Origin of the sequence: Gemmatimonas sp. (assembly GCF_044344655.1) — a bacterium.
Taxonomy (GTDB): Bacteria; Gemmatimonadota; Gemmatimonadetes; order Gemmatimonadales; family Gemmatimonadaceae; genus Gemmatimonas.
On the sequence record NZ_JBIJCN010000025.1, the window covers coordinates 1 to 46,182 of the forward strand.

34 protein-coding genes are annotated in these 46,182 nt (G+C 66.5%); 12 read left to right on the top strand and 22 right to left on the bottom strand.

Annotated elements, in window-relative coordinates; translation table 11 throughout:
* Positions 1–19 precede the first annotated feature (19 nt).
* The 4 genes from ACIQ51_RS08265 to ACIQ51_RS08280 all read left to right on the top strand — a co-directional run bounded on the left by ACIQ51_RS08265 (position 20) and on the right by ACIQ51_RS08280 (position 3,867).
* Positions 20–1,027 carry a sugar ABC transporter substrate-binding protein gene (locus ACIQ51_RS08265; protein ID WP_396204562.1) on the top strand — a complete coding sequence of 336 codons (1,008 nt, stop codon included), beginning with the start codon at positions 20–22 and terminating at the stop codon, positions 1,025–1,027.
* On the top strand, positions 1,024–1,977 hold the full coding sequence (locus ACIQ51_RS08270; protein WP_396204563.1) for an ABC transporter permease: 954 nt from the start codon (positions 1,024–1,026) through the stop codon (positions 1,975–1,977). The genes ACIQ51_RS08265 and ACIQ51_RS08270 overlap by 4 nt, the downstream gene beginning before the upstream one ends.
* Positions 1,974–2,738, top strand: a complete 765-nt coding sequence (locus tag ACIQ51_RS08275; protein ID WP_396204564.1) for an ATP-binding cassette domain-containing protein — start codon at positions 1,974–1,976, stop codon at positions 2,736–2,738. Before ACIQ51_RS08270 ends, ACIQ51_RS08275 begins: the two co-directional genes overlap by 4 nt.
* A gap of 85 nt (positions 2,739–2,823) precedes the next feature.
* A complete protein-coding gene (locus ACIQ51_RS08280) occupies positions 2,824–3,867 on the top strand; it encodes a peptidyl-alpha-hydroxyglycine alpha-amidating lyase family protein (protein WP_396204565.1) in 1,044 nt (347 codons plus the stop codon).
* A 136-nt stretch (positions 3,868–4,003) separates the two neighbouring features.
* Here the strand turns inward: ACIQ51_RS08280 and ACIQ51_RS08285 are convergent, their stop codons facing one another.
* Both ACIQ51_RS08285 and ACIQ51_RS08290 read right to left on the bottom strand, forming a co-directional pair.
* Positions 4,004–6,202 carry a PQQ-binding-like beta-propeller repeat protein gene (locus ACIQ51_RS08285; protein ID WP_396204566.1) on the bottom strand — a complete coding sequence of 733 codons (2,199 nt, stop codon included), beginning with the start codon at positions 6,200–6,202 and terminating at the stop codon, positions 4,004–4,006.
* A complete protein-coding gene (locus tag ACIQ51_RS08290) occupies positions 6,199–8,025 on the bottom strand; it encodes a HupE/UreJ family protein (RefSeq protein WP_396204567.1) in 1,827 nt (608 codons plus the stop codon). The genes ACIQ51_RS08285 and ACIQ51_RS08290 overlap by 4 nt, the downstream gene beginning before the upstream one ends.
* A gap of 182 nt (positions 8,026–8,207) precedes the next feature.
* Between ACIQ51_RS08290 and ACIQ51_RS08295 the strand changes: the two genes are divergently transcribed.
* A complete protein-coding gene (locus tag ACIQ51_RS08295) occupies positions 8,208–9,389 on the top strand; it encodes a hypothetical protein (RefSeq protein ID WP_396204568.1) in 1,182 nt (393 codons plus the stop codon).
* 86 nt (positions 9,390–9,475) lie between these two features.
* On the opposite strand, the gene ACIQ51_RS08300 is transcribed toward ACIQ51_RS08295, so the two are convergent.
* Positions 9,476–9,931 (bottom strand): RidA family protein, encoded by a 456-nt coding sequence (locus ACIQ51_RS08300; RefSeq protein WP_396204569.1) that lies wholly within the window; start codon positions 9,929–9,931, stop codon positions 9,476–9,478.
* 97 nt (positions 9,932–10,028) lie between these two features.
* Between ACIQ51_RS08300 and ACIQ51_RS08305 the strand changes: the two genes are divergently transcribed.
* A complete protein-coding gene (locus ACIQ51_RS08305; RefSeq protein ID WP_396204570.1) occupies positions 10,029–10,274 on the top strand; it encodes a zinc ribbon domain-containing protein in 246 nt (81 codons plus the stop codon).
* A gap of 102 nt (positions 10,275–10,376) precedes the next feature.
* Here ACIQ51_RS08305 and ACIQ51_RS08310 read toward each other — a convergent pair whose 3' ends face one another.
* The 3 genes from ACIQ51_RS08310 to ACIQ51_RS08320 are packed head-to-tail and all read right to left on the bottom strand — an operon-like array spanning position 10,377 to position 16,346.
* Positions 10,377–12,368 carry an ankyrin repeat domain-containing protein gene (locus tag ACIQ51_RS08310; RefSeq protein WP_396204571.1) on the bottom strand — a complete coding sequence of 664 codons (1,992 nt, stop codon included), beginning with the start codon at positions 12,366–12,368 and terminating at the stop codon, positions 10,377–10,379.
* The gene (locus ACIQ51_RS08315) at positions 12,361–13,749 is read right to left on the bottom strand and encodes a DUF1552 domain-containing protein (protein WP_396204572.1); all 1,389 of its coding nucleotides are present in this window, start codon (positions 13,747–13,749) and stop codon (positions 12,361–12,363) included. The genes ACIQ51_RS08310 and ACIQ51_RS08315 overlap by 8 nt, the downstream gene beginning before the upstream one ends.
* 32 nt (positions 13,750–13,781) lie before the next feature.
* Positions 13,782–16,346, bottom strand: a complete 2,565-nt coding sequence (locus ACIQ51_RS08320) for a DUF1592 domain-containing protein (RefSeq protein ID WP_396204573.1) — start codon at positions 16,344–16,346, stop codon at positions 13,782–13,784.
* 218 nt (positions 16,347–16,564) lie between these two features.
* Here ACIQ51_RS08320 and ACIQ51_RS08325 point away from each other — a divergent pair, with 218 nt between their 5' ends.
* Positions 16,565–17,548: an aldolase/citrate lyase family protein gene (locus tag ACIQ51_RS08325; RefSeq protein ID WP_396204574.1), complete on the top strand. Its 984-nt coding sequence runs from the start codon at positions 16,565–16,567 to the stop codon at positions 17,546–17,548.
* Positions 17,549–17,630: 82 nt separating this feature from the next.
* On the opposite strand, the gene ACIQ51_RS08330 is transcribed toward ACIQ51_RS08325, so the two are convergent.
* The 3 genes from ACIQ51_RS08330 to ACIQ51_RS08340 form a co-directional block, all read right to left on the bottom strand.
* Complete coding sequence (locus tag ACIQ51_RS08330) at positions 17,631–18,971, bottom strand: hypothetical protein (RefSeq protein ID WP_396204575.1); 1,341 nt, start codon at positions 18,969–18,971, stop codon at positions 17,631–17,633.
* Between the two features lie 29 nt (positions 18,972–19,000).
* Positions 19,001–22,210 (bottom strand): SusC/RagA family TonB-linked outer membrane protein, encoded by a 3,210-nt coding sequence (locus tag ACIQ51_RS08335; protein ID WP_396204576.1) that lies wholly within the window; start codon positions 22,208–22,210, stop codon positions 19,001–19,003.
* A gap of 334 nt (positions 22,211–22,544) precedes the next feature.
* Positions 22,545–22,997, bottom strand: a complete 453-nt coding sequence (locus ACIQ51_RS08340; protein ID WP_396204577.1) for a c-type cytochrome — start codon at positions 22,995–22,997, stop codon at positions 22,545–22,547.
* Positions 22,998–23,123: 126 nt separating this feature from the next.
* Here ACIQ51_RS08340 and ACIQ51_RS08345 point away from each other — a divergent pair, with 126 nt between their 5' ends.
* Together ACIQ51_RS08345 and ACIQ51_RS08350 are read left to right on the top strand one after the other, a co-directional pair.
* A complete protein-coding gene (locus ACIQ51_RS08345; protein WP_396204578.1) occupies positions 23,124–24,593 on the top strand; it encodes an NAD(P)/FAD-dependent oxidoreductase in 1,470 nt (489 codons plus the stop codon).
* Positions 24,593–24,901 carry a DUF2834 domain-containing protein gene (locus ACIQ51_RS08350; protein ID WP_396204579.1) on the top strand — a complete coding sequence of 103 codons (309 nt, stop codon included), beginning with the start codon at positions 24,593–24,595 and terminating at the stop codon, positions 24,899–24,901. The genes ACIQ51_RS08345 and ACIQ51_RS08350 overlap by 1 nt, the downstream gene beginning before the upstream one ends.
* On the opposite strand, the gene ACIQ51_RS08355 is transcribed toward ACIQ51_RS08350, so the two are convergent.
* From ACIQ51_RS08355 to ACIQ51_RS08365, 3 genes are read right to left on the bottom strand one after another with little or no spacing between them, the layout of a single operon-like run.
* Positions 24,801–25,862 carry an MBL fold metallo-hydrolase gene (locus tag ACIQ51_RS08355; RefSeq protein ID WP_396204580.1) on the bottom strand — a complete coding sequence of 354 codons (1,062 nt, stop codon included), beginning with the start codon at positions 25,860–25,862 and terminating at the stop codon, positions 24,801–24,803. The two genes, ACIQ51_RS08350 and ACIQ51_RS08355, sit on opposite strands and share 101 nt — an antisense overlap.
* Positions 25,859–26,380 (bottom strand): PepSY domain-containing protein, encoded by a 522-nt coding sequence (locus ACIQ51_RS08360; protein WP_396204581.1) that lies wholly within the window; start codon positions 26,378–26,380, stop codon positions 25,859–25,861. Before ACIQ51_RS08360 ends, ACIQ51_RS08355 begins: the two co-directional genes overlap by 4 nt.
* Complete coding sequence (locus tag ACIQ51_RS08365; RefSeq protein ID WP_396204582.1) at positions 26,380–29,754, bottom strand: PDZ domain-containing protein; 3,375 nt, start codon at positions 29,752–29,754, stop codon at positions 26,380–26,382. Before ACIQ51_RS08365 ends, ACIQ51_RS08360 begins: the two co-directional genes overlap by 1 nt.
* 317 nt (positions 29,755–30,071) lie before the next feature.
* Here ACIQ51_RS08365 and ACIQ51_RS08370 point away from each other — a divergent pair, with 317 nt between their 5' ends.
* Both ACIQ51_RS08370 and ACIQ51_RS08375 read left to right on the top strand, forming a co-directional pair.
* Positions 30,072–31,190 (top strand): carboxypeptidase regulatory-like domain-containing protein, encoded by a 1,119-nt coding sequence (locus ACIQ51_RS08370; protein ID WP_396204583.1) that lies wholly within the window; start codon positions 30,072–30,074, stop codon positions 31,188–31,190.
* 11 nt (positions 31,191–31,201) lie between these two features.
* Positions 31,202–31,633 (top strand): surface-adhesin E family protein, encoded by a 432-nt coding sequence (locus tag ACIQ51_RS08375; protein WP_396204584.1) that lies wholly within the window; start codon positions 31,202–31,204, stop codon positions 31,631–31,633.
* A 19-nt stretch (positions 31,634–31,652) separates the two neighbouring features.
* On the opposite strand, the gene ACIQ51_RS08380 is transcribed toward ACIQ51_RS08375, so the two are convergent.
* The 7 genes from ACIQ51_RS08380 to rpsP form a co-directional block, all read right to left on the bottom strand.
* The gene (locus ACIQ51_RS08380) at positions 31,653–32,507 is read right to left on the bottom strand and encodes a DMT family transporter (RefSeq protein WP_396204585.1); all 855 of its coding nucleotides are present in this window, start codon (positions 32,505–32,507) and stop codon (positions 31,653–31,655) included.
* Between the two features lie 70 nt (positions 32,508–32,577).
* A complete protein-coding gene (locus ACIQ51_RS08385) occupies positions 32,578–35,817 on the bottom strand; it encodes a sialidase (RefSeq protein ID WP_396204586.1) in 3,240 nt (1,079 codons plus the stop codon).
* Between the two features lie 131 nt (positions 35,818–35,948).
* A complete protein-coding gene (locus tag ACIQ51_RS08390) occupies positions 35,949–37,166 on the bottom strand; it encodes an NADP-dependent isocitrate dehydrogenase (protein WP_396204587.1) in 1,218 nt (405 codons plus the stop codon).
* A 153-nt stretch (positions 37,167–37,319) separates the two neighbouring features.
* Complete coding sequence (locus ACIQ51_RS08395) at positions 37,320–37,811, bottom strand: asparaginase domain-containing protein (RefSeq protein WP_396204588.1); 492 nt, start codon at positions 37,809–37,811, stop codon at positions 37,320–37,322.
* Positions 37,808–38,650, bottom strand: coding sequence for a tRNA (guanosine(37)-N1)-methyltransferase TrmD (gene trmD / locus ACIQ51_RS08400; RefSeq protein ID WP_396204589.1), 843 nt, complete (start codon positions 38,648–38,650; stop codon positions 37,808–37,810). Before trmD ends, ACIQ51_RS08395 begins: the two co-directional genes overlap by 4 nt.
* A 34-nt stretch (positions 38,651–38,684) precedes the next feature.
* Positions 38,685–39,305 carry a ribosome maturation factor RimM gene (gene rimM, locus ACIQ51_RS08405; protein ID WP_396204590.1) on the bottom strand — a complete coding sequence of 207 codons (621 nt, stop codon included), beginning with the start codon at positions 39,303–39,305 and terminating at the stop codon, positions 38,685–38,687.
* The gene (gene rpsP, locus ACIQ51_RS08410) at positions 39,217–39,531 is read right to left on the bottom strand and encodes a 30S ribosomal protein S16 (RefSeq protein WP_396204591.1); all 315 of its coding nucleotides are present in this window, start codon (positions 39,529–39,531) and stop codon (positions 39,217–39,219) included. Before rpsP ends, rimM begins: the two co-directional genes overlap by 89 nt.
* A 275-nt stretch (positions 39,532–39,806) precedes the next feature.
* On the opposite strand from rpsP, the gene ggt reads away from it, so the two are divergent.
* Positions 39,807–41,564, top strand: a complete 1,758-nt coding sequence (gene ggt / locus ACIQ51_RS08415) for a gamma-glutamyltransferase (RefSeq protein ID WP_396204592.1) — start codon at positions 39,807–39,809, stop codon at positions 41,562–41,564.
* A gap of 109 nt (positions 41,565–41,673) precedes the next feature.
* Here ggt and ACIQ51_RS08420 read toward each other — a convergent pair whose 3' ends face one another.
* The 3 genes from ACIQ51_RS08420 to ACIQ51_RS08430 all read right to left on the bottom strand — a co-directional run.
* Complete coding sequence (locus ACIQ51_RS08420) at positions 41,674–42,255, bottom strand: DUF2911 domain-containing protein (RefSeq protein ID WP_396204593.1); 582 nt, start codon at positions 42,253–42,255, stop codon at positions 41,674–41,676.
* Between the two features lie 110 nt (positions 42,256–42,365).
* Complete coding sequence (locus tag ACIQ51_RS08425; RefSeq protein WP_396204594.1) at positions 42,366–45,449, bottom strand: hypothetical protein; 3,084 nt, start codon at positions 45,447–45,449, stop codon at positions 42,366–42,368.
* A gap of 118 nt (positions 45,450–45,567) precedes the next feature.
* A partial coding sequence (locus ACIQ51_RS08430) for an amidohydrolase family protein (protein ID WP_396204595.1) occupies positions 45,568–46,182 on the bottom strand: 615 nt, incomplete at its 5' end.

A 46,182-nucleotide genomic window follows, 5' to 3' on the forward strand; every position in this document is an offset into this window, starting at 1 on the left:
CGCGGCGTAACTTTCACCCATGCGCCTACGTTCATTCTTTCCTGCAGCCACGCTCGCCGCCCTCCCCCTGCTGGGGTGCCAGACCGAGTCCGCCGAGCAGCCCATCATCGGTCTTATCACCAAGACCGAGACCAACCCGTTTTTCGTGAAGATGAAGGAAGGTGCCGAGCAGGCGGCTACCGCCAGCGGGGCCACCCTGCTCGCCGGCGCCGGCCGCAGCGACGGCGACAACGCCGGCCAGGTGGCGGCCATCGAGAACCAGCTCGCGACAGGGGCCAAGGTCATCCTGCTCACCGCCAGCGATGCGAAGGCGATCGTTCCCACGGTGAAGAGAGCACGGGAGAACGGCGCCCTCGTGATCGCGCTCGATAGCCCCACCGACCCGGTCGATGCCACCGACGGCTTCTTCGGCACCGACAATTACAAGGCGGGTCAGCTGATCGGGGCATACGCCAAGGCGCGGCTTGCGGGCGCGGCGGCGCGCATCGTGACGATCGATCTCATTCCCGGCCATCCCACCGGCGCGCAGCGCCACAATGGCTTTCTGCAGGGCATGGGGCTCGCGTCCAACGACCGCACCAGCAACGAGCTCGCGCTGCCCGCCGACGTGGTATGCCATGGCGACAGCGTGGGCGATCAGGCCAAGGCGCAGACGGTGATGGAAAACTGCCTGCAGAGCGCGCCGAACGTGAACGTGGTGTACGCCATCAACGAGCCCAGCGCGGCCGGTGCGTACAATGCGCTCCAGAAGGCCGGTCGTGAGCAGGATGTGTTCATCGTCACCGTCGACGGCGGATGCCGCGGTGTGGCCGATGTGGCCGCCGGTAAGTTCGCCGCGACGGCCCAGCAGTATCCGCTCCGCATGGCGGAACTCGGGGTGCAGGCCGCCCTCGAGTTCATCCGCAGCGGCAAGAAGCCGAGCGGCTTCACTGACACGGGGGTGGCGCTGGTGTCCGGGCAGCCGGTCGCGGGCGTACAGAGCCTCTCCGTCGACGAAGGCACCGCCCGCTGCTGGGGCACCAAGTGACCGTACAGCAGCAGGCGCGTCGGCTCGCGACCTTCGGGCCCTTCATCGCCCTGCTGCTGGCCTGTCTCTTCTTTGCGGCACAGTCCCCGCGCTTCCTCACCCCCGAGAACTTCTCCCTCATCACACAGCAGGTGATGGTGGTGGGCGTCTTGGCCATCGGGCAGACGCTCGTGATTCTCACTGCCGGTATCGACCTGTCGTGCGGCATGGTCATGGCACTCGGCAGCATGGCGATGACGCTGCTTGCCTCGCGCGCAGGATTCGCTCCCGCCATGGCAGTGGCCACCGGACTTGGGGTGACCACACTGGCCGGCGTGGTGAACGGCCTACTGGTCACGCGCATCAGACTGCCACCGTTCATCGTGACGCTGGGCACGATGAACATCGCCTTCGCGCTCACGCAGATCATCTCGAAAGCGCAGAGCGTCACCGACCTGCCGCCGCTGCTCACTGCACTCGGTAACACGCTTCGCGTAGGCGTTACGCCCGTGGCCTACGGGGCACTGCTCATGGTGGTGCTGTACACACTCGCGTGGTGGCTGCTGCGTGAAACGGCCGGCGGCCGGCACGTGTACGCTGTGGGCAACAACCGCGAAGCGGCGCGACTCTCGGGGATTAATACGGAACGGGTACTGCTCGCCGTGTACGCGCTGGCGGGGCTCTGCTACGGGGTGGCCGCGCTGCTCTCGGTCGCGCGTACCGGCGTGGGAGATCCGCAGGCCGGGCAGACGGAGAACCTCGACACGGTCACCGCCGTGGTACTGGGTGGCACGAGTCTCTTTGGTGGGCGCGGGGTGATCACCGGCTCGCTGATCGGCGCCCTGATTGTGGGCGTGTTCCGCAATGGCCTTACGCTCATGGGCGTGTCGTCGGTGTATCAGATCCTCGTCACGGGGGTGCTGGTCATCCTCGCCGTGGCCACCGACCAGTGGTCGCGGAGGGCGTCATGAGCGTGGCGCCCAATGCGCCGGTGGTACTGCGGGCCCGCGACCTGCGTAAGCAGTACGGCCAGGTCGTGGCGCTCGACGGTGCCGATTTCGATGTGCGCGCCGGTGAGATCCTCGCCGTGATCGGCGACAACGGCGCGGGTAAGTCGTCGCTCATCAAGGCACTGTCGGGCGCACTCGTCCCAGACAGCGGCACGATCGAGCTCGACGGCAAGCGCGTGGACTTCACATCGCCTGCCGATGCGCGTGCGGCGGGGATCGAAACGGTGTACCAAGACCTCGCGCTCGCGCCGGCCATGAGCATCACCGACAACCTGTTCCTGGGGCGCGAACTCCGTCGCCCCGGTGCGCTGGGCACGCTGCTCCGCTGGATCGACCGCCCACGCATGCAGCAGCAGGCCGCAGAATCGCTCGCAGCGCTTGGCGTGAACGTGCGCTCCATCACGCAGGCGGTGGAGACGCTCTCCGGCGGTCAACGTCAGGGCATCGCCGTGGCCCGCAGCGCCGCCTTCGCGCGCCACGTGGTCATCCTCGATGAACCCACCGCCGCCCTCGGCGTACGCGAAAGCGGCATGGTGCTCGACCTCATCCAGCGCGTGCGCGCTCGCGGGCTGTCGGTGGTGCTGATCAGCCACAACATGCCGCACGTATTCCAGCTGGCGGATCGCCTCCACATTCAGCGGCTCGGCCGGCGCGTGGCACTCGCGGATACGGCCTCGATCACCATGGCCGATGCGGTGGCGATCATGACCGGCGGGGCGTAGCGGCACCCGCCCCAGTTGCCGACCCGTTGCCGGCGCCCCAACTTCGCTGAAGCCTCAGGAAGTCCCCCCACCTCCCGCCCTGCCCATGCGCCGCCTCGCCTATCTCGCCGCGCTCTGCGCGGCGTCCGTTTCTGCACTGGACGCCCAGTCGTCGCCCACCATGCCCCCGGTGAACGACAAGCCCAACCCCTACACCACCGTGGAGGGGTGGGCCAAGCTTCCCGACGGCCGCACCTGGGGCTCCACAAGTGCCGTAGCCATCGACAAAGACGGCAAGCACATCTGGGTGGCCGAGCGGTGCAGCGTGAATAACTGTGCCAGCTCAACACTTGCCCCGGTCCTCAAGTTCGACCAGAGCGGCAAGCTGGTGGCCTCATTCGGCGCCGGGATGATTCTCTCGCCGCACGGTATCCACGTGGACCGCGACGGCAACATCTGGGTGGTGGATTGCGCCTGCACGCTGGGCGCCACGCAGGCGCCTGCCGGCAAGGGGCACCAGATCCACAAGTTCAGCCCCACCGGCTCGTATCTCATGTCGCTGGGCAAGCCCGGTGGCGGGCGTGACACGGCATTCTTCTGGCAGCCCAACGCGATCGTCACTTCGAGCAACGGCGACATCTATGTGGCCGAGGGGCACTCGTCGCGTGCTGGCGCGAATGCGCGCGTGCTCGTGTTCGACAAGAACGGCACCCTCAAGAAGAGTTGGGGCACCTGGGGCAAGGGCGAAGGGCAGCTTGACCAGCCGCACGCGCTGGCGTTCGACAGCAAGGGGCGCCTCTTCATCGGCGACCGCGGGAACGATCGCATTCTCATCGTGGACAAGGATTTCAAGATCCTCGACACGTGGTATCAGTTCAGCCGCCCCAGCGGCATCTGGATCGACAAGAGCGACAACATCTACGTGGCCGATTCCGAAAGCGGCTCCGTGAACCCGCCGCACGGCGCCTGGACCCGCGGCATTCGCATCGGTAGCGCGAAGACCGGCGAAGTGACGGCGTTCATCCCCGACCCCGAAACGAAGCCCGCCAACACCAGCAGCGCCGAAGGGGTCGCTGTCGATGCGGCGGGCAATATCTACGGCGCCGAAGTGGGGCAGAAGGCGTTCAAGCGGTACGAGCGCAAGAAGTAAGATGAAATGAGCGCGCGTGCATGGCCGGGGAGTTTTCAGTGGTCAGTGGAAGTGGTCAGTGTTCAGTTGAACTGACGACTGATGACGTCCACTGCACACTGAAGACTCCTCAGCCCCGCACGCGACCGACCCCGCTTTACTTCTGCAGCTTCATCGCGACCAGGCTCGTGTTCTCCTCGGCGCCCGTCGCGAACACGATGTACTGCTGCCCCTTGTGCAGGAACGTCATCGGTACGGCGGTGGTCTTCGCGGGGATCTGCACGGCGGCCACCTGCTTGCCGGTGTTCTTGTCGAGCGCGAACAGCTTGGGCGGCTCACCCGGCAGACCGCCGCTGCGGCCGGTGCCGTAAATCACGAGCGTCTTGGTGGTGATCGCCTGCGCCTGCCCACGGCCCGGGAGCGGCGGCAGCGTGACGCCCGCAAAGAGCGGATCACGGCTCGTCTGCTTGAGGAATCCCGCGTTGGGCGCCCACCAGGCCTTGTCGCCGGTCTTGAGGTCGTAGGCGGTGATGCCACCGTACTCCTTCGGCTTGGCGATCGAGATGCCGCCGATCATGGAGCCCGACGCGCGGCCGCCAAAGCCCACGTTCTCGGGCTTCTTGTACCCTTCCGGCGTGGGCAGCGCGCCCAGCAGGCCGCAGTTGCTGGCCGGCGAGCTGTAGGCGAACTCACTGCACGGATCGTTGAGCAGCGTGGTGGTGCTGAGCCCCGTGATGCTCGCCACGAAGATCTTCCCGGTCTCCGGGTCGATCGTGGCGCCACCGTCGATGTTCACACCGCCACTCGCGCCCGGCGCATACCACGCGCACTTGTAGCCGCTGGCATCCTTGCCGTCGGCCGCAGCTGGCGGAATGTAGTACGGGCCCATGCGGCACTTCTTCGCGAGCGCGAGCGCGCTGTCGCGGATGGCGGGCGTGTAGTCGATCAGATCCGCCTCCACGAGCCCCTGCTGCGAATACGGCGCGGGCTTCGTGGGAATGGGCTGCGTGGGCGCCGACTCTTCACCCGGCACGCCGCTCTTGAGCACCGGCGTTTCCGGCATCGGCCAGATGGGCTGGCCGGTGATGCGATCGAACACGTACAGCCACCCCTGCTTGGTGGGCTGCGCGACGATCTTGCGCGGCTTGCCGTCGATGGTCACGTCCATGAGGTTGGGCGCCATCGGCGTGTCGTAGTCCCAGATGTCGTGGTGCACCATCTGGAAATGCCACTTGCGCTTGCCCGTCTTCACGTCGAGCGCCACGAGCGAATTGCCGAAGAGATTGTGGCCCGGGCGATGGCCGCCGTATTCGTCCATGAGCGGCATGCCCACGGGGATGTACACGGTGCCGAGGGCTTCGTCGGCGGCATACGGGGCCCACGCATCGGTCTTGCCCACGCCCTTGGTGCCCTGCTTCGAACCGTTCTTCCAGGTGTCGGCGCCGAACTCACCGGGCTGCGGCACGAGGTTGAACTTCCACAGCAGCTTGCCCGTGGGGATGTCGAAGGCCCGGATGGTGCCGATGGGGTTCGACGCGCGAATGGGGTAGTAGCCGTGAATCGACGAGTTCCCCACGATCAGCACGTTGCCCACCACCATCGGCGGCGAGCTGGCGGCGATCTGGCTCAGGATACCCACCGTACCATCGGCGCCGATCTTCTTCACCGGGTCCCACCCTTCACCGGGCTTGGCTTCGCGATACGGAGCGGCGTCGGAGATGATGAGCGGGCCGCTGTCGTCCACGGCGAGCTTCACCATGGGATAGCCGAGGCCCTCCATGAGGTCGACCGTGCCCTGCCTCCCGAACGTCGCATCAGGCTTGCCGGTCTTCGCGTCGAGCGACACGAGGTGATACCCCGGCGTGGTGACGAGGAGGCGCTCCTTGCCCCCCTGGCTCCAGTACGAAATGCCGCGGCCGGCGAACTGACGCGGCGCCTTCTGCCAGCGGATCCCTTCTTCCACCTTGTACGACCAGAGTTCCTTGCCCGTCTCCGGATCGAGCGCCACCACGTGGCGCTTGGTGCTCGTGACGGTGTAGAGACGGCCGTTAGCATAGAGCGGCGTGGTGCGATAGTACTCGTCGGGGCCGTGCTTCTCGCCACCCTTCCACTCCCAGGTGACGGCGAGCTTCTCGAAGTTCTCGGCGTTGACCTGATCGAGCGGCGAGTAGCGCGTGCTCCACTGATCGGCGCCCCAATGGCGCCATTCACCGAACGCGTTGCCGCGCACCATGGGCTTGGCTGCCGCGGCGGCCTTGGCGGCCTGCGCAGCGAGGGGAGAGGTCGCGAGTGCGAGAGAGGCACCAGCGGCACCGAGGGCGAGGGACGCCCAGCGAAGGGTACTGCGTCGGATCATGGATGCTCCGTACGTGCGCGAAGACGTGAATCGTGAGCCCTACCGAACTGCCTGTTACTGAACAACGGGTGCTCCTGCACCTGCAATGGCGTGCCGTTCGCACGCCCCATGGTGGAATCCACGCGCACGGACTTGAGCCACGCGGGTTCCGGTGACAACTCGGTGCGCCCCGGGGGCATACCGTTGAGCCGCAGGATATACGCGGTCACCCACACGTATTCATCCTCCGTGAGACTGCCGGGCGCCGCCTTGGGCATCGCCTGGCTCACATAGTCGTACAGATCGAAGAGCGCGCGACCGAACCACTTGTTCGTGAAGGCGGGACCCTGATGGGTGGCGGTGGTGTGGCAGCCGAGGCAGTTGCTGTTGAAGACCTCGCGCCCCTTCACCGCCTGATCGGCGGTGTACACGCCGGCCTTGGTGGTGCGCGGTGCCGTCTGCGCTTCGAGCGATGACATCGGCGTGATGCTCCACACGCCGACCGCGGCGAGCGCGAGCGCCGCGGACGCCACGCTGCGCGGCGTGAGCAAACGGCGCATCCAGCCGGAGAGCGCCCACGCCACCCCCGTGAGCACCAGCACCGCCATTGCCACGCGAATGAGCGTGACCGCCAGCGCGGCGTCGAACGCGGGCATGGCAAACGGCACCGCGCGGACATCGGCAAAGCGCGCCGTCATCCAATGCCACGCCTCGTGGGCCACGAGCGTGGACAACACCACGATACCGGCGCGCTCGGGAATGCGCGCCAACAACCGATCGAGAAGAGGGATCATCACGAGCAACACACCGAGCTGAGCGAGTTCCACGCCCACGTTGAACGCGAGCAGAGAGGTGACAAGGTGCGCCCCGGCGAATTGCAGGGTATCGCCGAGCGCGGAAGAAAAGCCGAAGCCGTGCACGAGACCGAAGATGAACGCCACGATCCATCGGCGTTCCACGCGGGCGCCCAAGACGTTTTCGATCGCCATGTACACGATCGACGCGGCGATGAGTACTTCCACCAGGGGCGCGAACCACGCCACACTCGGCACGAAGCCCAGCGCCGCTGCAATGAGCGTGATGGAGTGGGCCACCGTGAACGCGGTGACCATCCCCACCAGCGGCCGCCACTGCCGGAAGGGCAACACGAGGCAGAGCACGAACAGCAAGTGATCGATGCCCCCCAGCATGTGCGCCATGCCATGCTGCACGAAGGTCCACGCGGCGTGCCACCAGCGTGGGTCGAGCCGCACTTCGCCCGGATTGCCGTCGAAGCTGTAGCGACGCTCGGTCCCGTTGGGGTCCACGAGCGTGAGTACCGTGGTGGTACGCACGCCAAGGTTGGCCCAGCGCGGTTCGATCACGAGGTCGCGTATCGGCACCGAAGTGGCAACCTCCAGCAATACTTCGAGACGCAGCTGGCCGTGCGGGAGATCGGTGGCGGTTGGGAGTGCCTGCTGCGACACCGCCGTCAGTGCAGCGCCAAACGAATCGAACGCACGATCGGAGGGAAGCGCGGCGCGCACCGCCATGACCCGCGGCGCCCCCAGCATGGCCGAGCCGTCGCGCAGCGTCATGGCGTCGGCCACCCACAGCTGGGCGGCGTCGTGCAGGTACGGCGCCGCACGCGACACGTCGAGCGCGTCGTTGGCAAGCACGGGGAAGTCCACATCGCGCACTGCGTCCATCGGGATCTGCACGAGCAGGCGCACCCGGTCGGCGGCCGGCGCAACGTACGCCCGCACGCCCACATGGCGCGGAATTTCGTGTGCGAGCACGACGCGAACGGGGAGCAGAAACGCCACCCACATCGCGATCGCCAACTGGAAGCGACCGAGGCGCAACGATTCTCTGGACAGGGGAGATGCGGCGGGTACCTTCAACAGGTCGGCCCAAGCCGGTCCGGCGCAGGCGTCACCGTCTCCATCCCACGGTGCGCGGCTGCATGAAGGTTCCCAGAAATTACCACCAGTGCGCGGGATGTACACCGTCCCGCCACGATCCCCTGCCCCCTTCGGAGTATGCGATGCCGAAGTTCCGTCCCGCGACACGTTGGACCGTGCTCGCCCTTTCCCTCGCCGCCCTCGGGGCTGCGCAGGCATCCCTGCAGGCCGATGGCCGGCAAACGGTCCAGGCCCCGAAGTTCGAGGTCGATCCGCTCTGGCCCAAGCCGCTCCCCAATCACTGGATCCTGGGCTCGGTGATCGGCGTGGGCGTGGACAGCCGCGACCATGTGTTCATCATCCACCGCGGCGACTCGACCCTCAACCAGCGCACCGAAGCCGGCGCCAATGCCACCCCACCCATCGGCGAGTGCTGCCGCTCGGCCCCGCCGATTCTCGAGTTCGATCCCGATGGCAACCTCGTGAAGGCGTGGGGCGGACCGGGTACCGGCTACGACTGGCCGTCGAGCAACCACGGCGTGGCCGTGGATGACAAGGACAACGTGTGGATCGGCGGCAATGGCGCCATGGATTCGCACATCCTCAAGTTCTCGCACGACGGCAAGTTCCTCGCGCAGTACGGGACCCCCAAGCAGGCTGCCAACAGCAACGACAGCTCCCATTTCGGCCGTGTGGCCAAGATCACCTTCGATGCCAAGGCGGGTGAGGCTTATGTGGCCGACGGCTACGGCAACAAGCGGGTGGCGGTGATCGACGCCGCGTCAGGAAAGCTCAAGCGCTACTGGGGCGCCTACGGAAACCGTCCTGATGACGCGCGCATGCCCCCGTACGACCCGTCCGCGCCGCTGGCCCAGCAGTTCCGCAACCCGGTGCACTGCGCCGAGCCGACCAACGACGGCATGGTCTACGTGTGCGACCGTCCCAACGATCGCATTCAGGTATTCCAGAAGGATGGCAAGTTCGTGAAGGAGGTGCGCGTGGCCAAGGAAACGCGCGGCGACGGCTCGGTGTGGGACATCGCCTTCTCCCGCGACCCGCAGCAAAAGTACCTGTACCTCGCCGACGGCAAGAACGAGCGCGTGTACGTGATGGACCGCCAGTCGCTCGAGATCCTTACCTGGTTCGGTGACGGTGGCCGCCAGCCCGGACAGTTCTTCGCGGTGCACAGCATCGCCACGGACTCCAAGGGGAACGTGTACACCACTGAGACCTACGAAGGGAAGCGCGTGCAGAAGTTCCGCTACAAGGGCATCGGTGCGGTGCCGCGCGGTTCACAGGGCGTGGTGTGGCCCACGGGCAAGTGACTCACGCCTGATCTCGTCGAGCGATACGACAGCGGCCCCGGTGGATCATCCACCGGGGCCGCTGTCGTATCAGGGGTGACAATCGCTTACTGCGGAATCACACCTTGGCATTCAATCTCCACCTTGGCGCCCGGCACCACGAGGGCGGCCACCACGACGGTGGAACGAGCCGGCGGGTTGCTCGGGAAGAACTTGGTGTAGGCCTGGTTCATCCCCTGAAAGTCCTTCACGTCGGTGAGGAATACGGTGCACTTGGTGGCGGCCGCGGCGAGCGTTGTGCCGGCGGCCTTGAACACCTTTTCGGTGTTCTCCAGCGAACGGGTGGTCTGGCCGGCGATGGTCGTGTCGGTGGGGCTGGTGCCGAGCTGACCGGAGGCCCACAGCTGATTACCCACCCGGATGCCCGGGCTCAGCGTGGCGGTGATGCGCTGCCCTTCCCCAACGACTGTCTGACGTGCGGCAGGTGCTTGCGCAGCGAGTGGGGCGGCAGCGAGGATTGAGAGGGCCAGCGCAGCGAGCGTGGAACGGCGCATCTGAGGCATTGCGTTTTCTCCGGGGAATCGCGGTGGGTCTGGACGTGCATGAATATCGTTCGACGTACCTTCAGCCGAAACGGACACACAGGGAGAGACGCTCAATATGCCGATGTTCGACTTCGTCTGCACGTCGTGCCAGCATGCGTTCGAGACGCTCGTGCGCGGCAGTGCCGTCCCCGCCTGCCCGGAATGCGGCAGCGTGGAGCTGGATAAGCAGCTCGCCCTCCCCGCCATCAAGACCTCGGGCACGCACGGCAAGGCAATGGCGGCCGCCAAGCGCCGCGACAAGGCGCAGGGACAGGAGCGGATGCACGCGCAGCGGCAATATGAGCTGAGTCACGACGACTGAACGGGCCGGCCTATAGGTGCGCCGTGGGGAGAAAGCAGAACGTAGGGGACACAAACGAAAAAGCCCGCGCCGATGTGGCGCGGGCTTTCGTACGTCAGCGGATCAGCAGCTCCGGCACTTGTTGCTGTTCTTCGAGCCGAGCTTCACCAGCAACTCCACGGTCTCGAGGAAGGGCGGGATCCGCTGGACCGGACCGTTGGCCATGTCCGCCGTGGTCTGCCCACGCCGGCTGAGCGCCTTCACGTCGGTGCCCTTGGTCATCAGATACTGAATGAGTTCGTTGTCGCCGCGCGCCGCGGCATGATGCAACGGGTTGTAGCCGTTGAAGTCACGCGCATTGGGATCGGCCTTGAGCTCCTCGAGGAGATACTTCACGGCCGGCAACCACGCGTCCGGGGCATGCCGATGCGAATTGGCCGCATAGCCTTCCCCGTAGCCCACGCCCGACGCGGCGTGAATGGGATGCACTCCCGGACCGCCATCGGGTACCGGCGGAAGGCCCGACGGATCCGCGCCACCCGCCGCGCCCTCTTCCGGCGCATCGTCGCCGGGAAGGCGCCCCACCGGCTTGATCGTGGGGATCGTGGGATCGGCCTTGTACTGCACCAGCAGCTTCATCGCCGGCACGTCGAGACCGTAGGCGGCGCGCCAGAACGGCGTGGCCCCGACGGTGTTCACGCCGAGCAGGTCGAAGTTGTACGACATGAACCAGAGATGCTTCTTCAGGCGCACGTTGGGATCGGCACCGGCCTTGAGCATCTCTTCCATGAGCTCGAGGTGGGTGACCTTCTGCTGCAGCTGCGCCGTGGGCTGCGGGTACAGCGACTTGGGCGCCCACTGCGTGTTGATCACCGCGTACAGCGGCGTGGCCCCGGCATCGCTGGCCAGCTTCACGTCGGCGCCTTTCTGCATGAGCGCGCGTGCAAGGTCGAAGCGGCCGTTGATGGTGGCCATCAGCAGGGGCGACGTATGGTCACCCTCGCTCACATGGTTCACGTTGGCGCCGGCGGCGAGGAGGCGCTCGACGGCTTCCAGGTTGCCCTCACGCACGGCGAAGAGCAGCGGGGTCAGTCCCCCCTTGTTCCCGATCAGCTCACCGTAGGACGGGCCTCGGTTGATGAAGCCGGTCTGCGGGCGCGCAGAGTCCCCAGCCGCGCGAGGCGCGCCGGCCGCCACCGGGCGTGCGCCGTTGGCCAACGGGGCCGCCGGCTTCGCATCAGCGGACTTGGCAGACGGCTTCGCCTCTGCCGGCTTAGCCTCTGCCGGCTTAGCCTCTGCCGGCTTAGCCTCGACAGGCTTCGCCGCGACCACAGGCGCCGGCATGGTAGCGGCGGGCGTGGCCCCCGCCCGGGGGGCCGGCGACGGCGCCGAGGGGGGCATGGTGGGCGTGAACGTGCTGGGCGCCAGCGGTGACTCCGCCGCCTTGAGCGCCGCCACACGACGGGTGCGCGCAATCATCTGCGCGCGGATCTCCCGCTCCTGCTTCGGGATGTCGTCGATCTTCGACGCCGCCTCGAGCCCGGCGCCCGCCTTGATCAGCACATCAACAGCAGAGACCCGGTTGTAGGCCGCGGCCCACATGAGCGGCGTCTGCCCCCACGCGGACTCACGAATGTCCACCGGCACCTTGGCGTCGAGCAGCGCCTTCACGCTCTCCGCATTGCCGTTGCCCGCCGCGAAGTGGAGCGCCGTGGCGCCACCGGTGCTCGTGCCGGCCAGCGGATTCGCGCCGTTCGCCAACAGCAGTTTCACCACCGCGGCACGCCCTTCGCGGGCGGCGAGGTGCAATGGGGTGTAGTTGCCGTTACGCGTGACCGCGTCCACCCGCGCACCGGCATACACCAGCATGCCGGACGACGCGGCATCCCCACGCTGCGCCGCCCAATGCAACGCCGTCATGCCGTCGGCCAGCGCAGCATTCACATCGGTTCCCTGCTTGATCAGCAGCCGCACCCGGGCGGTATCGCCGCGCATGACCGCGTCGGCGACCGGCGCCTCGGTGGGATTGCGACGGGCGGCGGTCAGCAGCAGCGCGCTACCGCACGCCGCCACCAGCAGCAACCGCGCCTGCGCCCGCGACCGGGCCTTACGCATGGGCGTTGAGATTGAGGAGGCCGGTGCTGTCACCGAACGTGCTCATGTCCTCGAGGCCGAGCGTGTGCATCATGCTGAGCATCGCGTTGGACATGGGCGTACCGTCCGGCGCCTTGATGTGCATGTTGCCGGCAATGCGGTTCTCCGCCTTGCCCAGCACGATCAGCGGGCAGCGGCGATGGTTGTGCAGGTTCGAGTCGCCCATCGGCGAGCCGTAAATGATCATCGTCTTGTCGAGCATGTTACTCTCGCCTTCCTGGATGCCCTTGAGCTTGTCCAGGAAGTAGGGCAGCATCGAGACGTGGTACTTGTTGATCATGTTGAAGTCCTTCACGCCACGCTCGGTGCCGCCGTGATGCGAGGCCGGGTGGAACGGCTTGTCGGTGCCGCTCTCCGGGTACGTACGGCTCGAGCCGTCACGGCCCATCTTGAACGAGAACACGCGCGTGATGTCGGCCGCAAACGCGAGCGCCTGGATGTCGAACATCAGCTTCACATGCTCGGCGAACGAGTCGGGCACGCCGGCCGGTGCCTCAGGCAGCTCGCGCACTTCCCCGCTCGTGTTGCGCGCTTCCACCCGCTGAATGCGGCGCTCCACTTCGCGTACCTCGGTGAGGTAGCGGTCGAGGCGCACCTTGTCCTCGGGGCCCAGCGCCGCCTTGAGCGACGACATTTCGCCCGACACGAAGTCGAGGATGCTGCGGCGCGCACGACGGCGCTCGGCGCGCTCGGCACTCGTACCGCCGACGCCGAACAGCTTCTCGAACGCCACGCGCGGGTCGCGGATGACCGGCAGCGGCTCCGTCGGCGACGCCCAGCTGATGGAGTCGGTGTACACACAGGCGTAGCCGTAGGCGCAGCCGCCTGCCTGGTCCACGTTTTCGATGCACAGCTGCATCGACGGAATGGGCGTGTCCTGCCCGAAGCGCTTGGCATACAGCTGGTCGAGCGACGTGCCCACCTTCACATCCGAGCCTTCCGTCTGCTTCGGATGCATGTGCGTGAGGAACGTGGCGCTCGAGCGGAAGTGGTCACCGCCGATCTCATTGGGCGACGTGGGTTCGGCCTCGCGCACGTCGGTGTTGCTGATGATCGTGAGGTAGTCGCGGTACTGCTCGAGCGGCGTGAGCGCCGTGGGCGACAGGTCGAACTGGCGTCCCGTGGCCGCGGGCGACCACAGGTTCATCTTCGCGCCCCATTCGTTGCAGCCGGCAGCGCCGTGCACCATTTCGATCGCCACGAGGCGCGGCGCCTGCTTGGCGTTACCGAATCCATTGCGGCCGATCGGGATCATCGCGTCGAGGTACGGCAGGGCGATCGTCGCGCTCATGCCCTGCAGGAACTGACGGCGCGGCATGGCCTTTCCGGTCAGGAAATACATCGGTTGGTCTCCGGTCGTTGTTGAGGCAGGGATCAGTGAGAAGCGGGAGCGGCAGCCTTCGCGTTGCCCTGCGCCACCACCTGACGGAGGCGGAAGGCATCGCTCTTCACCACACCCAGCACGAAATCGTTGATGCGATAATTGTTGGCGCGCGCGGTCGCTTCGATGCGCCGCACGGTCGGGGCATCGAAGTACTCCACGCGACGTCCCAGCGCATACGCCATGAGGTTCTGCGTGAAGGAGCGCATGAGTGGTACCGGGCGCTTGAGTAGCGCTGCCTGCAACTCGGCCGGGCTCGTGATCTTGGTGCCGTCGTAGTAGTCACCGCGTGTATCAAGCGGCGCCCCATTCTCACGAATACGCCAGCGGCCCATCACGTCGAAGTTGTCGAGCGCAAGGCCGATCGGATCGATGAACTGGTGGCACGACTTGCACGTGGCGTTGGCGCGGTGGATCTCCATGCGCTCACGCGTGGTGAGCATTCGGCCTTCCTTTGTGCCCTCGGTCTTCTCGAGGTCGGGGATGTTCGGCGGCGGCGGCGGCGGCGGCGATCCCATGAGGACTTCCATGACCCACTTGCCGCGAAGCACCGGCGAGGTGCGGTTGGCGACACTGGTGAGCGTGAGCACGCTGCCGTGGCCCAGAATGCCGCTGCGCGGCGAGCCGGCGGGATACATCACGCGACGGAACTCGCTGCCCACCACACCGGGGATGTCGTAGTGCTTCGCCAAGGACTCGTTGAGATACGAGTAATTGCCGGTGAACAGCTCGGTGACGCTGCGGTTCTCGCGCACGAGGTTGTAGAAGAACAGCTCCGTCTCGCGGCGCATCTCGTGGGCCAGCTGCTCGCGGAAGTCGGGGAACTGGTTGGCATCGGGGTGCACCAGGTCGATATCCTGCAGGCGCAGCCATTGGGAGGCGAAGCGAGTAGCCAGCGCCTCGCTCCGCGGATCGGCGAGCATGCGCTTCGTCTGCTGTACCAGCACGGTGGTGTCGTTGAGACGGCCGCTGCGGCCAAGCGCCACCAGCTGCGAGTCGGGCGGTGCGCCCCAGAGGAAGAACGACAGGCGCGACGCGAGATCCACACCACTCACGGGCACACGCCCCTTGGCGGTCGCGGGCACCTCTTCGATACGGAAGATGAAGTGCGGGCTCGAGAGCATCGCCTCGAGCGCCATGCGGATCCCCATCTCGAAGCCGCCGTCTTTGGCGCCAGCGTCGTAGAATGCCAGCAGCGCCTTTGTATCGGCGGCAGCAAGCGGACGACGATACGCCGTCGCGCCCAGCTTGTTGATGATGCGTTCCGCGCACGGACGCGTCTCGGCCGGCGCCAGCGGACGACAGCTGAAGATGCGACGACGGCTCGGCGTGTCCGATACGCCGGTCGGGTTGTAGGGGCCGGTGATGGCGAAGTTCTGGATGTGCGCCTGCACCGTGATGCCCGCCTGCGCGCCGATCTGGGTGTCGGCGATGCTGTGGCCGAGCGGCGTGATGTTGTCGTTCACCGGCCCTTCGAAGGTCCGGATGAAGGTGGCGGTGATGCGTTGTGGGCCGGCGCGCACGGGGATGGGCTTGGTGCGGATGTCCATGCCCTGCGGGTCGGCCTGCGACATGCCGCGATCCACGTCGATCACCGCGGCCCGTTCGCCGTTGACCGACACTTCGATTTTCTCGTCGAACGGCGCCGTCGAGGCGAACAGCTGACCGGTGGGAATGGCGTGCAGCGTGACCGTGAACACGTACTCCCCATCGGCAGGGAACGTGTGCACGACCGACGCACCGCCACGCGTACCGGCGGGGGCCCCTTCCACCTGATCGAGCTGCGAGGCGAGGCGCGCGATCTTGAAGGTGCTGGTGGACACACTCGCCTTGGCGTCACCCACCGCCAGACGCGAAATCTCGCTGGCGGCGTCGAGGTAGGAATCCAGCAGCGTGGCCGACGGCATCTGCACGTCCGCGATGTTGTCGAAGTTGGCACTCTTGGTGTCGAGCGGCAGCCACGACTCGGCCTTCACGTCGAGTGACAGCACGTTCTTGACGGCACGCTCGTACTCTGCGCGATTGAGGCGCTGGAATGTGCGCGTGCCCGGGTTCGGATTGGCCGCGTAGCGGGCGTCCATCGTGCGCTCGAGTGTTTCGAGCAACACCTGCAACGTGTCACCACCCGGCTTGGCGCGCCCCGGCGGCGGCATCATTCCCGTACGCAGCTTGTTGATCATCTTCTCGGCCACATCGGGGGCCGTCTGCCCGATCGTCGCGAGATCGAACTGCTGGAGCGACAGGTTCCCCTGACGGCGCTGATCGCTGTGGCAACCGGCGCAGGATTTCTTCACCACATCGCCCAGCGCAGCGGCCGTCATCGCCGTGGCCGTGGCGGGACGGCGCAGCACCGGGTGACCGGCGCGTCGGCTGGCGCGCGTGACCGCGGCGTTGACCGGATCGGTCGCTCCATCGACGAACGACAGGTCGTACGAGGCGGGCACGACAGGGGAGGCATCGGGCGCGGCTACGCGCTGTGGCTCCGTCCCAGGGCGCTCGAGCGCCGCGACGGCCAGCAGGGCCAGACAACCGGTACCGGCAGCAACCAACGACTTCATCCCGAACTCCGGGCGCAGGCGGGTGTGGTCGGGTCGGGCGCGCAGGTGGGAGCGCGCGCCCGCAAAGGGGAGATCGAAGTGATACGTATAAAGTGACAGGAACGTTCGCCGAAAGGAAAGCCTCGGCGGGGGAGCCGTAATCCGTCCCACCTCAGCGCTTGTGCTCCCTGCGCCGTTGGGCAGTGTTAAGAGCCATTACCCCACCCTCGGAGGATTTCGTGCGCTCCAGCTGGATGCTGGCGGCTTCGGCCGCGCTGTCGCTCGGCCTGCTGCCCCCCGCCCCCCTCGCGGCCCAGGCCCGATTCAACCCTGTGATCGACCTGCTCGCCGCCAAGAAGCCCGTCTTCGGGCTCTATGCCCCGGCCAACCGGCGCGCACGCCCCGGGCAGCCTGCCCCGCCGGCCGACTCCATGAAGACCATGGCACAGCTGGCGCAGGAGGCGCTGGCCTACAAGAAGGTGGACTACATCTTCGAAGGCACGATGGAGTACAACTTCGACCAGTCCTTCCCGCCCTTCACCGAGTTCGCCAAGGCCATGTTCGACGGCGGCGCGGTCTCCGGCGGGCGCAACGCCCGCGCCGGTCACGGGCTGTTCGTGAAGACCCCGGAGATTGCCCCCGATCCTGCCGTGGCCACCGCCCGCATCGGCAAGCAGCTCAACGAGGGCGTCACGGGGATCGTGTTCGTCGACGTGCTCAGCGCCGAGGAGCTCAAGAAGGGGATCGCGGCCGTTCGCTTCAGCTCGAAGGGCGGCACGCGCTCCGCCAACGTGGGGAACGCCCCTGCGCGCTGGGGCATGAGCGAGAAGGAGTACAAGGAGCGCGCTGACCTGTGGCCGCTCAACCCGAAGGGCGAGCTTCTGACCTTCACGATCGTGGAAAGCAAGGAAGGGCTCTCCAAGATCCGCGAAATCGCTGCAGTGCCGGGCGTCGGTGTGCTCTTCCCGGGCGCCGGTACGTTGCGCGGCGTATTCACCAGCACCGACGCCAACGGCCAGCGCAAGTTCGACGAAGTGGCATGGGAAGCGGCCATTCAGTCGGTCCTTGCCGCCTGCAAGGAGTTCAACGTGCCGTGCGGCTATCCGGCCGGAGCCGCCGATATCGAGATGCGCATGAAGCAAGGCTTCAGCGTGTTCGTGATCGGCTGGGGGGAGCAGGGCTTCAAGGCCGTGGACCTCGGTCGCGCAGCCAGCGGACGCTGATCCTGTTCGATCCGCCACAACACAAAGGGCCGCCGGAGAGATGCTCCGGCGGCCCTTTGTGTTGGTCCTGCGAGTTCAGCGCTTACGGGTTGCGGTCGATGCAGCCACCCGCCGCCTTCGGGTTGTTCTTCTCGTCGAACGGAATCGGGATGTTCACGTCCGTTCCGTACGTGCCCGCGAGCGGCGCCGGCAGGTTGCCCGTGGGGAAGACCTGCGCCGCGGTCCGGCCGTACTGACGGATCAGACGGCGCATGTCACCGAGGCGGTGACCCGTAAGGTACAACCAGATCGCGCGCTCTTCGAAGAACTGCGAGACGGCTTCGGCCTGAACAGTCGGCGCGCTGCCGGCCAGTGCCGCGATGGCCGGGGTGTTGCCGGCACGCAGCGTATTGAGTCCAGCGAACACCGCATCACGATCAGCCTGCGTGTCGCCACGCAAACGCGCTTCCAGTTCGATCAGACGCGCTTCGATACCCGAAGCAATGACCACCGAGCCGGTACGCGCGTACTTCAGTAGATCGGGCAGGTTCCGGCTCGATCCATTGAACCCGGTACGCGTGGACGGCGACCACGGGATACGCGGATCCGCCGGCGTACGAAGCCAGGCGATACCGTTCGTGCCTTCGTTGTTGACGATGGCGTAGCGCGAATTCGGCACCGCCAACGCGTTCCAGACGCCATTTTCCTGGCGGCCGGACGATGTGGAGTGCGCCGTGGCCCACACGAAGTTGGTGGGTACGGCGGACACCGCCGCGGCAGCGTCCGCGAAGCGACCCTGGTTCAGCAACACGCGGGCACGACCCACGCGGGAAAGGTTCTGCACGCGCGTATCGGTGCCGGCGCTGGCGAGCGCCGAATCGAAACTGGCGAGCGCCCGCGTGTAGACCTGCGCCGTCGTCTGCGGATCACCGAACTGCGTCCCGGCATCCGTTTCCTCGGAGAACGGGACGCCGGAGCAATACGCTTCGGCGAAGAAGGTCTCGGTGAACCCGCGGATGCCGTACAGCTCACCGATGTTCTGGACCGGCGTCGGCGCCACCTTCTTGAGCACGGTGATCGCGCGCGTCGCGCCCGAGCGGGCACGATGCAAATTGCGGTAGAACCCGTCCATCGCGGGCAGGTTGTCGTTCATCGTGCGCGCGTTCGGGAACAGGCGGTCGTCGAACGTATCGGTCGAGTACATCTCGTCCGTTACGTTGCCGGTCACGACCACGAAGCTCTCGAGGTTAGCGTTGCCCGAATAGACGTTCTGGAAGTCCTGGATCACGCCGAAGCGGAGCGGGTTGGCCCCCGTTGCCGAGGCGTAATCCGCCGGATCGAGGATGTCCGGATCCTTTACTTCGAGGGTGCTGGTACTGCATCCAGCCACTACGCCGACCGCGAGGAAGAGGGCACTCGCGGGACGAGCCAGTCGTCGAGTCACGTTGATGAATCGCATGGGTGTACGTGCTCTCAGAAGTTGAAGTTCATGCGGAGCGTCCAGTAGCGCATCGGCGGAGTCGAGAAGAACTCCTCGTTGCCGCGCTGGTCGCCGTTGCCGACGGTCGTTTCAGGATCGACACCGGTAAACGGCGTCCAAACACCGAGGTTACGACCGGTAAACACCACGTTCCAGCGCTCGGCGCGAACAGCCTTGGCCCACTTGTCGGGCATCGTGTAGGCCACCGAGAGTTCGCGGAAGCGGGTGAAGGAACCGTCCTCGTAGAAGCCGGTGAACACCGACGCCGCCGCGGCAACGGCCATGGCCTGCTCCTCGAGCGGCGCGCCCGTGTACAGACCCTGGCACGAGACGCCGGCCTGACACTGGTGACGCTTGGTGTTGTTGAGCTTCTTCATGCCCCACTTGCTGTCAAGCTGGCCCGAGATGCGAAGCTTCTTGTTCAAGAGCTCCACCGTGGGGCTGAACGCGACTTCGCGGGTGGGGAAGGACGGGCCGATGAACTGGTTGGCGCCGTACGTCATCTCGCCGGCCACCAGGATACCGTCGCCGTTGGCGTCCTTGTACGTGTACGTGCGGCCCCAGAGACCGTAGAGCGGATAGCCCGGCGCATTCAGCTGCGTGTTGCGGTTACCCGTAGGGATCGGGGAGACGCCTTCACCGAGCGTGACCAGCTCGTTCTTGTTGGTCGAGCCGGTGAGGACGAATTCGAGACCGAGCTTCTGGCCGTCGATTACGCGCTGATTGTAGACGAGCTCGAGACCGCTGTTGCGCACGTTGCCGATGTTCTCGAAGCGCGAGGTCACGCCGGCAATCGAGGGCGCCACGCGGCGCTCAATGAGCGCGTCCGTGGTGTTCTTGTCGTAGTACGTGACTTCGATGTTGCTCTTGCCGCCGAACATGTTCAGATCGAAACCGGCTTCGGTTTCGGCCGAATACTCAGGCTTGAGCGTGGCATTGCCGAGGGCACCGATGGTCACGCCCGGCTGGTCCGCGCTGCCAGAGATCGTGGTACCAAACGGCGAGAGGAAGCGCAGGGCGTCCGTAGCGCCAGGGATCTGACCGGACGCGCCGTAGGTGGCGCGAAGACGGAGGGAGCTGATCCAATCAGCCTGCGGGAAGAAGCTCTGATCCGAGATCAGCCACGAGGCACCGAGCTTCGGATAGTTGACAGCACGGAAGTCCTTACCGAACGCCGACGCCGCATCGCGGCGCATGGCCGCCGTGATGAACAGCTTCTCGTTCCAATTGAACTGCTGCTCGACGTAGTAGCCCAGCGTACGCTTCTCGTCGGTTTCCTGCGACGCGTTGCGGATGGCACCGGCGGTGATCGTCACGGCTCCCGGCGGCAGCCCCTGGCCCGTTCCGCCCACACGGTTGAAGAAGTTGCGGATGTACTGGAGGCCGAACGACGTCTTCGAACCAAGCGACGACGTGAGCTGGCGAGTGGCCGTACCACCAAGGTCCACCGTCTGCTGGTTGATTTCCGAGCGGTTGTTGTTGACGAAGCCGGCGCGATTCACGCCCAACACGCCCTGTTCGTTGCGCTGCAGCGACTGGTCTGCACGCGACGCGAAGTCGATACCGAACACCGCGCGCGTGTTGAGCCAGCTGTAGGGCTGGTACTGCAGCTGCGCGGAGTTGATGAAGCGATTGACGTTCTGGGTCGTGACGTTCGAGAGGATGTCCCCCATGGGGAAGGCGCGCCAGCCGAGCAGCTTCACGCCGCGGCCATCCACGAGGTCCTCACGCCATTCGCCACCGAGCATGCCCACCATCAGACCATTGCCGTTGTCTTCGTTCTGCGGCAGCCGCTGGCGGCTGGCAATGAAGCCGGACGAGATCTGCAGGGTGGCCTTCTGGCTGATCTGCGCCGTGAGGTTAGCGCGCAGGCTGTTGCGATCGAGTGCATTGGGGCGGAGCTGCGTCCCCGGCAAGGACGCGTTACGCTCGGCGGTCAGACGGCGGACTTCGATTTCCGGCATCTTGTAGATGCCCGTCTCGCCTTCCGTTTCACCCGACACGAAGTACTGCACCCGATCATTACCGCCCGAGACCTGCATGCCGTACTGCTGGCGCGACCCGCGATCGATCGGCGTCAAGCTGTCGATCAGGAAGGCGTTACCCACGCGCAGGCTGTCGGCTCGGCAAAGGCCCGCGGCCACCGAGATGGCGGGGCAGCGCACGCGGTTGCCGGCGGTCGCGCCGGACAGCTGGGTGCCCCACCCGAAGTACATGAGCGGGAACTCGTTGGGGTTCGTGATCGCACCGTTCTCGCTGTAGAGATTCCAGCGGGTGCGCCCCGACTTACCTTTCTTGGTGGTGATGTTGATTACGCCGTTGGCCGCTTCCGTGCCGTAGAGCGTGGCGGCCGAGGGGCCCTTCACCACTTCGATGTTTTCGATTTCCTCAGGATTGAGGTCATCGAGACGCGACGGCGCCGAGCCGCCGACGCCGATCGAGGAGCTGCCGGCGGTCGCCGTCATACGCACGCCGTCGATGATCACGACGGGGTCGTTGGAGAGCGAGAGCGACGCTTGGCCGCGAATGCGGATTCGCGAGCCGGCGCCGGTGGCACCGGCCGACACGACCTGCACGCCGGCCGCACGACCGGAGAGCAGCTGGCCCATGTTGGCCACGGGCAGTTCCGCGATCTTTTCGGCCACGTTGACGGTGGCGGTGGCGTTGGCCAGTTCGACCTTACGCTGCTGGCCGGTTACGGTCGTCACGACGGCGGACAGCGAGAAGGCGGCCTGCGTGAGCGCCGCGTCGGCCACCACCGGGGCGGTGCCACCGGCGGTCACGTTGAGCTTCTTGGCCTCGTAGCCGATGCGGCTCACTTCGAGCACGATCGGACCGGCCGAGGGAATACGCAGCGAATACCGGCCGTTCTCGGTGGTCAGCGCACCGTTTTGCGTCCCTTGCACCAGCACCCTGGCCTGCTGAATGGGCTGGCCGGTGGCGGCATCGGTAACGCGTCCAACGACCGTTCCCCCGGTGCCCTGGGCATTCGCCGATGCGGGCGGCACCCACGCGAGCAGCGCGGCGGCCAGAGGGAGGACAGCTGTCCTCAATCGCCGCCAGACTGGCGCACGAAGGGTGGTGGTGTGCGGCGGCGAGCAGCTTCGCTCGCCACGTGCGAACGCAGCGGGAACGAACAATCGCATCTCGTGACTCCCCAGATCAGGATCACCGGCCGGCCACTCGATGTTGTGACCGGCCATGGTCCACAACGCCGCGACCCGTACGCCACGCGTACGGGGTCGAAGCGGGACCACTGCTATGCACGGAAGCGGCGCTTCCGATGGGCTCAGGCGAAGTGGTGCGGCGTAATGGACGCGCACCGGAGGTGGGACCCGCCAGCGGTCGAGCATGCCAGCAGGGACAACAGGCAGAGGGTACGGCCGCCCGCGAATACTGTCAATACTTATTTGCGGGATTACCTCATCGAAGATGAGGTGAATCGAACCAGTCGCCGGTGCCCCATGCCAGGATCAGGCAACACAAACGGCCGCCGGAACCACCGGCGGCCGTGAGCCTACGCACAGCGCGTCCCCGTCAGGGGGCCGGCGGGACCGCCGGCAGCACCAGTTTGATGGGGGCAAGGGTCAGGGAGTCGCTGCCAAGCGGACGTGCCCCCGCGACCAGCCCGTTGAGCTTCAGGATATACGCCAGGGCCGCCGTGTACTCCTCTCGGGGGAGGGCGCCAGGGTTGCCGTCGGGCATGGTGGTCCGGATCTGCTCATACAGCGTAAAGAGCGGCTGCCCCGCCCACTTGGTGCGGAAATCGGCCCCCGTGACATCCTTGGTCTCGTGGCATTCGGCGCACGCCTTGGTCCACACGGCTTGGCCAGCCGTGGCCTGGGAGTCGGTATAGACGACGGTCGAATCCTGCGCGCGGACGGGTCCCGCCCCGCCGGGCTGCTGCGCCGTCATGCGGGTGGCCGCGAAAACACTGGTTGCGACCACGGCGAGGAGAAAGGCGCCGGGAAAATGAGATGTACGTGGCATGGCCGTTCAACGTGTGCGCTGGGCGTTTCGCTGGCAAGTCGGCAGCGTGGAATTTGTCGGAGATTCACCCTGCCGTCTTTCGGCGTCCGGATTGCGGGCACGCTGCGCCTCCGACATTTTCGGCGAATGGACGCTTCACATACCCCGGAAGTTCCCGAACGACTCGAGCTGGCCAACGCGCCAGAGCCCTCGCGGCCCCTTGCCGAGGGCGACGACGCCCTGCCCCGCCGCGACTTTCTCCGGCTGGCCGGTGCCGGCGCCGGTTTCATGCTCGCCGGCTGTGCCCCGCCCGTGGCGTTCGCCTCCGCCCCCGCGCGGGGGATCGAACGCGGGCGCGGTCCCTCCCCATCGAGCAGCCATGTGGTGATCGTGGGCGCCGGTGCGTGGGGCGGATGGACCGCCTATCATCTGCGCGCCCGCGGCGTGCGGGTCACCCTGATCGACCAGTACGGGCCGGGGAATTCACGCTCGACCAGCGGCGACGAGACGCGCGGCATCCGGTCGTCGTACGGCGATCGCGCCGCCGGCGAACTCTGGACGCCGTGGGCTCGGGCCGCCATCGCCCGCTGGAAGCTGTTCGAACAGGAGTGGGGGCCGGCGTTCCGCACGTCCTTCTTTCACGAAACCGGCGACGTGATCATGCGCGCGACGCGCGAGCCGTTCATCACGAAGACGATCGACCTGTGGAAGGCCAACGGCGTGCGGCACGAAGTGCTCACCGGCGATGAGGTACGCAAGCGCTGGCCGGTGATTAAGGCCGACGACATCACCGTGGCCATCACGGAACCCGACGCCGGGGTCGTTCGCTGCCGGGCGGCCACGCAGGCGGTCGCCGCCGTCGCTCAGAAGATGGGCGTGGAGTTGGTGATCGGCCGCGTGACCCCCGGCCCCATCGTGAACGGCATGATGGACGGTGTGGTGCTGGAGAATGGCACGGTGATCCGCGGCGACCAGTACGTGTTCGCCTGTGGTCCCTGGTTACGCAAGCTGTTCCCGTACCTCGAGAACCGCGCGCGTATCCCGCTCGGCCATGCCCTCTATTTCGGCGTACCACAAGGCGATGCGCGCTTCCAATTCCCGAACCTCCCGAGCTTCAATTTCCCGGGCGTGACGGGGTGGCCCATGCTCCCCGTGGACAGCCGTGGCTTCCGGGTGCGCGGGGCCATCGCCCCCACCGTCGCCGCTGGCGCGTCGGCGGCACCGGCCGCACAGCCAGCAGCACCGCCGGCTGCGCCGTCAGCCGCGGCCGATCCCACGCTGCAGGATCCGGATCTGTCGTCACGCTGGACCAACCAGGATCGCGTGGATGGTGCGCGCCGCTTCCTCGCCGCCCGCTTTCCGATCCTGGCCAACGCGCCGCTGCTCGAAACGCGCGCCTGCCACTACGAATCGAGCGTGAACCAGAACTTCATCGTCGATCATGTCCCATCGGCGGGCAACGCGTGGATCGCCGGTCTCGGTCAGGCCGAAGGGTTCAAGTTCGGGCCGGTGATCGGCGATTACGTTGCGCAGCGCGTGCTCGGCATCGACGGTGATCCGGCGCTGAAGAAAGCCTTCGCACTCCCCACGGAGCAGTACGAAGGGCCGCCTCGCTGATGCGTGTCCCGTTGCTGTACGCCGGTGCGGCCTTGTTCTTCGCCTACGAGCAGTGGGCGTTCTATATGTGGATGCAGCAGCATGGCACCGTCGCGGTGGGGCTCGCGCACGCGTGGCGCACGCTCCGTCAGGATCCCATGGTGTTCATGGCGTGGAACGACATGGGTATCTTCACCGCCGTCGTGCTCACGTGGCTCTGGCGCGACATCACGCGGAGCGGCCGCGCGTTTGCGTGGTGGCCCGCGACGCTCCTGATGGGCTGCCCGCCGCTGCTGGTGTATCTGGCGCGGCGGAACGCATCCGATTGAACCGCAGCGTTTCGCCGTGCCGCAGCACGATGAACCGCTCACGCGGTAGCCCACGCGCATCCAGCGCCACCGCGAGATCGCGCGGCGGCTGATCGAGTGGTTCGTCGGTCAGCGCAAAGGTGCCCCAGTGTACCCCGATCGCCTGACGGGCCTGTACGTCGAGCATCACCTGCACCGCTTCCTCGGGATTCACATGCTGACTGCGCATGAACCAGCGCGGTTCGTAGGCGCCGATGGCGATCGCGGCGGCATCGAAGGGGCCCAACCGGTCACCGATGCGGCGCGGCTCGTGCGAATAGCCAAGATCCCCCGAATACCAAAACCGGAAGTCTGCATGCAGGACCGCCCAGCTGCCCCACAACGACGCGTTGCGGTCGAAGCCGGTCCGGCTTGACCAGTGCTGGACCGGCAGGAAGTGCAGCGTGAGCGGACCACAGGGCGCCTCGACCGTGCGCGTCGCATCCCAGTCGACGCCATCAATGTGCGGCAACGTACCACGCACGCGGGGGAGATTGCGCGCAAACCATCGCTCGGTGCCACGCGGCACGAAATACCGCGGCGCGCCGCCCTGCTGCGCCGCCACAGCACGCACCGAGCGGCGATCAAGGTGATCGTAGTGGTTGTGCGAGAGCAGCACCGCATCGACGTGCGGCAACTCCTCAAGTGTGAGCCCCGGGGGCTGATGACGACGCGGCCCGATGTAGCGGAAGGGCGACGCGGTGGCGCTGAAGACCGGATCGAGCAGGAGGTTCGCCCCTGCAACTTGCAGGAGCGCCGACGAATGCCCGATCCACGTATACGCCGGCGCACTGCGGTTGGCGTGCACGAATGCAAGATCGGGCGTGACTCCGCGCAGCGCGAGCACCGGTGCCCGCGGCGTACCCGCGCGCGCGCGTTGCCAGCTCCACTTGAGGAGATCACGGCCCCGTGTGGCGACCACCGACGGAAACCGCTGGCTCACGCCGAGTGGCGCTGCTTCTTCTGCGCGCGCGCGAGGTACGGCAACACGTAGAGATACATGCCGGTGCCCCACAAACCGAGGACGATCACCCCTGACGGCAGGAAGATCCACAGCTTGGCGGCATCGTGAAACCACGACCCGTCATGCAGTTGCTCGATGAGATCCGATCGGCGATACGCGGCCTGCAGTACGGCGCCCGTGCCGAGATCGACCTGCACTTCCCACCGGTTGTTGGCGGTGACCTTCACCAGCCCCTTGCCCGGGCGCACGTCAAGGCGGTCGATATCGTCCCAACTGGCCACCTGCGCCTGCGGCACCGAGCGGGCGGCGTCGAGGATCTGCGCCATGCTCACCGCCGGCACCGTGTGGGCGGTGCGCTGCTCCGGTGGCTGGACCCACGGCAGCTGCTTCTTGAGTTGCAGCAGCAACCCGGTCACAACCACCAGCAGGAACGGCACCGCGGCGGCAATCGCGCCCCAGCGATGCAGCTTCCGGTTCAGCACACGAGGGTTCGTCATCAGTTGCCGCGCTTGCCCCACACCGGCGGCGTGGGTTCGGTGTTGGCGCGGTCATTCTTCCACGTGGAGAGCAGGCGCATCGCCTCCTGCACCGCCCGCTCGAGCTGCGGATCCCGACCGGCAATCACGTCCTTCGGGAAGTTCTCCACGTCGATATCGGGGGCCACGCCCTCGTTCTCCACCGCGAACTTGTTCTCGCGCGAGAAGAAACCGAAGCGCGGCGCAATCATGGATCCACCGTCGATGAACGGCGGGGTGTCAGTGGTAGCGACCAGTCCGCCCCACGTGCGCGCCCCCACCAGCGGACCGAGTTTGCGCCGCTTGAACATGTAGGGCATGAGATCGCCGCCCGAGCCGGCCATCTCGTTGATGATCATCACCTTCGGCCCCCAGATACCGTTGGCCGGGCTCGTGAACGGATAGCGATCCCCCACGGGATTATTGAAATAGCCATCGTAGTCGCGGCCGAGCAGATCCACGATGTAGTCCGCAGCCGATCCGCCGCCGTTGAAGCGCTCGTCCACGACCACGCCCTGGCGGTCCTGCTGCGCGAAGTAGTAGCGGTTGAAGCTGGTGTAGCCTGGTTGGCCGGTATTGGGGAGATACACGTACGCCAGTCTGCCGTTCGACACGGAGTCCACATATCGGCGATTGCTCTCCACCCACGCACGCGTGCGCAAGCCCTGCTCGCTGGCGACGGGCACCACGGTGACCTGACGCGCCCCCTGCAGGTCGGGACGGCTGTTGACGGTGAGCACCGTCTGGCGATTGGCCGTCCCGTCGAGAAGGCGATAGATGTTGTCGGGCGCGCGCAACTCCACGCCGTTGATGGCCAGGATGTAGTCGCCCCGCGACACGTTCACCCCCGGCGACGCCAGCGGCGCCCGCAGTTCGGGGTTCCAGCTTTCCGCATCGTAGATGCGCGCCAGCCGGTAGCGACCATTGTCGATCGAGAAGTCGGCGCCGAGCGCCCCACCGCTGGCGGTGGGGACCTCGGGATAATCACCACCGCGCACGTACGAGTGACCGATCGCGGTTTCGGCGCCCATGTTGTCGATCAGGAAGTTCAGATCGGCGCGGTGATTCACATGCTCGAGCAGCGGCTCGTACATCGTCTTCATCGCCGCCCAATCCGTGCCATGCAGGTTCTTCACATAGAAGTTGTTGCGCTGGTTGCGCCACCCTTCGTTGAAGATTTGCCGGAATTCCTCGCGGGGATCGACATAGGCGCGCAGCGTGGCCGCGAGGCGACCGGTGCCGGCCGCAGGCACCGCACGATCGGCGTCCACGAGGAACAGCCCGCCGCTCTGACCGCCGGTGCGATAGAGCAGCTTGCGCCCATCCGCACTGAGCGTGAACTGCGACACACCGGCCATGAAGGGTGCGGCGCGGCGTGTGGACAGCTGATACCGATGCAGCGTGGCACCAGTGCCACCCATGCCACCATTGCCGCCACCGGTCCCCGTGGCCGGAATGGCCTCGAGGAAGAAGACCGTGCCCGACGGGCCGGCCCGCAGCGACGCGTAATTGCGATCAACGATCCCGGGCACCGCGATCACGCGCTGTTGAATACCCTCGAAATCGATCCGCACCGTACGCACCGGTACGGTGGCCCGCGCACTGTCGGACGGGACGGGCCCACGTGACACGCTGTCGGCGCGCGGACGCGCCGTCCCTGCGCTGTCACGCGGGGCAGCACCAGCGCGCGCGACCTCCTCGTCGCTTTCCGGGAGCAGCGGCGACGGCTCGGTCCTGCTCAGCACCGCGAGATACAGCGAACGCGTCTCGGGGTGATCGTATGCCGACATGTCGAGCAGCGACGTGTTCAGGCCCACGTTCGTGGACGCCATGAACCACAGGTACTTGCCGCTCACGTCCCACGCGGGGGCGACTGCGTCGGCCATCCCGTCGGTGATCTGCTGGACTGCACCGGCCTCCACATCGTACACGAAGATCGCACGGAACAGCGACTTGAGCCGCTTGGGATACGCGAGGTATCGCGAATCGGGGCTCCACACCGGCACCACCGAACGATCCGCCATGAAGTACGGGTCGGTGTCGGCCACTTTCGACCGCCCCGTGCCGACATCCACCAGCCAGATGCGGAAGTGGGAATCCTGGAACGCGATCTGCCGGCCGTTCGGCGACCAGCTCGGTGCATACGGACGGCTGGGTTCCGGGAGGGCAATCGTGCGACGCGCCCCAAGACCATCCTGCGGTGCGATGACGAGCTGATACTCACCCGATGCATCACTGAAGTAGGCGACCGACTTGCCGTCGGGCGACCAGAGCGGGGCGATCTCCGCCGCGCCGCTGCTGTTCGTCAGATTGCGCACATCGCCCTTCTCGGCAGGGATCGTGAACACCTCGCCGCGGGCCTCCACCGCGGCCCGCTTCCCGGTCGCAGAGAGCGCGAGACCGGTCACGCGTGCCGACACGTCTTTCCACCCGGGCATCATCCATGGGAAGTCACCCGCCGCCGTGATGCGCACGATCTTCGCGGCGCCCGTGCGCGCATCGAGTTCGTGCACGTAGCCGGCCTGCTCGAACACCACGGTACTGCCCGCGGCGTCGATCGACTTCACGTCGAAGTCCGTGAACTTCGTGACCTGCGAGAGCTTCCGCGACTTACGGTCGTAGGCCCAGACGTTCGACACACCGTCGCGATCGCTGAGGAAATACACGGCATCCCCGACCCACACCGGATCCATCTCCTTGGTGCCGGCGAATGGGGTGGAGTCGAGCGCAAAGGTCTTGAGATCGAGAATCCAGATCGGCTTATTCTGGCCCCCGCGATAGTTGCGGCGCTCCTCGTCCCACGAGGAGGCCATGCGGTATGCGACCTTGCCACCATCGGGGGAGAGCTTGCCCTGAAAGGCACGGGGCATCGGCATGGCACTTTCCACGCCACCCCCGACGGGGACGGTCCAGAAGCGCGGCGCGGCGCTGGGCGCCCATGTGGCACGAGGCGACGCGAACATGATCGCCTGGCCATCGGGCGACCATCCCTGCACCACGTCGTTCGCCGGATGCCAGGTGAGGCGCTTGGGTTGTCCACCCGCGACCGGCACCACGTACACATCGGTGTTGCCCGCATACTCGGCACTGAACGCGATCAACGTGCCGTCGGGCGACAGCTTGGGGTTCTGCGTTTGTCCCTGAAAGCTGGTGAGCCGACGCGCTTGGCCTCCCGTGCGCTCGACCACCCACACGTTGTTGGCATAGGCGAAGGCGATGTGCTGCGCGCTCACGGACGGCGTGCGAAGCAAGCGGGTCGGCGACTGGGCCTCGAGCGAGGCGGATGCCGCCAGAGCGGTGAGACTGGCGGCACGCAATGCGCGTGCGGCGAGAGCGCGGGCAGGTGTGGGGCGCATGATCGGCGAAGTGAAACGGGGAAGGACACGCCGGCGGACGGGAGCCCGGCGTTGGCGGGCCTCCTTCACGTTACGTTGCGTGCGGGCGCAGCAGAAGCCGCCGTGTCTCTGTACGACCAGGTCGTGCCATCCGTTGCCGTCGCCCCCCACGGGGACCATCACTCGTGGCGGTGCACAGCCGGCCGCTCCCGAGCTTGCTCCGGCGTGCATCGCCACTCATGATTCAATAGAGTCAGGCTGCGCGTCCACACCTGTCCGCGGTTCTCATGCGCCCCCGCCTTTGCAGTCTCCGCGCGCTCGCTGTCAGTTCGGCGATCGTGTTGGCATCGATCGCCGCACCACGTCGAGGCGCCGCGCAAGACCAGGCGGCCACCGGTACGCTCAAGGGCGCAGTGCGTACCGCCGCCGGTGTCCCGGTCGGCGGGGCGCAACTGCGCGTGCAGTTCCGCCCCGGGGTGGCGCCTGCCCGCGCGGAGTCCGACGACAATGGCGAGTTCACGTTGTCGCGGGTGCCAACCGGTCCCGTATGGCTGGTGGTGCGCCGGATCGGGTTCCGGCCAGACTCCGTAGCGGTGACGATTGGCCCTGATGCCGTGGCCACTGCCACCGTGCGTCTCGAGCGCATCGCCGTGGAACTCGCAACCGTCCGCGTGCTTGGGCGCCGCGACCTGACGGGGAATCTCGCGGGCTTCTACCGTCGCATGGACTTTGGCAACGGCCGCTTCTTCACCGCAGCGGAGCTCGACCGGCGCAACACCACCCGGCTGACCGATGTCCTGCGTATGGTCCCGGGGTTGCGAATCGAAACGCGTGGCTTCACCAACTCGGTGCGCATGCGGGGCAGTCGCTGCGCCCCGCTGGTGTGGCTCGACAATCAACCGCTCTATGCCGGCGAGATCGACCTCGACAGCTTCGATGCCCGCAGCTTCGATGGCGTGGAGGTGTACAGTGGCGCCTCCTCCGTGCCGGTGGAGTTCCAAGGGAATCAGCGCATGAGCAGCGCCTGTGGCACCATCGTACTCTGGTCCAAGCGCGGCGAACTGCGGGAACGGAAGCGCAAAAAGGACGAACCGACGCCCGCCACACGCATCGCCGCCATGCTGGAGGATGGCAGCGCCTTCGTCGTCGGCGACGTGGACGCCGGGGCCTCCCCCGACTCACTGCTCCTCGTACGCCCCGTCTACCCCGATTCGCTCTTCGAAGCACAGGTGCCTGGACGGGTCATCGCCGAATTCGTGGTCACCACCACTGGCGAGGCCAACATGGATACCTTCAGCGCCGTCACCACGACGAATCGACTCTTCGTGGAGCCGGTGCGCCGCGCCGTACGCGAGCAGCGCTTCGTGCCGGCCGTGAAGCGTGGTCGGATCGTGCAGCAGGTTCTGCAGCTTCCCTTCGAGTTCGTTCCAGACTCCACCGCGCGCCGCAAGCGCTGACCCTTCCGTTCATGCACGCCATCATTTCCCGCCTTGCCCTGCCTGCCCTCTGCGTGGCCCTGGTCGCCAGCGTCGCTTCCCGTCCAGTCCTTGCGCAGAAGGCGACGCCACAGCAGATCGGCACTACGTCGGTGGGAACCCCGACACCCGTCTTCGTGGAACCGCGTTCGATCAGCCGGACCGGCACCGTGGTGACCGCCACCATTCGCGTGGCGCTCGTGCCACCACTCAAACACCCCAAGGGGGAACTCCGGACCTCGCGCACCATCGGCATGTACGATTGTGCCAAGCGTACGGTCGCCACGAAGGAAAGCTGGTACTACCTCGACGAGGCCGGCACGAAGGAAGGGATGCATCGGCAGGTAAAGATCCCCGGCTTCGGCCCCGTGGGCAAAGGCTCGGTCGCCAACGTCGCGCTCGACTATCTCTGCCGCGCCAAATAACGCGCGGCGTGGTGGACCGTCAGCGGCCGCGCGCGGCCCAGAGTACCCCGCCAACGACGGCTCCCGCTCCCACGAGCCCGATGATCGAGAGACGCTCCCCCCAAAGCAGGTAGGCGGCAATCACGGCCAGCACCGGCTCCAGCATGGCGATCGTGGAGGCACGGGACGGCCCAATGAGCCGAATGCCGTTTGCATTGGAGAGGTAGGCACCGTAGGTGGCCACCGTGGCCAGAAAGGCGATCGCCCCCCACGCCCGCCACGTGAGCCACTGCCACGACACGAAGGGCGCCAGCACCACAGCCCCCGTGGCCAACGCCCACGCCATCACGCGTGCCGGCGCGTTGTGTGCGAAGAGCGGCCGGCCGATCAGGAAGTACATGGCGTAGGCGATTCCCGAGCCCAGCCCCCACGCAATGGCCGCCGGCGTCACCTCGATCTGTGCGCCCCCCGCCGCCGGAAAGAGCGCCACCAGAATCACACCGCCGAGCGTGAGTAGCAGCGCGAGCGCCTCGTGCCGGGCCACGCCCTCGCGCAGCACGAAATGCGCGCCGATCGCCACCCAGACCGGTGCGGAATAGAGCAGGATCGCCGAGAGCGCCGCGCCGCCCAGCCGCACCGCCTCGAAGTACGCCACGTAGAGGCCGGCCACGGCGATCACGCCGAGCCCCATGGCGTACAGGCGGTCCGTGCGGCGCAGCGGGTGCGCCCGCGTGAGCGAGGCATGAATCGCGAACAAACAGGCCGCGATCGAAGCCCGCCAGAAGGCCACCGTGAGTGGAGGCACTCCCTCGGCAAACGCCACACGGGCGACTGGCCCCAGTAGCGCCCACTGCAGCGCAGCCAGCGCGATGAGCGATGCCCCGTGCCGGCTCACCGCGGACAGGAGTGTATGGGGATGGTTCGCACCTACGAAACCGTGTACCGAAGGCGGTCGCCGACGCGGATCACGGTACGATGCGCGCCGGGGTGGCGCCGCGATCCACCACCTTCGGCAGTCCCTTCCCATCGAGCGTGCGGTTCAGCACCGGGAGCTCGCTGGCAAGCAGCCCGTCGATCGTCTGCAGCGCGGCGGCGAGCTCGGTGCCAAGGATGCCACGCACCTCCACGTGCTGTGTGGTGGGGGTGAAGTCGGCGACCGAGACGCCATTCGCGAGATACCCGATCTTGCCGATCAGCTTGGAACCGAAACGCACGCCGTCCTGGCCACCACCCGTGAGCCGCAAATCGAGCAGCGCCGACTCGGCCTCGATCAACTTGGCATCGAGCGCGCGCATCTCGCGCACGACGTCAACGTCACCGGCGGCTGTGCGCTGCACTTGCTGCAACTGCAGGCGCACGTTCTCCACACGGGCCACCGCCACGGCAGCCTTGTCGAGTTCCCCCTTGAGCGCACGCAGCGTGCGAACCTGCTCGGTGATCTCCGCCTCGGTACCGGCGCTATTGGGATCCTTGCGCACCTCGAGCGGTTGCGACTGCGTGGTGCCGTCAACCGTGAGGCGTACCGTATACCGTCCCGGCGCCATGAGGATTTGCAGTCGGTTGGTGCCCGGCGCCACACGCCCCTGCGGCGGCGTCACGATGTGCTCCGCATAGAGCGGGCTGGTGAAGAGCCGCACCTCCATGCTCGGCTCGTCACGCAGATCCCAGTGAACGCGGTTGATGCCGGTTACGTTGCTGCCGCGCAGCGTGCGCACCACCGCCCCAGACGCATCGAGGATCTCAACCGACGGCGCACTCTTGGCGGGTGCCTTGAGGAAGTAGTTGATCGACGCGCCGTATTCGGGGTCGGTACCGGCGGTGGGATCATCATACGTGGTACTGGGCGCCGTGATGGGGCGGAAGCGATAGGCCGACCGCGGGGCGAACAGGTGCGCCGGCCGCGACAATACCGCCGCATCGAGCTGCTGCAGTGCGGTGAGATCGTCAAAGATCCAGAAGCCACGGCCGTACGTGGAGATCACCAGGTCGTTGAAGTGCTCCTGCACGACGATCCCCGACACCGGCGCATGCGGCAGATTGTTTTGCAGCGGAAGCCACTGGTCGCCGCGATCATACGACACAAAGATCGCGTTCTCGGTGCCGAGGTACAGCATACCGCGCCGCACCGGGTCTTCGATGATGATCTTAGCGTAGCTCAGCATGCTGCGCGGAATGCCGTTGACGATCTTCGTCCACGTCTTGCCGTAATCGGTAGTGCGGTACACGTGCGGATCGCGGTCGTTCTCCTGATGCGCATCCACCGTGATGTAGGCGGTGGCCGCATCCCACTTCGACGCGGCGATCGAGCGCACCGATCCCCAGAACGGAATACCCGGAATGTTGGCCGTGAGGTTGATCCAGGTGGCGCCGTTGTCGCGGGTCAACTGGACCAGCCCGTCGTTGGTCCCCACCCAGATCGTCCCCTTCTCCTTCGGTGATTCGGCGATGCCGTACACCACACCGGAGTACTCCACGCCGATGTTGTCTGGCGTGAGCCCGCCGGAGCTCTTCATCTTCGAGCGGTCGTTGCGCGTAAGGTCAGGGCTGATCACCTGCCAGCTGTTGCCGCCATCCTGCGTGCGATGCACATGCTGGCTGCCGGTATAGATCGCATTGTGATCGTGCGGCGAGATGAGCAGCGGCGCGTCCCATACGAAGCGGTACTTCACCCCCTCGGCCGGTCCGTTCGACTGCTGCGGCCACACCTCCACGTTGCGGAACTGGCGACGTGCTTCATCGAAGCGCACCACGATGCCACCCACCATGCCCGAGCCCGAGGCCGTGCTCCAGATGAGATTGGGGTCCACCGGATCAGGGGTGGCCCAGCCGCTCTCGCCGCCACCGACCGAATGCCACATACCGCGCGAGATGCCGGCGCTGCGTCCGCCCTGCACGCGACTGTTGCTGGGCCCCCGATAGCTCGGCTCGTCCTGCTTGTTGCCCAGCACGTTGTACGGGATGTTGTTGTCCACCGTTACGTGGTAGATCTGGGCGTTGCTGAGGCGCTGACGGAACCACGTCTTGCCGCGGTTGACCGTGATGGACAGTCCCTGATCGTGCGCCACGATCTGCCGGTTGGCATTGGAGGGGTCGATCCAGATGTCGTGGTGGTCACCACCGGGCGCTTCCTGTCCCGCGAGCGTGGTCAGCGTGCGCCCCCCATCGATCGAGCGCGCATAGCTCGCCGTGAGGAAGTACAGCTCGTTGTCGTTGTCGGTCGCCACGGCCGTGCGCGAGTAGTAGTGCGCGCGCCCCATGGCGTTGCGGTCACGTGTCATAAGCTGCCACGTGGCACCGTCGTCGTCGGTGCGCCACAGCTGCCCGCTTTCGGTGGCTTCGCCTTCGAACGGAATGCCGTCACCGGTTTCGATGAGGGCATAGACGCGCGACGGATTGCTGGGGGCGATCGCGAGCGCGTGCTTGCCGGTGATCTTCGTGGGCAGGCCATTGCCCACAAGCTTCTTCCAGGTCACGCCGCCGTCCGTGCTCTTGAACAGGCCACTGCCGGGGCCACCGCTGCGGCGCCCCCAGGTGTGGATCTCGATCTGCCACATCCCCGCGTACAGCGTGCGCGGGTTGGCCGGGCTCATGGCCAGATCGCTGCAGCCGGCGTCGGGCGTGGTGAACAGCACCCGCGTCCAGGTGACGCCACCATCGGTAGTGCGATAAACGCCGCGCTCCTGCTGCGGGCCGTACGCCGTGCCGAGGGCGCAGGCGAGCACGATGTCAGGGTTGGTGGGATGCACCACCACGCGTGCAATGCGCCCCGTCTTTTCGAGCCCCATGAGCTGCCACGTTTTGCCGGCATCCATGGACTTGTAGATCCCCTGCCCGATCGAGATGTGACTGCGGATGTGCGCTTCACCGGTGCCGGCCCAGACGATGTTGTGATCACTCGGTGCAAGCGCCATGGCCCCGATTGACTGCACGGGCTGTTCGTCGAACAGCTCCTGCCAGTGCACGCCGCCGTCGGTCGTCTTGTAAATGCCGCCGGAAGCAGCACCCACGTAGTACGTGTTGGGGTCGCCGGGTATACCCACCGCGGTACTGAAGCGATTACCCTCCGGCCCGATGTGTCGCCACGGCAGTCCCTGATACAGCGCGGGGCTGACGACCGGTTGCAACGGGGCGGCGGCTGGACGCTGGGCGCCGAGGGCGACGGGAATGGCGGCCAGCGAGAGCAGGCCGACAATGGATCGGTGCATAGCAGGACTCGGAGTAGAGGGGACCCCCCATGCTACCGCGCACACCCTCTCCCGTCAAAAGCAAACGGAGGCCCGGGGGGAATGCCCCGTGCCTCCGCGCCACCGTCTCCATGGTGCCTCGAGCCGCAGGCTCAGGCCATCTTCGCCTGCAGGCGACGATCGATCGCGTCGAGGAAGGCTTCCGTGTGCAGGTACGGCGTCTTGCGATCGATGAGGATCGCGAGATCCTTGGTCATCTCACCCGCTTCCACCGCTTCGATGCACACCTGCTCGAGCGTGTTGGCGAACGCCACCACGTCCGGGGTGCCATCGAGCTTGCCGCGGTGCGCGAGGCCGCGAGTCCACGCGAAGATCGAGGCGATCGGGTTAGTGGACGTCTTGTTCCCCTTCTGGTGTTCGCGATAGTGACGCGTGACGGTGCCGTGGGCCGCCTCTGCTTCCATCGTCTTGCCGTCGGGCGTAAGCAGCACGGAGGTCATGAGACCGAGCGAGCCAAAGCCCTGGGCCACGATATCGGACTGCACGTCGCCATCGTAGTTCTTGCACGCCCACACATAGCCGCCTTCCCACTTGAGCGCCGAGGCCACCATGTCGTCGATGAGGCGATGCTCGTAGGTGAGCCCCTTGGCGTCGAAATCGGCCTTGAACTCGTTCACGAACACTTCCTCGAACAGATCCTTGAACTGACCGTCGTACGCCTTCAGGATCGTGTTCTTCGTGGAGAGGTACACCGGGTACTCGCGCTGCAGGCCATAGCGAAAGCTGGCGCGTGCGAAGTCCCTGATGGAGTCGTTGAAGTTGTACATGCCCATGGCCACACCGCCGTCCTGGCCGAACTTGGCCACCTCGAACTGCATCGGCGCACTCCCATCGGCGGGCGTGTACGTCATGGTGACCGTACCCGGACCGGGGACCTTGAAGTCGGTGGCCTTGTACTGGTCGCCGTGCGCGTGGCGCCCGACCACGATCGGCTTGGTCCACCCCGGCACGAGCCGCGGGATGTTGGAAATGATGATCGGCTCGCGGAAAATCACGCCGCCGAGGATGTTGCGGATGGTCCCGTTGGGGCTCTTCCACATCTTCTTGAGCCCGAACTCCTTCACGCGCGCCTCATCCGGCGTGATGGTGGCGCATTTGACCGCCACGCCGTGCTTCTTCGTGGCTTCAGCCGAATCGATGGTGACCTGGTCGCCCGTCGCGTCGCGGTGCTCGATCCCGAGATCATAGTAATCGAGCTGCACATCGAGATACGGCAGGATGAGCTTGTCCTTGATGAACTGCCAGATGATGCGCGTCATCTCGTCGCCGTCCATTTCGACGACGGGGTTCACAACCTTGATCTTGGCCATCGGTCGGGGAGTGCCGGGTGAATCGGGGTGGTGGAACGACAGGCCACAGAGGCAGCCGGACGCTTGATGATACAAGATGCGCCCCGTACCACGATGGGACCAGTGGACGGACCCGTCAGCCCCCCGCGAGGGCCCAACGGGCGCCGCCCGTGCTCAGTCTCGCTGCTGTTCGAACACGCCAACGTCGCGGTTCTTCACCACATTATCGGCGGTGAAATACCGTCCGTTCATCGCCACGTACACCCCGGGTGGGAGCGACTGGGCGAAGCTCAGCGCGCTGCCGAGGTTGAACAAGCCATCGGAGCTGCCGAAGGCGTAGGGGACCATCGCCCCCGTCAGCACGATCGTCTTGCCGGACAGCTCGCCGGCCAACATGCGCGCCGTCTCCACCATCGTGTCGGTACCATGCGTGATCACGATCTGCGTTTCGGCCGCCTCCCGGCACGCCTGCACGATGCGTTGGCGGTGCGACTCCTTCATTTCAAGGCTGTCGATCATCACCAGCACGTCCACCTGCACGTCGAGCATGCAGCGTCCGCGCCGCAGCATCTCGGGCAGGTGCGTCTTCTCGAAGTGCAGGGTACCGGTGAGCTCGTCGTATTCCTTGTCGAAGGTCCCGCCGGTCACGAAAATGCGTACGCTCATGCGTCGGGTTCTCCCGCTGGCCCCTTGCCCGGACGCGCCGCCGCGCGGGCGCGGGCCCGTTCCTTCGCGGCCTTGTCGCGCGCCTTCTTTGCTGTCTTTTCGGCGAGCTTTCGTTCTGCCTCGGCGATCACCGCTTCACGGGCGGCGATCTCCGTTTCGCGGGTCTGCCACGCCGTACGGTCCCGCGCCTCCGCCTCGCGCGTGCGCCGCAGGCTCTCCGCCTCGCGCCAGGCGGCCACTTTGGCGTGGTCACCGCCCACGAGGAGGTCGGGCACGACCACCCCGCGATACTCCGCCGGCCGTGTGTAGCTCGGTGCGCTGATCCCGCGACCGAAAAACGAGTCGGTGCGCGCGCTCTCGAGATCGCTCATGGCCCCGGGGAGCAACCGCACGGTGGCATCGACGATCGCCAGCGCCGCTGGTTCACCGCCGCTCAGCACGAAGTCGCCAAGCGACAACTCCTCGGTGGCGAGATGCGAGGCCACGCGCTCGTCGATGTCCTTGTAGTGTCCGCACAGCAGCGTGAGCTCGGCGCCTTCGGCGAAGCGCATCGCATCGGCGTGGGCGAAGCGCCGCCCACGTGGCGACAGCAGCACGATAGGGCGGGTGGCGCCGATCGATTCGACGGCCTCGAAGAACGGGCCCGGCTTCATCACCATGCCCGGACCACCACCAAACGGGTAATCGTCGACCGTGCGATGACGGTCATGCGTGAACTGGCGGAGGTCCACGAGATTATACGTGACCTGTCCTGCCATGGCTGCCTTGTGCGGAATGCTCAGCGAGAGCGGCCCGGCGAAGAATTCCGGAAAGATGGTGACGATGTTGATGCGCAGCATGCGCGGATCCGCGAAGGCGTCTGAAGCGTGGACGTCAGTCGAACAGACCATCGAGCGGTGCGAACACGATCGTCCGCTGCCCGTCGTCCACCGACCTCACGAGCTCCTCGGTCCACGGCACGAGCGGGCGCCCGGTGGCCGTTTCCACTTCGAGGATGAAGCCCTGCGGCGCGTCATATACGTCGCGCACATGTCCCACGTGCCCCTGCCCTTCCACTTCGACACGCATGCCGATCAGATCGCCGATGTAGATCTCGTCGTCGTCCGGCTCGGGGAGCACGCTTTCGTCGGCCAGCAGATAGCGGCCACGCCAGCCGTCGGCGATGTCGCGGTCGGTCACCTCGGCCACGCGCAGGAGCCACTCCTTATTCATGGGGCGGCCGTCCTCGACGTGTAGCGGCTGGGTATCGGCACCAGGCGCGAGATTGCCCTCGCGGTCACCGGCAAAAAGCACGGCGCCGGACGCGAAAACCGCGTCCGGCGCATCGGTGAGCGACTCGACGGCCCATGCGCCGCGCACTCCATGTGCGCGGCGCACGCGGCCGACAATGATCAGCTCAGCCAGTTCAGGCCTCGCCCGACGGCAGGGCCACCGCGGTGGCCTGCAGCTTGGCGGCAAGGCGCGCTTCGTGGCGGGCCTTGAGGATACCGGCACGACGGAGGAGCGAGCGAACCGTATCGGTCGGCTGGGCGCCCACGCTGAGCCAGTAGTTCACGCGCTCGACCTGGAGGTTGATCGCGTTTTCACCGCCGCGGGGCTGGTACTGCCCGAGGATCTCGATGAAACGGCCGTCGCGGGGGCTCTGCGAGTCGGCAACGACGATGCGGTACATCGGGGTCTTCTTCCGGCCTTCGCGGCGGAGACGGATCTTGACGGCCATCTGTTATCTCTCGGACAGGGTGTTCGCCATGAGCCAGCGCCTACCGCCTGACTCACAGCATGGCAGGACCGCAAACGGTCGCCACCACTCGGGCTCCTCGCAGCGTCGGCGTCTCCGACGTGCACCCGGACCGCCCCTTTCGGGGCAGCCCTGAACCATAACCGAGGAGGGGGGCTGGTTCAACCGGTCCAACGGACTCTGGTCTGGCAGGACCAGCGGAAGCGCGACCGGACACGTAGAATCCGGGTATTGGTACCCCTCCCGCCCACCCCCCCATGTCCCGTACAGGTTCAGTACTGTCCCGGCGCCTCGCCTCCGCGGCTTGGCTCCTCTCGGCTTCGGCCCCCGTCCTGCTTCCCGGACGGCTCGGCGCGCAGGGTGCGGCCGACACGCCTCCCCGCCCCACGGCCGCCGTCGAAGGGGCCAAGGGTATGGTCGTCTCGGCCAGCGCCCTCGCAAGCCAGGTGGGGCGCGACGTGCTCGCCAACGGCGGCAACGCCATCGATGCCGCGATCGCGACCGGATTTGCGCTCGCCGTGACCTACCCGACCGCCGGCAACATCGGCGGCGGCGGCTTCATGGTCGTCCGCTTTCCCGACGGACGCGCCACCACAATCGACTTCCGTGAGCGCGCACCGCAGGCGGCCACCCCCACGATGTTCACCGACAGCACCGGTGCCTACTCGGCGCGCATCCACCACGGATCACATAAGGCCGTCGGCGTACCGGGCACCGTGGCCGGCTTCGACTTTGCGCACAAGAAGTACGGCAAGGTGAGTTGGGCCAAGCTGGTGGAGCCCGCGGCCCGCATGGCCGACACGGGCTTCATGGTGCCGGTGGGTCTCGCTTCGTCACTGGGCAACGCCCGATTGCAGGAACGGCTGGCCGCCTACCCGGCCACCATCGCCGCGTACTACAAGGGCGGCAAGCCGTACGCTGCCGGCGAACGCATGGTCCTCGCGGATCTCGGCCGCACGCTCTCACGTGTGCGTGACCTACGCCGCGACGGCTTCTACAAGGGGACGACAGCCCACCTCATCACCGCCGAAATGCGCAAGCATGGCGGGCTCATCACCGAGGACGACCTCGCGCGCTACGAGGCCGTGGAGCGGGCGCCGGTACGCGGCACCTTCAAGGGGTACGAGGTGATCTCCATGCCCCCACCGAGTAGTGGCGGCGTGGCGATGGTGGAGATGCTGAACATCCTCGAGGGGCTCGACCTCAAGGGGGCCGGGCACAACTCACCACAGTACCTGCATTGGCTCGCCGAGAGCATGCGGCGTGCCTTCCGTGACCGTGCCATTCATCTGGGCGACCCCGACTTCACCAAGCCGCCCGTCGATCGCCTGACGAGCAAGAGCTACGCCGCCACGTTGCGCGGCACGATCGACCCCAATGCGGCGTCCCCGTCGTCACCGGCCGATGTTACCCAGGGGTACGAAAGCGACGAGACCACGCACTACTCGGTCGTGGACAAAGACGGCCTGGCCGTGTCGGTCACGTATACCCTCGAGGCGGGGTACGGACTCGGGGCCGTCGTGGATGGCGCCGGCTTCCTGCTGAACAACGAGATGGGTGACTTCAACGGCAAGCCCGGTCTTACCGACAGCACGGGGCTGATCGGGACCGCGCCCAATGTGGCGCAGCCGGGCAAGCGGATGCTCTCCAGCATGACCCCCACGATCATTGCGCGTGAGGGCAAGCTCGTGGCGGTGGTGGGCAGCCCGGGCGGCCGCACGATCATCAACACCGTGATGCAGGTCGCCCTCAACCTCATGGCGTTCGAGATGCCGGTGCAGCAGGCCGTGAATGCCGCGCGCATTCACCACCAGTGGCTCCCGAACGCGATCACGATGGAGCGTGACGGGTTCGGCAGCGGCGTGGCCGACGCGCTGAAGGCCAAGGGGCACGTGGTGCGGATGGGCTCCACGCAGGGGACGGCGCATTCGATTGCCATCGACCCCACGACTGGCAAGCGCCTCGGCGCGCCGGATCCGCGCGACCGGGACGCGGGGGCGTCGGGACATAACTGAGTCCCGGGAACGCCCGGAACGCTTGCCCCACACGCAAAACCCGGAACTGATCGGTGACTGATCGGTTCCGGGTTTCGCGTGTGGGTTTCGGGTTCCGGGTGGCTCCGAATTACTTCGCCGTGAAGCCCGCGATGGCCTTGTACGTGTCCCACATGATCACGATCTCGCCGCCCTTGCCGGCCGACTTGACCTGGATCTCCATCTTCTCGACGACCGCATTGTCGGACGTCACCTTCATGGGGATGCTCACGAGGTCCTGCTTCGCGTCGTACGCCGTGCCCCACTGGCCCGTCTGCTTGTTGACGATCAGTTCCCACTTGCCGCTCTCTTCGAGCTTCGTCCAGAGCGTGTAGGTGCCGGCGGGCACGGTCTTGCCGCCGAAGTCGAGCGCCTTGCTGGTGGTGAAGTGCGTGGCCTGATTCGCACCCGTGCGCCACACCATGCCCCACTTCATGTCGTTCAGGCCACCGAAGATCACGCGGCCACGCTTGGACGGACGGCCGTAGTTGACCTTGATGTCGGCACCGGCCACGGTCACGGCGATCGAGTCACGCGGCGACGCGGGCGCCTGGCCACGGCCGCCACCCATCTGCATGCCACCCATGCCGCCCTGCGCGGCGGCCGACACCGAGAACAGCGAAACAGCAGCAAGCGCGTACGCGCCACGAACCAGCGAGCGGGAAATGGTCATCGTCGAGAGGAAGGAGAGAATGAACGGCAATCGGGCGACGCTCCCCTGAGCGCCGCCCGAATTGTATCACCACCGGCAAGCGGGGAGTTCCCGCCACACCCGGCCGGAACCTACATCCGCCGGGCCGCCGGACCGATGGCCCGATCGAGCTTGGCCTTCACCGCCTCGAGCTCCTTGCGCAGCACCGTGTACCGCTCGAGGGCATCCTGCCCGACCTTCTGGTCGGCGCGGGCCGTCATGCCGGCGAGGTAGGTGATGTGCGCCTGCAGCCCCGGCTTGCCGTAACGGATGGGCTGGGTGTTCACCACCTCGCTCACTTCCTTCACCTGCTTCGCAGTGTCAGCCGCAGCACCCGTGGCGCCCTTGTACTTCTGCTCCGCCGTACGCACGCGAGCCAACAGCGTGTTCACGTCGGCCACCATCTCGCGCATCTTCACGTTGTGTGCGAACTGCGCCTGCAGATCCGCCTCGGTGGTGCCATCAGCTGCAAGCCGCGGGTCGATGCGCACGCGAAGCGGGACCGTCTTCGATTCACCGCCCACGCTGATCTTGACCGAGTACTGTCCCGGGGGAGCGCCCAGCCCGTTCTGGTGCTGCACGTTCCACACGAAGCGGTTCAGCCCCGTCTTCTTGGTGACCAGGTTGAGCGTGGGGCCTTCCGCCATCGTGGGCGTCCGCCCCCCGCGCCCGGCCATCATCGATTCATCCGGATCGTCATCGTCACCGCGACGACGTGGCGGCTGCACCGGGGCCACCCCGCTCTTGAAGCTGTTCACCACTTTGCCGGCCGCATCGGTGATCTCGATGCGCACCGTATCCGACGGTTCGCTGGCAAGGAAGTAGTCGACCGTGGGACCAAGGAGCGACTGACCCACATTGGCGCGGTATCCATCGCGCGGCGTGAATACCGTGAGTGCGGCACTAGCCGTAGTGGGACCGATCTGTTGCAGCGGCGCGATGTTGTCGAGGATCCACGCCGCCCGACCCTGCGTGGCGATCACGAGATCGCCCTTGTGCACGCGAATGTCGTTGATCGGGATGATCGGCATGTTGAGGTTGAACGGCTGCCAGTGCCCACCGTTGTCGAACGAGATGTACAACCCGAACTCCGTGCCGGCATAGAGCAGCCCTTCACGCACCGGATCCTCGCGCACCACGCGCACCGGCACGTCGGCCGCGATGCCATTGGTGCCGTCGGTCAGCAGCTTCCACGTCTTGCCGTAATCGTTGGTGAGATAGACGTACGGCTTGTAGTCGCCAAGCAGGTACCGGTAGGTCGCATAATAGGCCGATCCCTTGCGATGCGGTGACGCATCGATCCACGCCACGCGGCCGCCCTCGCCGAGTCCCTTGGGCGTGATGCGCGACCAGGTCTTACCGTCGTCGCGAGTCACGCTGAAGGGTCCGTCGTTGGAGCCGGTCCAGATCACGCCCTTCTCGAGCGGGGATTCACTGATCGCGTAGAGCGTGCTGTAGAACTCCTCGCCCGTCACGTCACGCGTGATCGGCTCACCGCTGCCGCCCTGGCAGCACTTGGGGAAGGCGGTCAGGTCAGGCGAAATCTTTTCCCACGACGCGCCGTTGTTGCGCGTGCGGTGCAGGTACTGCGACCCGTAGTACAGCACCTTGGGGTCATGCGGCGACGTGGCCATCGGCGTGGTGCGCTGCATGCGGAAAAGGAGATCGCCGCCATCGTTGCCATACAGCGACTGTGCGCCGATCCAGTAGTTCTTGGTCACGCCGGCCTTCATGTTCATCACCGCATACTGCCCCTTGCAGTTGCCGTGCACGATATTCTCGTCGCTCGGATGCGGGATGATCGGCCCCGTTTCGCATCCCGGTCCCACCCGGACCGCGGCCATGTTGAACGGGTTGTTGAGGCTCGGCACGATGTACGTGCTATTGTCCTGCTGCGCCATGTACAGGTTGTACGGGAAGGCGTTGTCGAGCCACACCCCGTAGAACTCTGCCGTGGGCTGGATGTCCTGCGAGCTCCACGTCTTGCCGCCGTCGTACGACACATTGGCGCCGCCGTCGTTCGACTGCACCATGGTGTTGCCGTTCGTCGGGTTGATCCAGATGTCGTGGTTGTCGCCATGCGGCGTGCGGAACGGCGTGACCGTCTTCCCGCCGTCGGTGCTCTTGTAGAACGTCTCCGCTCCGGCGTACACCACGTCGGCATTGGTGGGATCGGCGCCGAGCGACGTGTAATAGAACGGTCGCGTGATGAGCCCCGGCGTGCTGTTCATTAGCTGCCAGCTTTCCCCGGCGTTATCGGAGCGATAGAGACCACCGCCGGGGAGCGCTTCCACCAGCGCGTAGAGCCGCTGCGGATTGGCTGCGGTTACGGCCACGTTGCCCTTGCCGATCAACTCGTTGGGGAGACCGGTGCTCTGGATGCGCTTCCAGCTCTCCCCGCCGTCGGTGCTCTTGTAGAAGCCGCCTTCGCGCGAGCCGGAGATGATCGACCACGGTTTGCGCTCGATACGGTTCATCCAGGCGTACACCACATTCGGGTTGCCGGGCTGCAACTCCACATCCATCGCGCCGGTGGAATCGCTCACGTAGAGCGTGTGCTTCCAGGTCTTGCCACCGTCGGTGGTCTTGAACACCCCGCGCGTCTTGTTGGGCTTGAAGATGTCGCCGTAGGCGGCCACCCACGCGATGTCGGGGTTCGTGGGGTGCACGCGTACCGCGCCGATCTGCCCGGCGTCGTAAAGCCCCTTGAACTCCCAAGTCTTGCCCGCGTCGCTGGAGCGATACACGCCGCGGCCGGTGGAGACGTTGGAACGTACGCCGTCGGAGCCGGTGCCAAGCCAGATCACATTGGGGTCACTGTCGGCCACCACGACGGAGCCCATGGATCCCACGGGCACCTTGCCATCGGTGATCGGCTCCCAGCTTTCACCGCCGTTGGTGGTGCGCCAGAGGCCGCCGCTGGCCACCCCCATGTAGAACGTTTTCGGCTGCGAGGGCACACCAGTTACGGTCGTCACACGGCCGCCGCGGGAGTGCCCCACGAGGCGGTATGACATGCCGCGGAACAGGTTGTTGTCCACCGCCGCCATCATTGGCGCCTTGGGGGCGGCCGGACGGGCGGCCGGACGGGCGGCGGGCTTGGCGCTCTGGGCTCCTGCCACGGCAGGGGCCACACCGAGCAGGGCGAGTATGACCGGGAGGGAACGGCGAGTCATGCGGCGAGGCGGTTGAGGGATCGACCGGCTGGGGTGCCGGCCTCGCATAACCTACGCCGCATTCTCGCCCGCGTTGAGGGTGGGGGCGGGACCGTCCCCGGCACCGGCGGGCCCGCGGTCACCCCGCCCGGAGCACCCGCCCAGGATTGGCGAGATGCTCCCCCTCCCGTACCGCCACCACCCCATTCACGATCACGGCGGCGATTCCCACCGGGTACTGAAACGGATTCGCGAAGGTGGCGGTATCGGCCACGCGCGCGGCATCGAACACCACCACATCACCCGCCATCCCCACGGCAAGCCGGCCGCGATCACGTAGGTGCATCCGATCGGCGGGACGCGCCGTCATCTTGTGCAGGGCGTCGGCCAGCGACAGCGCCTGGCGTTCCCGAACGAAGCGCCCGAGTACCCGCGGCATGGTACCGGCCCCGCGCGGATGCGGACTGCCGCGGCGGGTGGGCCCATCCACCGCGAAGCTGCCGCCATCCGAGCAGACCATGCCGTATTCGTGCGCCAGCAGGCGATCGAGATTGGCTTCACTCATGGCGAACCCCAGCATCCCCACGTCAACCTGATTGCGGCGCAGGAGCCCCACGGCCGCGTCATATGGATCCTCGCCGCGCGCCCGCGCCCACGCCCCGAGCCGCTTGCCTTCCGCATCACGATCCACGGGATTGCTCACGCGCGCGATTTGCACGTTGTCCCATCCGCCGATCACCTCGACCTTGCCTAG

What these genes read in the sequence shown, in the direction of transcription:
- ACIQ51_RS08350 (WP_396204579.1), top strand. Translation starts at nt 24,593, where the DNA reads ATGCGTGTCCCGTTGCTGTACGCCGGTGCGGCCTTGTTCTTCGCCTAC.
- ACIQ51_RS08265 (WP_396204562.1), top strand. Translation starts at nt 20, where the DNA reads ATGCGCCTACGTTCATTCTTTCCTGCAGCCACGCTCGCCGCCCTCCCC.
- ACIQ51_RS08340 (WP_396204577.1), bottom strand. Translation starts at nt 22,997, where the DNA reads ATGCCACGTACATCTCATTTTCCCGGCGCCTTTCTCCTCGCCGTGGTC.
- ACIQ51_RS08365 (WP_396204582.1), bottom strand. Translation starts at nt 29,754, where the DNA reads ATGCGCCCCACACCTGCCCGCGCTCTCGCCGCACGCGCATTGCGTGCC.
- ACIQ51_RS08375 (WP_396204584.1), top strand. Translation starts at nt 31,202, where the DNA reads ATGCACGCCATCATTTCCCGCCTTGCCCTGCCTGCCCTCTGCGTGGCC.
- ACIQ51_RS08390 (WP_396204587.1), bottom strand. Translation starts at nt 37,166, where the DNA reads ATGGCCAAGATCAAGGTTGTGAACCCCGTCGTCGAAATGGACGGCGAC.
- ACIQ51_RS08275 (WP_396204564.1), top strand. Translation starts at nt 1,974, where the DNA reads ATGAGCGTGGCGCCCAATGCGCCGGTGGTACTGCGGGCCCGCGACCTG.
- trmD (WP_396204589.1), bottom strand. Translation starts at nt 38,650, where the DNA reads ATGCTGCGCATCAACATCGTCACCATCTTTCCGGAATTCTTCGCCGGG.
- ACIQ51_RS08360 (WP_396204581.1), bottom strand. Translation starts at nt 26,380, where the DNA reads ATGACGAACCCTCGTGTGCTGAACCGGAAGCTGCATCGCTGGGGCGCG.
- ACIQ51_RS08385 (WP_396204586.1), bottom strand. Translation starts at nt 35,817, where the DNA reads ATGCACCGATCCATTGTCGGCCTGCTCTCGCTGGCCGCCATTCCCGTC.
- ACIQ51_RS08305 (WP_396204570.1), top strand. Translation starts at nt 10,029, where the DNA reads ATGCCGATGTTCGACTTCGTCTGCACGTCGTGCCAGCATGCGTTCGAG.
- ACIQ51_RS08310 (WP_396204571.1), bottom strand. Translation starts at nt 12,368, where the DNA reads ATGCGTAAGGCCCGGTCGCGGGCGCAGGCGCGGTTGCTGCTGGTGGCG.
- ggt (WP_396204592.1), top strand. Translation starts at nt 39,807, where the DNA reads ATGTCCCGTACAGGTTCAGTACTGTCCCGGCGCCTCGCCTCCGCGGCT.
- ACIQ51_RS08395 (WP_396204588.1), bottom strand. Translation starts at nt 37,811, where the DNA reads ATGAGCGTACGCATTTTCGTGACCGGCGGGACCTTCGACAAGGAATAC.
- ACIQ51_RS08285 (WP_396204566.1), bottom strand. Translation starts at nt 6,202, where the DNA reads ATGATCCGACGCAGTACCCTTCGCTGGGCGTCCCTCGCCCTCGGTGCC.
- ACIQ51_RS08320 (WP_396204573.1), bottom strand. Translation starts at nt 16,346, where the DNA reads ATGAAGTCGTTGGTTGCTGCCGGTACCGGTTGTCTGGCCCTGCTGGCC.
- ACIQ51_RS08300 (WP_396204569.1), bottom strand. Translation starts at nt 9,931, where the DNA reads ATGCCTCAGATGCGCCGTTCCACGCTCGCTGCGCTGGCCCTCTCAATC.
- ACIQ51_RS08425 (WP_396204594.1), bottom strand. Translation starts at nt 45,449, where the DNA reads ATGACTCGCCGTTCCCTCCCGGTCATACTCGCCCTGCTCGGTGTGGCC.
- rpsP (WP_396204591.1), bottom strand. Translation starts at nt 39,531, where the DNA reads ATGGCCGTCAAGATCCGTCTCCGCCGCGAAGGCCGGAAGAAGACCCCG.
- ACIQ51_RS08345 (WP_396204578.1), top strand. Translation starts at nt 23,124, where the DNA reads ATGGACGCTTCACATACCCCGGAAGTTCCCGAACGACTCGAGCTGGCC.
- ACIQ51_RS08420 (WP_396204593.1), bottom strand. Translation starts at nt 42,255, where the DNA reads ATGACCATTTCCCGCTCGCTGGTTCGTGGCGCGTACGCGCTTGCTGCT.
- ACIQ51_RS08280 (WP_396204565.1), top strand. Translation starts at nt 2,824, where the DNA reads ATGCGCCGCCTCGCCTATCTCGCCGCGCTCTGCGCGGCGTCCGTTTCT.
- ACIQ51_RS08315 (WP_396204572.1), bottom strand. Translation starts at nt 13,749, where the DNA reads ATGTATTTCCTGACCGGAAAGGCCATGCCGCGCCGTCAGTTCCTGCAG.
- ACIQ51_RS08295 (WP_396204568.1), top strand. Translation starts at nt 8,208, where the DNA reads ATGCCGAAGTTCCGTCCCGCGACACGTTGGACCGTGCTCGCCCTTTCC.
- ACIQ51_RS08335 (WP_396204576.1), bottom strand. Translation starts at nt 22,210, where the DNA reads ATGGCCGGTCACAACATCGAGTGGCCGGCCGGTGATCCTGATCTGGGG.